This window comes from Streptomyces sp. NPDC048295, from assembly GCF_040652135.1.
Classification (GTDB): Bacteria; Actinomycetota; Actinomycetes; order Streptomycetales; family Streptomycetaceae; genus Streptomyces.
The window spans coordinates 115,344-173,014 of sequence record NZ_JBEZLL010000008.1 but is presented as its reverse complement, the minus strand read 5'-3'; the positions used below and the strand labels follow the sequence as shown (position 1 = coordinate 173,014).

The 57,671-nt window shown below is 69.5% G+C and carries 50 protein-coding genes, 2 tRNA genes and 1 pseudogene (2 of these 53 cut by a window edge); 38 read left to right on the top strand and 15 right to left on the bottom strand.

The features are described from left to right. Nucleotides 1-3,597, top strand: partial view of a polymorphic toxin-type HINT domain-containing protein gene (locus AB0D53_RS14620; protein ID WP_362445187.1) — the 3' portion only. 3,147 nt of this gene lie to the left of the window's left edge; only the last 3,597 of its 6,744 coding nucleotides appear in the window; the start codon falls outside the window, past its left edge; the stop codon is at nucleotides 3,595-3,597. Nucleotides 3,598-3,675: 78 nt separating this feature from the next. Beyond that, nucleotides 3,676-4,434, top strand: a complete 759-nt coding sequence (locus AB0D53_RS14615) for a hypothetical protein (protein ID WP_362445184.1) — start codon at nucleotides 3,676-3,678, stop codon at nucleotides 4,432-4,434. 142 nt (nucleotides 4,435-4,576) lie between these two features. On the opposite strand, the gene AB0D53_RS14610 is transcribed toward AB0D53_RS14615, so the two are convergent. From AB0D53_RS14610 to AB0D53_RS14585, 6 genes are all read right to left on the bottom strand, one after another. Next, on the bottom strand, nucleotides 4,577-5,821 hold the full coding sequence (locus tag AB0D53_RS14610; RefSeq protein ID WP_362445181.1) for a site-specific integrase: 1,245 nt from the start codon (nucleotides 5,819-5,821) through the stop codon (nucleotides 4,577-4,579). Continuing rightward, complete coding sequence (locus AB0D53_RS14605) at nucleotides 5,821-6,048, bottom strand: helix-turn-helix domain-containing protein (RefSeq protein WP_362445177.1); 228 nt, start codon at nucleotides 6,046-6,048, stop codon at nucleotides 5,821-5,823. The genes AB0D53_RS14610 and AB0D53_RS14605 overlap by 1 nt, the downstream gene beginning before the upstream one ends. Then, nucleotides 6,048-7,493: a replication initiator gene (locus AB0D53_RS14600; protein ID WP_362445174.1), complete on the bottom strand. Its 1,446-nt coding sequence runs from the start codon at nucleotides 7,491-7,493 to the stop codon at nucleotides 6,048-6,050. The genes AB0D53_RS14605 and AB0D53_RS14600 overlap by 1 nt, the downstream gene beginning before the upstream one ends. 149 nt (nucleotides 7,494-7,642) lie before the next feature. Then, entirely contained in the window at nucleotides 7,643-8,419 is a 777-nt protein-coding gene (locus AB0D53_RS14595; protein WP_362445171.1) for a DUF2637 domain-containing protein, read from the bottom strand. A 15-nt stretch (nucleotides 8,420-8,434) separates the two neighbouring features. Then, entirely contained in the window at nucleotides 8,435-9,886 is a 1,452-nt protein-coding gene (locus tag AB0D53_RS14590) for an FtsK/SpoIIIE domain-containing protein (RefSeq protein WP_362445168.1), read from the bottom strand. After that, nucleotides 9,883-10,236 carry a hypothetical protein gene (locus tag AB0D53_RS14585; RefSeq protein ID WP_362445165.1) on the bottom strand — a complete coding sequence of 118 codons (354 nt, stop codon included), beginning with the start codon at nucleotides 10,234-10,236 and terminating at the stop codon, nucleotides 9,883-9,885. Before AB0D53_RS14585 ends, AB0D53_RS14590 begins: the two co-directional genes overlap by 4 nt. 180 nt (nucleotides 10,237-10,416) lie before the next feature. Here AB0D53_RS14585 and AB0D53_RS14580 point away from each other — a divergent pair, with 180 nt between their 5' ends. The 4 genes from AB0D53_RS14580 to AB0D53_RS14565 all read left to right on the top strand — a co-directional run bounded on the left by AB0D53_RS14580 (nucleotide 10,417) and on the right by AB0D53_RS14565 (nucleotide 14,894). Then, nucleotides 10,417-11,283 (top strand): winged helix-turn-helix domain-containing protein, encoded by an 867-nt coding sequence (locus AB0D53_RS14580; protein ID WP_362445162.1) that lies wholly within the window; start codon nucleotides 10,417-10,419, stop codon nucleotides 11,281-11,283. Between the two features lie 610 nt (nucleotides 11,284-11,893). After that, nucleotides 11,894-13,141, top strand: coding sequence for a helix-turn-helix domain-containing protein (locus AB0D53_RS14575; RefSeq protein WP_362445159.1), 1,248 nt, complete (start codon nucleotides 11,894-11,896; stop codon nucleotides 13,139-13,141). A gap of 125 nt (nucleotides 13,142-13,266) precedes the next feature. Then, nucleotides 13,267-13,635 (top strand): hypothetical protein, encoded by a 369-nt coding sequence (locus AB0D53_RS14570; protein ID WP_362445156.1) that lies wholly within the window; start codon nucleotides 13,267-13,269, stop codon nucleotides 13,633-13,635. A gap of 620 nt (nucleotides 13,636-14,255) precedes the next feature. Next, entirely contained in the window at nucleotides 14,256-14,894 is a 639-nt protein-coding gene (locus AB0D53_RS14565) for a hypothetical protein (RefSeq protein ID WP_362445153.1), read from the top strand. 241 nt (nucleotides 14,895-15,135) lie between these two features. Here AB0D53_RS14565 and AB0D53_RS14560 read toward each other — a convergent pair. Next, nucleotides 15,136-15,477, bottom strand: a pseudogene (locus tag AB0D53_RS14560) (tyrosine-type recombinase/integrase); the annotation flags it as partial. A gap of 375 nt (nucleotides 15,478-15,852) precedes the next feature. Next, nucleotides 15,853-16,455: an acyltransferase gene (locus AB0D53_RS14555; protein ID WP_362445150.1), complete on the bottom strand. Its 603-nt coding sequence runs from the start codon at nucleotides 16,453-16,455 to the stop codon at nucleotides 15,853-15,855. Between the two features lie 416 nt (nucleotides 16,456-16,871). Between AB0D53_RS14555 and rplU the strand changes: the two genes are divergently transcribed. The 10 genes from rplU to AB0D53_RS14505 all read left to right on the top strand — a co-directional run bounded on the left by rplU (nucleotide 16,872) and on the right by AB0D53_RS14505 (nucleotide 28,445). Beyond that, nucleotides 16,872-17,192: a 50S ribosomal protein L21 gene (gene rplU / locus AB0D53_RS14550; RefSeq protein WP_030921216.1), complete on the top strand. Its 321-nt coding sequence runs from the start codon at nucleotides 16,872-16,874 to the stop codon at nucleotides 17,190-17,192. Between the two features lie 14 nt (nucleotides 17,193-17,206). Then, nucleotides 17,207-17,464 carry a 50S ribosomal protein L27 gene (gene rpmA / locus AB0D53_RS14545; protein WP_018103204.1) on the top strand — a complete coding sequence of 86 codons (258 nt, stop codon included), beginning with the start codon at nucleotides 17,207-17,209 and terminating at the stop codon, nucleotides 17,462-17,464. Between the two features lie 179 nt (nucleotides 17,465-17,643). Continuing rightward, nucleotides 17,644-19,080 (top strand): GTPase ObgE, encoded by a 1,437-nt coding sequence (gene obgE / locus AB0D53_RS14540; protein WP_362445147.1) that lies wholly within the window; start codon nucleotides 17,644-17,646, stop codon nucleotides 19,078-19,080. Between the two features lie 296 nt (nucleotides 19,081-19,376). Next, complete coding sequence (locus tag AB0D53_RS14535; RefSeq protein WP_362445144.1) at nucleotides 19,377-20,876, top strand: bifunctional cytidylyltransferase/SDR family oxidoreductase; 1,500 nt, start codon at nucleotides 19,377-19,379, stop codon at nucleotides 20,874-20,876. 131 nt (nucleotides 20,877-21,007) lie between these two features. Beyond that, complete coding sequence (locus tag AB0D53_RS14530; RefSeq protein WP_362445140.1) at nucleotides 21,008-23,053, top strand: hypothetical protein; 2,046 nt, start codon at nucleotides 21,008-21,010, stop codon at nucleotides 23,051-23,053. A gap of 157 nt (nucleotides 23,054-23,210) precedes the next feature. Further along, nucleotides 23,211-24,422: a glycosyltransferase family 2 protein gene (locus AB0D53_RS14525; protein WP_362445656.1), complete on the top strand. Its 1,212-nt coding sequence runs from the start codon at nucleotides 23,211-23,213 to the stop codon at nucleotides 24,420-24,422. Nucleotides 24,423-24,559: 137 nt separating this feature from the next. After that, a complete protein-coding gene (locus tag AB0D53_RS14520) occupies nucleotides 24,560-25,630 on the top strand; it encodes a glucose-1-phosphate thymidylyltransferase (RefSeq protein WP_362445654.1) in 1,071 nt (356 codons plus the stop codon). Continuing rightward, a complete protein-coding gene (gene rfbB / locus AB0D53_RS14515; RefSeq protein WP_259927473.1) occupies nucleotides 25,627-26,613 on the top strand; it encodes a dTDP-glucose 4,6-dehydratase in 987 nt (328 codons plus the stop codon). Before AB0D53_RS14520 ends, rfbB begins: the two co-directional genes overlap by 4 nt. Beyond that, complete coding sequence (gene rfbD, locus AB0D53_RS14510) at nucleotides 26,610-27,494, top strand: dTDP-4-dehydrorhamnose reductase (protein WP_362445136.1); 885 nt, start codon at nucleotides 26,610-26,612, stop codon at nucleotides 27,492-27,494. Before rfbB ends, rfbD begins: the two co-directional genes overlap by 4 nt. 156 nt (nucleotides 27,495-27,650) lie before the next feature. Further along, nucleotides 27,651-28,445, top strand: coding sequence for a class I SAM-dependent methyltransferase (locus AB0D53_RS14505; RefSeq protein ID WP_362445133.1), 795 nt, complete (start codon nucleotides 27,651-27,653; stop codon nucleotides 28,443-28,445). Nucleotides 28,446-28,512: 67 nt separating this feature from the next. Here the strand turns inward: AB0D53_RS14505 and rfbC are convergent, their stop codons facing one another. Both rfbC and AB0D53_RS14495 read right to left on the bottom strand, forming a co-directional pair. Then, the gene (gene rfbC / locus AB0D53_RS14500; RefSeq protein WP_329821044.1) at nucleotides 28,513-29,112 is read right to left on the bottom strand and encodes a dTDP-4-dehydrorhamnose 3,5-epimerase; all 600 of its coding nucleotides are present in this window, start codon (nucleotides 29,110-29,112) and stop codon (nucleotides 28,513-28,515) included. Between the two features lie 86 nt (nucleotides 29,113-29,198). Continuing rightward, the gene (locus AB0D53_RS14495; RefSeq protein WP_362445129.1) at nucleotides 29,199-31,238 is read right to left on the bottom strand and encodes a glycosyltransferase family 2 protein; all 2,040 of its coding nucleotides are present in this window, start codon (nucleotides 31,236-31,238) and stop codon (nucleotides 29,199-29,201) included. Between the two features lie 453 nt (nucleotides 31,239-31,691). On the opposite strand from AB0D53_RS14495, the gene proB reads away from it, so the two are divergent. The 5 genes from proB (at nucleotide 31,692) to AB0D53_RS14470 (ending at nucleotide 36,999) form a co-directional block, all read left to right on the top strand. Then, nucleotides 31,692-32,777: a glutamate 5-kinase gene (gene proB, locus AB0D53_RS14490; protein ID WP_362445651.1), complete on the top strand. Its 1,086-nt coding sequence runs from the start codon at nucleotides 31,692-31,694 to the stop codon at nucleotides 32,775-32,777. A 143-nt stretch (nucleotides 32,778-32,920) separates the two neighbouring features. Next, complete coding sequence (locus tag AB0D53_RS14485) at nucleotides 32,921-33,421, top strand: hypothetical protein (RefSeq protein WP_329821046.1); 501 nt, start codon at nucleotides 32,921-32,923, stop codon at nucleotides 33,419-33,421. A gap of 97 nt (nucleotides 33,422-33,518) precedes the next feature. Next, nucleotides 33,519-34,802, top strand: coding sequence for a glutamate-5-semialdehyde dehydrogenase (locus tag AB0D53_RS14480; RefSeq protein WP_362445124.1), 1,284 nt, complete (start codon nucleotides 33,519-33,521; stop codon nucleotides 34,800-34,802). An 88-nt stretch (nucleotides 34,803-34,890) separates the two neighbouring features. Further along, nucleotides 34,891-35,490, top strand: a complete 600-nt coding sequence (locus AB0D53_RS14475) for a hypothetical protein (RefSeq protein WP_362445121.1) — start codon at nucleotides 34,891-34,893, stop codon at nucleotides 35,488-35,490. A 366-nt stretch (nucleotides 35,491-35,856) separates the two neighbouring features. Continuing rightward, nucleotides 35,857-36,999, top strand: coding sequence for a hypothetical protein (locus AB0D53_RS14470; RefSeq protein ID WP_362445118.1), 1,143 nt, complete (start codon nucleotides 35,857-35,859; stop codon nucleotides 36,997-36,999). Here AB0D53_RS14470 and AB0D53_RS14465 read toward each other — a convergent pair. Next, nucleotides 36,911-38,056, bottom strand: coding sequence for a M48 family metallopeptidase (locus AB0D53_RS14465; protein ID WP_362445115.1), 1,146 nt, complete (start codon nucleotides 38,054-38,056; stop codon nucleotides 36,911-36,913). The genes AB0D53_RS14470 and AB0D53_RS14465 overlap by 89 nt on opposite strands. Before the next feature lie 111 nt (nucleotides 38,057-38,167). On the opposite strand from AB0D53_RS14465, the gene AB0D53_RS14460 reads away from it, so the two are divergent. The 7 genes from AB0D53_RS14460 (at nucleotide 38,168) to AB0D53_RS14430 (ending at nucleotide 42,377) form a co-directional block, all read left to right on the top strand. Then, nucleotides 38,168-38,320: a hypothetical protein gene (locus AB0D53_RS14460; protein WP_177328010.1), complete on the top strand. Its 153-nt coding sequence runs from the start codon at nucleotides 38,168-38,170 to the stop codon at nucleotides 38,318-38,320. A gap of 84 nt (nucleotides 38,321-38,404) precedes the next feature. Beyond that, entirely contained in the window at nucleotides 38,405-38,569 is a 165-nt protein-coding gene (locus AB0D53_RS14455) for a hypothetical protein (RefSeq protein ID WP_329821051.1), read from the top strand. A 38-nt stretch (nucleotides 38,570-38,607) separates the two neighbouring features. Next, entirely contained in the window at nucleotides 38,608-39,225 is a 618-nt protein-coding gene (nadD, locus tag AB0D53_RS14450; protein ID WP_329821052.1) for a nicotinate-nucleotide adenylyltransferase, read from the top strand. A 19-nt stretch (nucleotides 39,226-39,244) separates the two neighbouring features. Next, nucleotides 39,245-41,002 carry an LCP family protein gene (locus AB0D53_RS14445; RefSeq protein WP_362445110.1) on the top strand — a complete coding sequence of 586 codons (1,758 nt, stop codon included), beginning with the start codon at nucleotides 39,245-39,247 and terminating at the stop codon, nucleotides 41,000-41,002. A 115-nt stretch (nucleotides 41,003-41,117) separates the two neighbouring features. Continuing rightward, on the top strand, nucleotides 41,118-41,549 hold the full coding sequence (gene rsfS, locus AB0D53_RS14440) for a ribosome silencing factor (protein WP_329821054.1): 432 nt from the start codon (nucleotides 41,118-41,120) through the stop codon (nucleotides 41,547-41,549). Next, complete coding sequence (locus AB0D53_RS14435) at nucleotides 41,546-42,199, top strand: histidine phosphatase family protein (protein WP_362445648.1); 654 nt, start codon at nucleotides 41,546-41,548, stop codon at nucleotides 42,197-42,199. Before rsfS ends, AB0D53_RS14435 begins: the two co-directional genes overlap by 4 nt. 105 nt (nucleotides 42,200-42,304) lie before the next feature. Beyond that, a tRNA-Ala gene (locus tag AB0D53_RS14430) sits at nucleotides 42,305-42,377 on the top strand. A 50-nt stretch (nucleotides 42,378-42,427) separates the two neighbouring features. On the opposite strand, the gene AB0D53_RS14425 is transcribed toward AB0D53_RS14430, so the two are convergent. Beyond that, on the bottom strand, nucleotides 42,428-43,228 hold the full coding sequence (locus tag AB0D53_RS14425) for a helix-turn-helix transcriptional regulator (RefSeq protein WP_362445645.1): 801 nt from the start codon (nucleotides 43,226-43,228) through the stop codon (nucleotides 42,428-42,430). A 298-nt stretch (nucleotides 43,229-43,526) separates the two neighbouring features. Between AB0D53_RS14425 and AB0D53_RS14420 the strand changes: the two genes are divergently transcribed. The 9 genes from AB0D53_RS14420 to AB0D53_RS14380 all read left to right on the top strand — a co-directional run bounded on the left by AB0D53_RS14420 (nucleotide 43,527) and on the right by AB0D53_RS14380 (nucleotide 55,544). Continuing rightward, nucleotides 43,527-44,894, top strand: coding sequence for an MFS transporter (locus AB0D53_RS14420; RefSeq protein WP_362445642.1), 1,368 nt, complete (start codon nucleotides 43,527-43,529; stop codon nucleotides 44,892-44,894). A 179-nt stretch (nucleotides 44,895-45,073) separates the two neighbouring features. Then, nucleotides 45,074-45,307, top strand: a complete 234-nt coding sequence (locus AB0D53_RS14415) for a hypothetical protein (protein WP_259927460.1) — start codon at nucleotides 45,074-45,076, stop codon at nucleotides 45,305-45,307. Between the two features lie 144 nt (nucleotides 45,308-45,451). Further along, a tRNA-Ala gene (locus AB0D53_RS14410) sits at nucleotides 45,452-45,524 on the top strand. A 368-nt stretch (nucleotides 45,525-45,892) separates the two neighbouring features. Beyond that, nucleotides 45,893-48,766 carry a leucine--tRNA ligase gene (gene leuS, locus AB0D53_RS14405; protein WP_362445104.1) on the top strand — a complete coding sequence of 958 codons (2,874 nt, stop codon included), beginning with the start codon at nucleotides 45,893-45,895 and terminating at the stop codon, nucleotides 48,764-48,766. A gap of 163 nt (nucleotides 48,767-48,929) precedes the next feature. Further along, complete coding sequence (locus tag AB0D53_RS14400; RefSeq protein ID WP_362445101.1) at nucleotides 48,930-49,640, top strand: hypothetical protein; 711 nt, start codon at nucleotides 48,930-48,932, stop codon at nucleotides 49,638-49,640. 108 nt (nucleotides 49,641-49,748) lie between these two features. Next, entirely contained in the window at nucleotides 49,749-50,594 is an 846-nt protein-coding gene (locus tag AB0D53_RS14395) for a DegV family protein (protein ID WP_362445099.1), read from the top strand. A gap of 524 nt (nucleotides 50,595-51,118) precedes the next feature. Then, the gene (locus tag AB0D53_RS14390; RefSeq protein WP_362445096.1) at nucleotides 51,119-51,847 is read left to right on the top strand and encodes a ComEA family DNA-binding protein; all 729 of its coding nucleotides are present in this window, start codon (nucleotides 51,119-51,121) and stop codon (nucleotides 51,845-51,847) included. After that, complete coding sequence (locus AB0D53_RS14385) at nucleotides 51,844-54,474, top strand: ComEC/Rec2 family competence protein (protein ID WP_362445093.1); 2,631 nt, start codon at nucleotides 51,844-51,846, stop codon at nucleotides 54,472-54,474. Before AB0D53_RS14390 ends, AB0D53_RS14385 begins: the two co-directional genes overlap by 4 nt. A gap of 185 nt (nucleotides 54,475-54,659) precedes the next feature. Beyond that, entirely contained in the window at nucleotides 54,660-55,544 is an 885-nt protein-coding gene (locus AB0D53_RS14380) for a YceI family protein (protein WP_362445090.1), read from the top strand. A 78-nt stretch (nucleotides 55,545-55,622) separates the two neighbouring features. On the opposite strand, the gene AB0D53_RS14375 is transcribed toward AB0D53_RS14380, so the two are convergent. Beyond that, nucleotides 55,623-55,868 (bottom strand): hypothetical protein, encoded by a 246-nt coding sequence (locus AB0D53_RS14375; protein ID WP_329821061.1) that lies wholly within the window; start codon nucleotides 55,866-55,868, stop codon nucleotides 55,623-55,625. A 62-nt stretch (nucleotides 55,869-55,930) separates the two neighbouring features. Next, on the bottom strand, nucleotides 55,931-56,212 hold the full coding sequence (locus tag AB0D53_RS14370) for an aldo/keto reductase (RefSeq protein WP_362445639.1): 282 nt from the start codon (nucleotides 56,210-56,212) through the stop codon (nucleotides 55,931-55,933). A gap of 11 nt (nucleotides 56,213-56,223) precedes the next feature. On the opposite strand from AB0D53_RS14370, the gene holA reads away from it, so the two are divergent. Beyond that, nucleotides 56,224-57,210 (top strand): DNA polymerase III subunit delta, encoded by a 987-nt coding sequence (gene holA / locus AB0D53_RS14365; RefSeq protein ID WP_362445085.1) that lies wholly within the window; start codon nucleotides 56,224-56,226, stop codon nucleotides 57,208-57,210. 459 nt (nucleotides 57,211-57,669) lie between these two features. Here holA and rpsT read toward each other — a convergent pair whose 3' ends face one another. Continuing rightward, nucleotides 57,670-57,671, bottom strand: partial view of a 30S ribosomal protein S20 gene (rpsT, locus tag AB0D53_RS14360; protein ID WP_072483588.1) — a 2-nt sliver only. 265 nt of this gene lie beyond the right edge of the window; just 2 of its 267 coding nucleotides fall inside the window; its start codon lies beyond the right edge, outside the window; the stop codon is cut by the window's right edge — 2 of its three bases fall inside, at nucleotides 57,670-57,671.

Sequence of the window (57,671 nt, the reverse complement as noted above, 5' to 3'; positions counted from 1 at the left end):
ACCTACGAATACGGCATCCGGACCACCGACGCGAACTACCTGCACACTCAGAAGATCAAGAAGGACGGGGCGTCCTACAGCCACGAGTACACCCTTTACGACGGTCTGCTGAGACCACGGCAGATCCAGTCCGAGGCCCAGGGCGGCGGACGTCTCCTCGCGGACACGCACTACGACGGATCCGGCCGTGTGGTGAAGACCAACAACACCTACTACACCAACGGCGCTCCGTCGTCGGAGCTGTTCATCCCGGTCAACAAGGAAATCGACGCGCAGACGGTGACCGAGTTCGACGGAGCCGGGCGCACCACGGCGACGATCCTGAACGTTGCGGGCGTGGAGAAGAACCGCACCACCTTCACCTACGGTGGCGACCGGGTCCACGTGGACCCGCCGAACGGTCAGACCCCGACCACGACGATCACGGACGCCCAGGACCGCACGGTCGAACTGCGCCAGTACAAGGGCGACAAGCCCCTTCCGACGGGTACCGCGGCCGACTACGTCGCCACCAAGTACGCGTACACGCCGTCCGGCCAGCTGGCCAAGGTGACCGACGACAAGCAGAACACCTGGACGTACACGTACGACCAGCGGGGCCGCAAGCACAGCGCGACCGACCCCGACACCGGAGCCAGCACGTTCGAGTACGACGACCTGGACCGGCTGCTGTCGACCACGGACTCACGGAACAACACCGTCACGTCGGTCTACGACAAGATCGGCCGCGTCACCGAGACCTGGCAGGGGCCGGCGGCCACCGGCACCAAGCTGTCCGTCTCGCGGTACGACACGGTGGCCAAGGGCGAGCTGTACAGCACGTCCACCTACAAGGACGGCGCGCTGCTGTCGACGGTGACCAACACGGCACTCTCCGACGACCTCGAACCGACCACGACCAAGTACTACCTGTCGAAGACGGCCGAGCCCGAACTGGGCGGCACGTACCAGGTCGACACCCAGTACAACGCGGACGGCACGGTCAGAACGCAGTCGGTCCCGGCCGGGGGCGGCCTGGCCGCGGAGACCCTCTCGTACATGTACGACGACCTGCAGCGCCCGGTCGCTCTCGACACCTCGCTCGGCGAATCGAGCTACGTGTCCAAGGTCGCGTACTCGCCGACGAACGAGCTGACGAACCTGGAGCTGAGCACGGGCGACGCCGGGGACAAGAAGACGCTCCTGTCCTACGCCTATGAGCAAGGCACCTCACGGCTCGTCAACGCCCGGGTCTCCGTCGAGGGCACTCCCACGTCCTACGACGCCCGGTACACCTACGACGCGGGCGGCAACGTCCAGTCCATCGTGGATGCCCCGGCCAATGGTGCCGCCGACGCCCAGTGCTTCCGGTACGACGGCCTGCGCCAGATGACCGAGGCGTGGACGTCGAAGGTGACCCCGGACGGAGCCGCAGGCACCGGTCCGACAGACGCCGCCTGCGCCCCCGCCGCCTCCGCGGCGACGGTCGGCGGTACGGCCCCGTACTGGTCCTCCTACGAGTTCGACACACTCGGCAACCGGAAGGCGGAGACCACCCACGGCATCAACGGCTCCGCCACCTCCACCAAGACGTACACCTACGGGGAGAACGGCGAGGGCCCGCACCAGCTCACCACCGAGGCGGTGGACACCACCGCCACCTCGTCCACTCCCGCCGTCAAGTCGGCCAACACCTACACCTACGACAACACGGGCAATACCGAGAACCGTGTGCTCAACGGTGACACCCAGAAGCTCGACTGGGACAAGCAGGGGAAGCTCTCCAAGGTCACCAACGCTGACGCCACCACCACGGACTACGTCTACGACGCGTCCGGCGGCCGTCTGCTGAGGAAGACCGCGGACGAGTCCACGTTCTACCTGCCGGGCATGGAACTGCACCTCAAGAAGTCCACCGGTGCGGTGACGGCCACCCGCTACTACGGCCTGGCCGGCCAGACCGTCGCGGTCCGGGACAACAACGGCGTGACGTTCCTGGCCTCCGACCACCACGGCACCGCGCAGTTCGCCGTGGACGCGGCCACCGGCACCATCCAGCGGCGCCGGATGGACCCCTTCGGCGCCGAGCGCGAGCGCACGTCGTCGGACTGGGTGGACGACAAGGGATTCGTCGGCGGCACGGTGCAGGAGTCCACCGGACTCACCACGCTCGGAGCACGTGAGTACGACTCCGGGACCGGCCGGTTCATATCCGCCGACCCGATCATCGACTACACCGACCCACAGCAGATCAACGGTTACGCATACGGCCTGAACAACCCGGTCACCTTCTCCGACCCGGACGGTCTCAAGCCCGACGACTGCACCATGGTCGGGATCACCTGCGCCCCGACCGGCAACGGCGGTTGGAAGGTCGAGGCCACACAGCAGTACTACAGCTACTACCAGGTCCGGGCTCCGAAGGAGACGCCAGCACAGCACAAGGCCCGCAAGGCGCAGAACGACGCCGACGTGGCCAAGCAGCGTGCGATCGCCGCGGCCAAGGAACTCGCCAAGATCGCCGCCGATGAACTTGGCATCACCGACGCCCTCGACTGCTTCACCACGGGGGCCCTGGGCGCCTGCGGTGCCACCATCGTCAATGTCGTCACCAGCGCGGCCGGCGGCATCGTCGGCAAGATGCTCAGCAAGTACGGAATTCCCTGGAAATGGAAGAAGGGCTTCGCCCTTCTCGAACGCGTGGGGAGTCTGGCGGACAAGCTGATCAGCGGAGTCAAGAACTGGTACAGCAAGTCGAAGCTGGCTCGGGAACTGGGCTCCTGTCCCATCGGCAATAGTTTCGCGCCAGGCACCCTGGTGCTGATGGCTGACGGCTCATCGAAACCGATCGAGAAGGTCAAGATCGGTGACGAAGTCGTCGCCACGGATCCCGATACTGGTGAGAGCAGATCCCAAAGGGTCACGGCCGAGATCAAGGGCCAGGGCCTGAAGAACCTCGTCAAGGTCACCATCGACATCGATGGTCCTGAGGGCGACAAGACCGCCTCGGTCACCGCCACGGACGGCCACCCGTTCTGGGTGCCGGAACTGGACGCCTGGCTCAAGGCCACCGATCTGGAGCCGGGAGAGCAGCTCCGCACGGATTCGGGTGCGCAGGTAGCAGTCGAAGCGGTCAAGCGCTGGACGGTCCTGGATACGACCGTCTACAACCTCACCGTCGACGAGACCCACACGTACTATGTGCTGGCAGGCGCCACGCCGGTCCTGGTTCACAACTGCAACGTTTCGCTGAGTCAGAAGGAGGCGAATACGCTGCGCGTCGGTCCTCATGCCGATGAGTCGGTGCCTGCGACCGGGCCGGTGGTTACCTCGGAGCAGAGTGCGGCCATGCAGGGAAGGCCATGCCACTCTTGCGGTGGGAGCAGTCCGACGATGACGGGTGACCACCAGCCGTCTACTGGAATTGGACCGACTAGCCTTCCGCGCAGCCTGTTTCCTCACTGTGAAACGTGCAGTGATACTCAGGCGGTTGCTGTATCGAAAGCCCAGCAGATGCTGCGCAATCACGGCTATCACGATCCCACGTTTGCGGGGCTGCCAGGGATTCCGAGTGCAGCTGAGAAGCTAGCGGAGCTACTGCCAGGCCATACGCGGTAGTAGGGTCAGGGTGCGCCCGGTTGGCGATGGAGCTGACCGGGCGCGCCATCAAGCTCAGATTGGGTAGTTGGCGGAGAAATGCTCATTGGTAGTGTCGAGCTTTACTTGAACCATCGCGTTATCCGTATTGGATCGACGGCCCCGCCGGAGGAGGTTCTGGCGCTGGCCGGTGCGCCACTGGTGGCGTCTAGGAGTCACGTCCAGATCGCCGCACGTGCGCAGGTGGGGCTGGTCCGGGTCAGGCTGTGGAACAGGGCTGGCCCGGCCGGGGGCAGCGTCCTGTTCGACGGGGACCTGGTGCTCGACGACGGAGCCATCGGAGTCGGCGACATTCTCGGCGTGTCACGTTTCGTGCAGAACGTTGGGGACCCTGGCGTGCATCACATCCGAGTCGCTGTCGATGATCCTGGGGCTGCCTCCCGTGTCGACGTAGTTATCGATTCCGGACGTGACGGGCAAGCGCTGACAAGCGCGGATGGTTACCCGCTGCCCCAGTTTGTAGTAGCCGAGAATTTCAATCTCGGTAAATCTGATGAACTCGGACTGGTTCTTTCGGTACATGATATGCCGCAAAATCGCCTTGCCGCCGCGTTCAAGTTGATCAAGCTGGCCTCGGAGTCAGATCCTTTGGATCGCGTAGAAATTCTCAGGGAATTTCGAATGCGCATGGTCTGCGAGTGGCTTAGGTGGCTCGCCCCCGCGGCCTCTGCAGATGCAGTGTCTACGATGGCCGGTTACATGTCCGAACGTCTGCATGGAATGGCGATGGTAGGTCTCGACCAGGCATCTGTAGAGCTCGCCGCGGATGTACTCGCCCGGCTGTCCGGTGACCGCTAGTAGATGTTGCGCTGCTAAGAATCGTGACCAATAGCAAATTTTAGCCCCGCCGAGGTGTGTTCGGCGGGGCTAATCTTCCGCCTGACGGCAGTAGCTGACGGCAACGGCGGCGGACACAGTGGTGTCCGCCGCCGTCTGGCTGTCAGGGGCGGTCGAGCGCGTGGCCGAGCAAGTCGATGGCGTCGCGCTGAAGGCGGATGCGTACGTGGGCGTAGACGGTGGCGGTGACGCCGATGTGGGCGTGGCCGAGGAGTTCCTTGATCACGACGAGTTCGACGCCCTGCTCCAGGAGCAGGGTGGCGGTGGAGTGGCGGAGGTCGTGGAAACGGATGCGGCGGAGGCCGGCCGTGCGGAGGAGCATGGTGAAGGTGCGGGTGAGGTTGGTCGGGTCGATCGGTCTGCCTTGCGCAGTGGTGAACACGTGCCCCTCGTGCTGCCACGCAGTGCCCGCGGCCTCGTGCTCGCACTTCTGCTGCTCGTAGTGGAGCTTCAACGACTGGACGCAGCGGGTGGGAAGGGCGATGCGGCGCTCGGAGGCGCGCGTTTTGGTGGGCAGCGTGGTGAGCCCGCCTGCGCTGGTGCGTTGCAGGGTTCGGCGGATTGCGGCGGTGCTCGCGTCGAGGTCGAGGTCTTCCCAGCGCAGGCCGAGGAGTTCGCCCTTGCGGAGTCCGGTGTGGAGGGCGAGTTCGAACAGCGCGTGCAACCGGTGTCCGCGCGTGGCCGCGAGGAACTGGCGGGCCTCGTCGGCGGTGAGGGGTTCGAAGCGGCGGGGCCGTGGGGTGCCGGTGCGGACGTTGCGGGCGACGTTGCGCGGGAGCTCCTCTTCGCGGACGGCGTGTTCCAGGGCGGACTTGAGCACGGAGTGGATGTAGGTGATCGTCAGCGGGGAGAGCAGCTTGTGGCAGCACTGGCCGGCGGCGCAGCAACGGGGCTGGTCGCGCCGGGCGTCGATGCCTCGCGTGCAGCACTGGCAGGTGGTGCGGAGCTGGTTGAGCCAGGTGCGGACGTCCTTGGCGGTGAGCTTGGCGAGCTTCTTCTTGCCGAGGCCGGGAATGAGGTAGCGGTTGACGCAGGCGGTGTAGCGGGTGTGCGTGGTCTCGCGCAGGTGGTGGACGGCGACGTTCTCCAGCCAGTACGTCAGGTACGCGGCCACGCTGCCCTGCGCGGAGGGGATGGGCAGGCCGCGGTTGCTTGCGGCGATCTTCTCGGTGAGCTTGGCCAGGGCGTCTTTGCGGGTGGCGCCGTAGACGCGGACGCGCCTGCGGGTGTTGCCGGGGGCGAGGACGTATCCGGCGGCTTCCCAGCGGCCGTCGTTGCGCTGGTAGACGGTGCCGTCACCGTTGGCGCGCACGCGGCGGGAGGTGGGGGTGTCGCGGGGCGTGGTCATCAGGCGGCGGCTTCCTGTTCGAGGCGGGTGCGGATGAAGTCGGTCAGGGCATGGGTGGGTATGCGGCGGGCGCGGCCGAGGGTGATCGAGGCGAGCTGGCGGGTGCGGAGGAGGTCGTAGACGGTGGAGCGGCTGAGCTGGAGGCGGGCCATTACTTGGGGAACCGTCAGCAGCTCCTCGGACGTGCTCGGTCCCTCCTCGGGTGCGGCGGGTGCCTGCCTGGTCATCAGCAGCCCCCTTCCACGATGAACTGCCGTGCGAGTTCTCTGCGGTGCCAGACGGCGGCGGCGAGGAGTGCGGCGCCGGGGCTGTAGCCGGTGCCGTGGTAGGCCCAGTGGCCGATGACGAGGATGGTTTCCGGGTCGGGCTCGGGCAGGCCGGCGTGGGCGCGGGCCTGTTCGGTGCGCCAGGCGCGGCGGGCGTCGCGGAGCGCGCCGAGGGTGACGGAACAGCGGTGGGATTTGGTGGAGAAGTGGCCCCGGAAGCCGAGCATGTGTGCCCACTTCCAGAGCTTGAGGACGGCGAACTCGGGCAGCTTGCCCAGCTCCCAGCAGGTGCGGATCATCTGCCGCACGTGCCGGACGACCGCGAGGCGCGGCAACGGGCGGGCCTGTCCGGTCCCGTCGCACGTGGTGCAAGGGAGCGGGGTTCCGTGAGGCAGGAGGGTGGCACCGCGTCCCTGGCAGGGGCGGCAGTACAGGGCGCGGTCGAGGGTGCCCGAGGCGTCGGCGGATTTGGTGGCGTACTTGGCCACGTAGGCGGCGACGGCCTGGTCGGTGAGTTCGGCGTCCGTACCGAAGGCGGCGATCTCGCGCACGTCGAGCTGTTCGCCCCAGGCGAGTTCGCGTTCCCCGATCGCGTCCGACTCGACCGTGACGCGTACTCGTGCGGCGGCGGCCCGGATGGCGTCGGTGAGCACGGCGGCAGTGGCGTACGGCGGCGGTGGCTGAATGGTGCCGTCCTGGGAGTCGAGCCGGATGACGGCGTGGAAGTGGACCAGGCCGCGCTTCTGGTACTCAGCGACCTTGGCGAAGGAGACCCGCAGCACGGCGCGGGCTGCCTTCTGGGTGAGGCCGAGCCGGGCGGCGAGCTCGCGGCGCAGGTAGATCGTGAAGCGGGCCCACAGAGCGGAGGCGTGGGCATTGAACAGGACCGCGCCCGCGTAGTCGTAGGTCTTCGGGTTCAGGGGTGTGCCCAGCAGTGCGTCAGTGGGTTCGTGGAGCTTGCCGCAGCGGCAGGGTCGGGGCCCGCCGTCTGTGTTGGTGAGGCGGTTGTGGACGGGGCCGAAGGACGGGGCGGTGAGGGTGGCGAAGACGCGGGGATGGGTGCGGACCGTGTCGGGCACGGTCTTGCCCCCGGTCAGGCCAGCACGGATGAGGTGGTAGGTGTCGGCTGCGTAGAGGCGGGAGCAGGCCGGGCAGCGGGAGGCACGTCGGTTGCCGCATGCGGTGAGCAGGCTGCCCGTGGGTTCGTCGGAAGTGGTGTAGGAGCGCAGTACCTCACCGGTCGTGGTGTCGAGGGTGGTGGTGTGGCCGGTCAGGCGTACGGGTTCGGTGCAGCCGCCGAGGCGTTCGATCTGCTGCTGTGCACGTTCGAAGTTGGGCAGATTGACCAGGTGGAGCAGGTCCCGCACGGCGGGGCTTGCCACGTTGCGCAGGTCCAGGGCGACCATGTCGGGGCGTGTTCCTTCTGTCGGGGTGGGTGGCCCCGAGCAGCAACCGGCCAGCGAGGGGGCGTGTTGGTGCTGCTCGGGGCATGACGAACCGGGCCCATCGGTGGGCGTGGGGTTCAGGTGGGGTGATTCGGCCGGCGGCCGGGGGCTCAGAGCTGAGCGAGCACGCCGGTGGCCACCGGCAGGGCTACGCCCATGCGCGTTGCCAGCTGGGCGGAGGTGATCGGCGCTCCGTGTTCCGCGTCGTGGGTGTCCGCGATGCGCCGGGCTGCGTCGAGCAGTGCGGCGGGCAGGGGCGGACGGGAGCCGGTTACGGCCGTCTTGGCGGCAGAGGCCGGGGTGGGCGCGGGTGTCGCAATCACGGAGGACACGACGGCCGGGGCCGAAGTGAGCGTGGCGACGGGGAGCGGCCCAGAGGCTGGCGTGGTGGTCTCGGGAGCGGGTGCCACGTCGGGCTCCGGCTCAGTGACGTGGGCAGGTGCGGGGATGGACGTCGTGGTGGCCTCCAGGTGCGGGGTGGGGTGGGTTGCGGTGTGGAACTGGGCCAGGAAGGCCGGGCCGACACGGCCCCAGCCCAGGAGGAGGAGTGGGGCGACGGTGTCCAGGCAGGCGCGGCCGTAGTGGCCGGTGAGCAGAGGTTCGGCGGTGTTGAGGGCGAGGGTGAGTACACCGCACAGGTGGAGCAGGCGGGTGCCGGCCTTCAACTCGTGTGCGGGGATGCCGCGCAGGGCCAGGAACCGCAGTGCGACCAGGAGTCCGACGACGGACAGGTCCACCATGGGTGCGATCAGCGGGGCGATGGGGCGGGGTACGCCGAGCCGTAGTGCGAGTGCCCAGACGTTGCCGAAGGAGAAGACGAAGGCCAGGGCCGCGATGATGGCCATGACTGCGGTCACGGTGTGGCGGGTGAATCGTTCCTCCGCCATCTGCGGGGCCTCCTCTCAGGCTTGGGATTTCAGGGGTGCTCCGGGCTTGGACGGAGGGAGGGGGCCGTTCGGCTCGTCGTCGCCGGAGGCGGCCCAGCCGATCGCGTCGAGGAGCGCGTCCAGGCACAGGGCGGGGTCTGCGGTCAGGTGGGAGGTGGTTTCCGCGACGCGGGCGGCGTCGGCGTCGGAGACGTACGGGGTGCGGATGCGGGTGTAGCCGGGGCGGCCCTGCATCGCCATGACGGCGACGCCGACGTAGGTGGGGTCCTGCAAGGTGACCGGGCTGGCGTCGGGCCAGTTGCGGATGTCGTCACCGAGCGCGGCCACCGCGGCTTCCACCGTCTTCTGCGCGAAGGACAGCCCGACCGGGCACACGTCGCGGATGAACGTCGGAAGGGCGTCGCCGGTGGTCTTCTGGCTGATCAGGATCACCAGCATGCCGACACTGCGGCCCTTCTTGACCAGGTCCTCCACCAGCCGGGCGTTCTCTGCCGTCAGCGCGGCCAGCCGCTTGGTCTCGGCGTCGCTGCCCTTGTACTCGCGGAAGAAGGTGTGCGCCTCATCGATGATCAGGACCGTCAGCGGCCACTGCGGCGAGGGGCCGACGTGCCACATGTTCTTCACGCCCAGCACGTCACGGATGGTCGAGGAACGGCGCTTGCGCAGCTCCACGAGCCGCTTGAAGAGCGCGTTGGCTTCGTCAAGGTCGTCACCGCAGAACGCGAACATCCGCTGGCCGAGGTCGGCGTAGTCGCCTTCCGAGGCACGTGACACCTTCCCGTCCGCAGCCGCGATCTGCACGGAAGGGGACGGCGCGAAGTCGCAGACGAACTTGTTGACCCCTGAGGTCTTGCCCGACCCCGGGGTGCCGGCCACGGTCACCCCGGGAACGTTGGCCAGAGACACGCACACCGGTGCGGCGTACTCATCCACGCCAAGCTCCCAGCGCGCCACATCCTCCGGCGGCCGACCGGTGGGCCGGTGTTCGGTGGGCGTGGTCAGCGGATCGGAGCGCACGCCCCGGATCACGACCCGGCCGGGCCCGTCCGGCAGCACGGAGACCCGCGTGCACCGCCAGGCGTCCGCGAGAAACCGCGCCGCCTTCTGGTACTCCTCCAGGCCGACCTGCGGCAGGGTCTTGGCCCGTACGATCACGCCGAACGGGTCGGGTTTGACCTTGATCCGGGGCGTCAGCACCCGGGGTGCGGGGGTGGGGCCGTCCTTGGATGCGGTGATCTGTGCCAGCAGGCCCGGCGTCTTGTCGGTGACCGTCAAGCCCGCCATCCGTGCGAGGCGCACCCAGCCCCAGCGGACCCGTACGGCCTGCCGCATGCTGACCCGCGTGCCCTTGTCAGCCAGTACGTAGCGCACCACCGTCCACAGCAGCCACACACCGGCCAGCACGGCCACGACCATCAGCACCTGCGACGCGTGGCCGGTCAGGTTCCCCGTGTCGAGTCCGATCACTGAGCCACCTCCGTCACGACCAGCTCCAGACGGGCGGCGCGGTACGCGACACCGTCGGAGAGCTGGCCGTTGAAGATCCGCGCCCACGGGGTGGCAAACAGGTCCACCGGCCGGACCACCGCACCCGGCTTGAGCCCGGCCGCCAGGCCCGACTGCGGGACCGTGATCTTCATGATCTCGGCGCGGCCGTCCTCCATGAGCATCACGGTCACCGTGTAGAGCGACTCGCCGGTCTCCCGGTCGGTGGCGACCTCGCCGGTCTGCTGGTCCTTGATCTTCAGCACCGGCTCGGTGCCCGCGATGCAGGCCGACGACTGCTGCATGGCGACACGGATACGAGGCATAGGCATGCCATCACTCCTCAGGTTCGGGATGGAGCCGCTTGATCGACTCGCCATGAGCATAAGGAGATGATCGTAGAACTTGCAAGCTCGATTAGGTTGTGACTTCGATGAGGTGGGTGGACGATCAGGCGGGAAGCCCAGGGATGTGCCTGTAGCGCCCTACCGGGCAGGCGATACCGTGGGACCATGACCCTGCCCTTGGACGAGGACTCCCGACCGCCGTATCTCCAGGCCGCTGGTGCCCTGCGGGACGCGATCCTGACCGGCGAGTTCACATCGGGCGAGCGCCTGCCCTCGGCCAACGTCCTCGGCGAGCGGTTCGGCGTCTCCAGCTCCACCGTCCAGAACGCCCTGCGGGTCCTCAAGCAGGAAGGGCTGGTCTACTCCCAACTCGGCCGGGGCAGCTTCGTCAGCTCGACGGTCAGCGAGACCGACGCCCCGGACGCCCCAGCGGACGAAGACCACGAGGAACCAGGCCCCGATTGGCCGGTCGATCTCATCCGCAACAATGACGGCCGCCCGCCCTACGTCCAGGTGGCCGACTACCTTCGCCGCGACATCGCGGAAGGTACCTACCCTCCTGGCTCCCAGCTCCCGCCCGCCCGTGAGATCCAAGAGCGCTTCCAAGTCGCCAACTCCACCGCGCAGAACGCCTACCGGAGCCTCAAGCAAGAAGGGCTCGTGTACTCGGTCAAGGGCCGCGGTGTCTTCGTACGCCAAGCCCCGGAGCCGGGTAAGCGCCACGGGCCGATCACGAACTACCTGCTACGGGACGAGATCGCCCGCGAGGCCCGCGCAGCCGCAGCCGACTTCGCCGACCTCACCGATGACGAGCTGCTGGCACGGGAAGCGGAACTCGACCAACGATGGGTCACGATCCGTGAGGAACACCAGCGGATCTTCAACGAGCGCCGGAAGATCAAACGCGAGACGAGCCGGCGCGGCCTGTATCTGCCACCACTCCACGACGACGCTGACCCGGACGAATCACCACGCGAGAAGCTGGAAGCCGCACTGGCCGAATCAAAGAAGCGCCACCAGCAGCGCCCCTGACGGTCAGCCTGGCGCCTTGGTCGGGCGACAGGGACACACACAGCGCGAGGCAAGCTGTTCAGAGTTTCTTTACTTGATCAAGGCGGCCCGCTGACGCGGCCCGCGCGCGCTCCGGCCCTGCGGGGCCGCCGCCCGCTCCTGTCTCCGCCCCGCTTGCCGGCGGCCCCGCCGGTCCGGGCGCGCAACAGCCAGCAGCGAGGATTGTTCTGGGGCTCTGCCCCAGGCCCCGGCCCTCTCTCCGAGGGGGAGGAGGCCGAGTGCGTGCGCGGCTCCGTCGTGGTGATGGGTGGTCGGGTCGCGGGAGGGTTCCCTCGTCGCTCGGTCACCGGAGGCGTACCAGGAACCCCCGGGGGCCGCCAAGGCCAAGCGCAAGCGTCACCCAGTGAGCCTTGGCGGCCCCCGGAGAACCCTGGTGCGGCGAAGCTGCCCGACCGACGAGGGACCCCTCCCGCTCAGGCCCCGGTGTTGCCAGGGCGCTGGCCCTTCACCGTCCGGCCACCTGACCAGCAACGAGCGCAGAGGTGGGGCACTGCTTCGGATGGGTATCTGCCGGATAGCCCTCGGTTGGCTCGCCGGACCGGCGTACCGTGGCGCTGGAGGTGGTGAGCGGATGACTACGGAACTGGCTGACAACGTCCGCAAGTACCGGCGTCGGGCCGGGTTGAGCCAGGAGGAACTGGCCCACGCCGCAGGCGTGTCACCGGGCACGGTGCGCAAGGTGGAACAGGGTGGAATGGTCCGCATGGAGACGCTCCACTCGCTGGCCCGTGCGCTGGGCGTGACCACGGCGACGTTACTGGCTCCTGACGCCCCCGAACCCGTGGGCCCTGGGGAGGACCCGAACCGCGTCAACCTGATCCAGCTTCGCGCCGCGCTCACGCCACCGGTGGGACTCACCGACCTGGACGGCGAGGCCGCCGAGGAGGAGCCGAACCTGCGTCGGTTCCGCAGGACGGTCCAGGACGGCGCGGTGCTATATCACTCCGACAGCTACAAGAGCGTCGCGTCCCAACTGCCGGGGCTGCTGCGGGACGCCAACAGTGCGGTCGCCTACTACGACGGCGGCGAGGAGCACCAGCAGGCGGTCTTGGCCAGGGCCGAGGCGTTGCAGTTGGCCGGCCGGTACCTCACGCAGGTACGGCAGTACGACCTCGCCTACACCGCCTTGGCCGGCGCGATCACGGACGCACGCCGCGCAGACGACAAGCTCACCGGGGCATCCGGCGTGATCGGGATGTGCTGGCTGCTGCTGCGGCAGGGACGGCTGGACGAGGCGGAGCAGCTCGCCTCCCAGACGGCCGACGTGATCGAGCCGCGCTTGTCGCGGGCGACGCCGGACGAATGCGCGGCATGGGGCTGGCTGGCACTTCGGGCAGCGGCTGCCGCGGGCCGCAACAACCGTCCCGACGAGGCCCGGCACTACCACCGCGTCGCGAGCACCGCGGCGTCCGCCGTGGGCCGGGAGCACACTGGCTCGTTCTTCCGGCACTGGACCACCTTCGGCCCGCTGACGGTCGGCATGAAGGGTGTGGAGGACGCGATGGTCGTCGGGGACGCGCGCGCCGTCGTCCGTAAGGCCGGCGAGGACGCCATGTCACCGAAGGCGTGGAAGAGCGCCGGGCGGCCAAGTGATGAGAACTGGAACCGCCACCGGCTGGACGTCGCACGCGCCCACGCCCGGACCAACGATCTCTCCGTGGCGATGGACGAGCTGACGGGCATCCGTCGCGCGTCCCCGGAGTGGCTGAGGCATCAGCGGATGGCGGCCGAGACCATGCAGGAGATCCTTAAGAAGCGTAAGCGCACCCTCACGGCCGAGATGCGCGACATGGCCGCCTACCTGACCGTCGTCGGATAGCTGCCACGCAACGCGATACTTCGCGCACCCTCAGTCGCCAACTGGCATGTTCCATGGATGGAGTGACAGACCGCCGGCCCCTACCGTCGCCGTGTTCCCAATCGGCAACCCAGGCGGGGTGCACAGTGAGCACATCCAAGAGCGACGCGGACCGCATGCGTCGCAGGGATCTGTACGACGCGGCAGCCGGGGTGACGGGACCCCGCTTGCTGCCCTGGACCACCCCGGACGGGAACCCCTGCTACCTCAGCACGAACGGCAGGGGCTACCTCTCCTCGCTCGCCGACAGCATCGAAGAAGTCCAACTCGACATGGGCGAAGAACTGCTGGGGTACGCCCGAAGGGCCGTGGCCCCAGGAGCCCGGGAGCTGTCTGCCGTCGAGTACCGCTGGCTCGCCCGCCGGCTGACCGAAGCACTTGCGGACGCGCTCCGGGTCGCGGAATCGCGCGGGGAGCGCATTCCGGACCCGCCTGAGGCGACCGAAGGCAGCTGACGTGGAGAGCCCCGAGACATGCGGGGCGGCGTACGGCTCCTGACGGCAGTAGCGACGGCAACAACCACGGATTTCCACGCACTACGACGGACGTCAGCGGAACACCAGAGCGCCGTTCACCTGCATATACGCAGTTGAGGACGTGTCAGCCAGCACACGTACTATGTGCTGGCAGGCGCGACGCCGGTCCTCGTTCACAATTGCGGCGGCGGCGCTCTCGACCTTGACAACCTGCAGGACCGAGCCGACACCCTGCACGCTCTTATCCCGGCGGGGAGGGCGAACGACAGGGCGACCACTGGAGTCATGCACGCCGTGGGCGGCGGACCGGAGTCTCTCGACGTCGTGGCCGTTGGAGCCCGGAAGAACATCTCCCAGATTCAACGTGCCCAGCTCCTCCCACACGAGCTCGGCATATCTCGCACTGGCGTGGACGCATTGGGTAACTTCCCGCATGCAGAGGTCAAGCTCTGGGAGACAGCAGTCCATCTTGACCTGACGCCGACTGGCCTGGCAGTCAATAGACCGTTCTGCCCAGCGTGCCAGGGTTTCTTGCAGAGCAAGGGTGCGACTCTGGTCAGCGACACACAGGCGATTTGGACTCCGTGAGGTGAACTGAGATGGGATTTCTCGAAGATGTCGAAGTCGTTCGTGTGGAGTGCGCACGGCTGACCCCGCGCCAACGGCTTGCCGTCACGGCTCTTTGCGCGACGAAGGTGCGATCAGTGTCCATGGCGTTCCTTCACGATTCAGGAAAGGTGGACTCCTTTTACCGGATCAACAGCGGACTGGATGCGGTGTGGCTTGACCTTCGCGGTATCCAGCAGGTCTCTGCGTCGAATCTCATGCAGGTCCGAGAAGAAGCAGAGCGCTGGATCACTCGCCTTGAGGGGGTCGGTGGAGAGGCGGCTGGCTTCGCCGCCGACGCAATCTCCGTGTCGGTGTCCGTGATGGAAAGCTTCCTTGAGGAAGATCCAGAGGCCGCTGCGAACTCGGCGATCTCGATCGCGGAAATCCGATCGGAGATCGCCGAGTTCTTGGCGGAGCGCCAGGGTGCCGAAGGGGAGTATTTCCTAAAGGGCGATGCGGCCGGAGAAGTGTCCCTGTCCGAAACCAAGGACGATGTGGACTTCTTCGCCGACTTTCCGGCTGACGAATTTCCAGCGACACGGTTTATGCGTCGGGCCGGGGCCACAAATCTGGCTCTTGCCGAGCAGATGAAGTCGGTGCTGGAGGTGGGTCGGTTGCGCCTGCCCTGAGGGGCCGTACCGGGCTGACCCTTGGCTTCCACTTGCGGTGATCGGTGCCGGTGCGGCAACTACTGCGGAGGTCCACCGCTCTCGCGTTGGCTCAAGGGCGAGGTGTAACTCGCTTCCCGAGGTAATGCCTGCTGGCTGGGTAGCAGCATCAAATTTGAAGCCCCCGTCAGGTGTGTCCTGACGGGGCTTCTGTATGGCGTGACGGCAGTAGTTGACGGCAACGTCAGCGGACGAGGGCGGCTCAGGGTGGCGGTGCCTCGCCGTCGGCGTTGACCGCGTCGATGGTCGCCGGGCTGCCGAGCGCGGTGCCAAGGGTGTCGATGGCGTCGCGCTGGAGGCGGAGTCGGACGTGGGCGTAGACGGTGGCGGTGACGCCGAGGTGGGCGTGGCCGAGGAGTTCCTTGATCACGACGAGTTCGACGCCCTGTTCCAGGAACAGGATGGCGGTGGAGTGCCGGAGGTGGTGGAAGCGGGTACGGCGGAGTCCGGCCCGTTCGAGGAGTCGGCCGAAGCGGCGGGTCATGTTGGCGGGGTCGAGTGGTCTGCCGGTCGGGGTGGTGAAGCTGAGACCGTTGTCCTTCCAGTCCACGTTGGTGGCGTTGCGCTTCTCGGACGGTGGACGGCGACGCTGCCCAGCCAGTATGTGAGGTAGAGGCCGACCGTGCTGTCGGCGGGAGTCCGCGGTTGCAGTCGCTGATCTTCTCGGCGAGTTTGGTCGCGCTCGCCGAATAGCCGGCCACCAGCACGGCGTATCGCCGAGACGGGATGCGTTCGAACCTTTTCTGCGTCTTGGGTGATCCGTGCCAGTGGGTCACCTGAAGCGCGGAAAGGGCCCGGACGCGCCCGGACAGCCGAAGGCGCGGAACGCTCCCACGGCAGCCACGCCGCTACCGCCGGTCACCGCCGCCTCGGCGTCGCCAAAGCCGACGCCTCACCGCGCCGGGCCCGCTTCGCAGGGCTAGGAGGTGTGCTCCGTCAGCACCCCGGCCTTCTCCTCGTACAGCGCACCGGTCTGCGGGCACTCCCAGATGCCCTGCTCGCCATCGCGCGCTACGAGCTTCACGCCTGCGCGGCCCACCCAGCCGATCTGTCGGGCAGGGACGCCGACCACCAGGGCGAAGTCAGGGACATCGCGGGTGACCACTGCGCCGGCCGCGATCATGGCCCAGCGGCCGATGTGGACCGGGGCGACGCATACCGAGCGGGCGCCGACCGAGGCGCCCTCGGCGACCTTGACGCCGACAGCCTCCCAGTCGCCGCCGCGCTTCTGCTTGCCGTCGGGGTCGACGGAGCGCGGGTTGTGGTCGTTGGTGAAGACCGCTGCAGGGCCGACGAAGACGCCGTCGGCGAGTTCGGCCGGCTCGTACACGAGGGCATAGTTCTGCAGCTTGACGTTGTTGCCGATCTGGACGCCGGTACCGACGTAGGCGCCGCGGCCGACCACGCAGCCCTCCCCGAGTCGGGCTCCTTCGCGGATCTGGGCGAGCTCCCAGACGCTGCTCCCGGCCCCGATTTCGGCGCTGGCGTCGACCTGGGCGGTGGGCTGGACCCTGTAATTCACTGAACGTCTGCCTCTCCGGGTGCGTCGTCGACCGGTGAGCCTACGTCGTTCCCGGACCTACTGATCAAGGGGTGGCCGCGCCGAGGGGCGAGAAGGCGCGCCATGGTCTGCAGGGGCGCAGGAATCCCCAGGGGTGCGGGAATCCATATCCAGCACCCCAGTCAGTCGGTAGACCTTCTGCGCTGGTGGAAGCGCGACGGCCCGGCAGGGCCCCGGAGGTCCGGTTTGACCGCCCGGGAGCAGCCCCGTAACCTTGTCCATCGGCGTGTTTTCCATGCGCGCCTTCCCCTGAGCACATTCCTCCCGGCGGATCCGTCCGTCAGGAGAGGCCGCTCATCCTTCCGGATCGTCGTGGGCCCCGGCCTGCGCGGGTGGCTGGCATCAGGGGCTCCGTTCCGAGCGAGAGAGAGATCCGCGTGTACGCCATCGTGCGCAGCGGTGGCCGCCAGCACAAGGTTGCTGTCGGTGACATCGTTGAGGTTGACAAGATTTCCACTGCCCAGGTTGGCGACACGGTCGAGCTCTCGACCCTGCTCGTGGTCGACGGCGACGCCGTGACCAGCGACCCGTGGGTGCTGGCCGGGATCAAGGTCCAGGCCGAGGTCGTGGACCACCACAAGGGCGCGAAGATCGACATCCTTCGCTACAAGAACAAGACCGGCTACCGCCGTCGCCAGGGTCACCGCCAGCAGTACACGGCGATCAAGGTCACCGGTATCCCCGCGGCTGCGAAGTAAGGGACTGAGGAGACATGGCACACAAGAAGGGCGCATCGTCCACCCGGAACGGGCGCGATTCCAATGCTCAGCGGCTCGGCGTGAAGCGCTTCGGCGGTCAGGCCGTCAACGCCGGTGAGATCCTGGTCCGCCAGCGCGGCACGCACTTCCACCCGGGCACGGGCGTCGGCCGTGGCGGCGACGACACGCTGTTCGCTCTCGCCGCCGGTGCGGTCGAGTTCGGCACGCACCGTGGCCGCAAGGTCGTGAACATCGTTCCGATCGCCGGCTGATTTTCGGCGCTCGTCGAGCGGTTTCTGCGGAGGCGGACCTCACTTCCCGTACGGGAAGCGGGTCCGCCTTTCGCGTGTTTCTCCCAATGAGGGACGGCTGTCTCCCAGCAGTACGGCACGAGCCGGCGGGGCAGCGCGAGTGAGATATTTCTGCACGTATGTAACTGGAGGTTTCAACCATGACCACCTTCGTGGACCGCGTCGAGCTGCACGTCGCCGCGGGTAACGGGGGCCACGGCTGTGCCTCCGTACACCGTGAGAAGTTCAAGCCGCTCGGCGGCCCGGACGGCGGCAACGGTGGCCGCGGCGGCGATGTGACCCTGGTCGTCGACCAGGCGATCACCACGCTCCTCGACTACCACCACCACCCCCACCGCAAGGCCACCAACGGTCAGCCCGGCGCGGGCGACAACCGTTCCGGCAAGGAGGGCCAGGACCTGGTCCTGCCGGTGCCGGACGGCACGGTCGTGCTCGACCGGAACGGCAATGTGCTCGCCGACCTGATCGGCCAGGGCACCACGTTCGTCGCCGGACAGGGCGGCCGCGGCGGCCTCGGCAACGCCGCGCTGGCCTCCGCCCGGCGCAAGGCCCCCGGCTTCGCACTGCTCGGCGAGCCCGGCGAGGCCCGGGACATCGTCCTGGAGCTCAAGACCGTCGCCGACGTCGCGCTGGTCGGCTACCCGAGCGCCGGCAAGTCCTCGCTGATCTCCGTCCTCTCGGCGGCCAAGCCGAAGATCGCCGACTACCCCTTCACGACCCTCGTCCCGAACCTCGGCGTGGTCACCGCGGGCAGCACCGTCTACACCGTCGCCGACGTCCCGGGCCTGATCCCGGGCGCCAGCCAGGGCCGCGGCCTCGGCCTGGAGTTCCTGCGGCACGTGGAACGCTGCTCGGTGCTGGTGCACGTACTGGACACCGCGACGCTGGAGTCGGACCGCGACCCGGTCTCCGACCTCGACGTGATCGAGGAGGAGCTGAAGCAGTACGGCGGGCTTGAGGACCGGCCCCGCATCGTCGTCCTCAACAAGGTCGACATCCCGGACGGCCAGGACCTCGCCGACATGATCCGCCCGGACCTGGAGGAGCGCGGCTACCGCGTCTTCGAGGTGTCGGCCGTCGCCCACACCGGTCTCAAGGAGCTCTCCTTCGCGCTCGCGGGCATCATCGCCGAGGCCCGTGCGGCCAAGCCGGTGGAGGTGGCGACCCGGATCGTCATCCGCCCGAAGGCCGTCGACGACGCGGGCTTCACCGTCACGCTGGAGGAGGACGGCATCTACCGGGTGCGCGGCGAGAAGCCGGAGCGCTGGGTCCGCCAGACCGACTTCAACAACGACGAGGCCGTCGGTTACCTGGCCGACCGGCTGAACCGTCTCGGCGTCGAGGACGCACTGGTGAAGGCCGGCGCCCGGGCGGGCGACGGCGTCGCCATCGGCGCCGAGGACAACGCGGTCGTCTTCGACTGGGAGCCGACGCTGGCGGCGGGCGCGGAGATGCTCGGCCGTCGTGGCGAGGACCACCGGCTCGAAGCACCGCGCCCCGCGGCGCAGCGCCGGCGCGAGCGCGAGACGGAACGCGACGAGGCACAGCGCGAGTTCGACGAGTTCAACCCGTTCTAGGGCGATCCGACCCCGGCCGTCCGTGCGGACCTGTTCCGCAGGTCCGCACGGACGGCCGGGGCGCGTTCTCCTTGTCACACGACCGAGGGAATCGATCCCGCGCAAGAGTGATTCATGCCGCTCGCCCCTGTGGCATCGGTCACCCGGCCAGGAAGCGCCAGTTCCGGTATTCGCCCTGATCGCAAGGCAACAAAAGGTTTCGATACGGCATGCGGTGGCCGACGTCCACCTTGCGAGACGGTAACGGAGAGTGCAACCATCGCGGTATCTCCCAGCCCTCGCAAGGTAGGTCGTCTGTGTCTGCTCAGCACATAGTCAAAGCCCGAACCACAGCAGTCGTGCTCGCCGGCGGTACCGGCCAGCGCGTGGGTCTGTCCATTCCCAAGCAGCTGCTGAAGATCGCAGGCAAGGCTGTCATCGAGCACACACTGTCGATCTTCCAGCAGGCCGACTCCATCGACGACATCATCGTGCTGATGGCCCCGGGCTACGTGCCCGACGTAGAGAAGATCGTCGCCAAGGCCGGGCTCACCAAGGTCACCAAGGTGATCGAGGGCGGTTCCACGCGCAACGAGACCACCGAGCGCGCCATCGCGGCCCTCGGCGAGGGCCTGGCCGAGGGCGAGGACCGCAATGTCCTCTTCCACGACGCCGTGCGCCCGCTGCTCTCGCAGCGCGTGATCAAGGACTGCGTCGACGCCCTCGGCCGGTACGAGGCCGTCGACGTCGCCATCCCGTCCGCGGACACGATCATCGTGACCCGCACCCACGGCGGCGACGGCGAGTTCATCACCGATGTGCCCGACCGCTCCCGGCTGCGCCGGGGCCAGACGCCGCAGGCCTTCAAGCTCTCCACGATCCGCCGGGCCTACGAGGTCGCTGCGGGCGACCCGAACTTCCAGGCGACCGACGACTGCTCGGTCGTGCTCAAGTACCTCCCCGACGTACCGATCTACGTCGTGGCGGGCGACGAGTACAACATGAAGGTCACCCAGCCGGTCGACGTCTTCATCGCGGACAAGCTCTTCCAACTGGCCTCCACAGCCGCTCCGCAGCCGGCCGACGACGCCGCCTACCGTGAGCTGCTCACCGGCAAGACCCTCGTCGTCTTCGGCGGCTCGTACGGCATCGGCGCGGACATCGCGACGCTCGCCGAGTCCTACGGCGCCACCGTCTACGCCCTGGGCCGCTCCACCACCGGTACGCACGTGGAGAACCCCGAGCACATCGACGAGGCGCTCTCCAAGGCGTACGCCGACACCGGCCGCGTCGACTACGTGATCAACACCGCGGGCGTGCTCCGCATCGGCAAGCTCGCCGAGACGGACAGCGCGGTCATCCAGGAAGCGCTGAACGTCAACTACCTGGCACCCGTGCAGATCGCCCGCGCCTCGTACAAGTACCTCGCCGAGACCAAGGGCCAGCTGCTGCTCTACACCTCCAGCAGCTACACCCGGGGCCGCGCGGAGTACAGCCTCTACTCGTCGACCAAGGCCGCCATGGTGAACCTCACCCAGGCGCTCTCGGACGAGTGGGCGGCCGACGGTGTGCGGGTGAACTGCGTGAACCCGGAGCGCACCGCCACCCCGATGCGTACCAAGGCGTTCGGTGACGAGCCCGCGGGCACGCTGCTCTCCTCGGAGGCGGTTGCCCGGACCTCGCTCGACGTGCTGCTCTCCGAGCTGACCGGCCACGTCATCGACGTACGCCAGCAGGACCCGACCCGGGGTGCTTCCGAGGCGTCCGGTTTCGAGCAGGCGCTTGCCGCTGTCCTGGATCGACAGGCCGATGTGTAATACTGCTTGACAATCGACAATTCGGACCCCTGCCGTCGCCGAGCGCGAACCGCAGGGGTCCGAATTCGTGAAGCTCTGCCTTCACATTCCCCTCGTAAGGTAAAAGTCGGCACCCTCGGGAGCGGTACTTCGTGATTTCGAAAGCCATGCGCTTGGCTCGGGTGGGCAGCGGTTCGGAGCTGGCCGCCGCGCTCCTGGTGGCTCTGGGGTTCCCGTGCATAATGCTCGCGGCAATAATCCCCAATCTCTGGTTCTTCGCCGCGGCCACAGCGGTCACCTATCTCGCGGACCGGTATCTGCACCACTGCGGCAGCTACCTGATCAATCGGCTTGCCGCGGTCCGGGCAGGGCTTTCGATCCGCTTCCTGGTCCGGCAGCTGCTGCTCGTCCTGCTGCTCTCCCGCATGGGATACGGCGAGGAGACGCTCTTCTACGTGACGGTCGCCTGCCTCCTGGCGTTCTACGGACTCCAGGCGCCGCAGAGCGCGATCGTGACGCTGATCCGGCTGCGCCGCAAGCTGCCGGTGATCACCCGCAACATCGATCTGGAGCGGGTACGGATTCCCGACGCCCCGTCTCTGCTGCTGATGAACCGCCCCGCGGAGAAGATGCTCCACCTGGACGTCTTCGCGGTCGCGGGCGTGCTGATCGCGGCCGAGACCCGTGTGTACGCCATCGCCTACGCGGGTCTCGCCCTGACGCTCGTACTGGCACTTGGTTACCTGCTGCTCCTTCTCCCGTACATCCGGCCGAAGCGGCTCGTGGCGTCGGGGGACAAGGTGCTGGACGCGGTGGACACCTGGCTGCGCGAGTACAAGCCGAGCGTGGTCCTCTACTTCTCGGGGTCCAAGGAGTCGGCCTACCAGGCCAACATGTGGCTGGAGACGATGGCCCAGCTCGGCGGCCAGCCGATGATCCTGCTCCGTGAGCGCAATATCCTGCCTCAGCTCGCCACGACCTCGGTGCCGGTGCTCTGCGTGCCCGGCGGTGTGCACCTGATGAACCTGGACCTCTCGTCGGTGCGGGTCGCGCTCTACGCGGCCAACGTCGGCAAGAACATCCACCTGCTCCGGGTGCCGACGATGAAGCACGTCTTCATCGGCCACGGCGACAGCGACAAGATCGCCAGCGTCAACCCGTACAGCAAGGTGTACGACGAGGTGTGGACCGCGGGCCGGGCCGGCCGCGACCGCTACGCGCTGGCCGATGTCGGGGTGCGCGACGAGGACATCGTGGAGGTGGGCCGCCCGCAGCTGGCCACCATCCAGTCCTGGTCGGGCATGCAGAAGAACCCGATCCCGACCGTGCTGTACGCCCCCACCTGGGAGGGCTGGGACGACAACCCGGGCAACACCTCCCTGCTGCTGGCCGGCGAGAACATCGTCAGGCGGCTGCTGGAGGCCGAACAGCCGGTCCGGCTGCTGTACAAGCCGCACCCCTTCACCGGCACCCGCAGCGCCAAGGCCAAGGCGGTGCACCTGCGCATCACGGCGATGATCGAGCAGGCCGCCGCCGGGCGTGCCACCGACTCCCGCTGGGCGGAGCAGTCGGCCGCGCTCCAGGGCGAGCAGGCCGAGGCGCGGGCCGAGCTGGCCCGTATCGAGGCACGCCTGGCCGAGCTGGCCGCGGGCGGACGCACCGCGCGGGACGAGGCGGAGCTGTCCCGGGACTCGCTGGCCGACCCGGCGCGCGAGGCCGAGACCGCGAAGCTCAAGGACGAGTGGAACGCCGTGTCCTGGCGTGCGCAGGGCTGGTGGGAGCACCGGGTCATCACCGGCGCCCAGATGCGGCTGTACGACTGCTTCAACGAGTCGGACGCCATGGTCTCGGACATCTCCAGCGTGGTCTCCGACTTCATCGCGAGCGGCAAGCCGTACGCGGTCACGGACTCGGCCGAGCTGGGCGAGGACGAGTTCCGCAGGCAGAACACCGCGGTGCGCGCCGCGGTGATCCTCTCCAACTCGGCGGCCGAGCTGGACGAGCTGCTCGCCGCTGTGACAGCTCCGGCCGAGGACGCGATGGCGGACGCCAGGCGCGAGCTGAAGCAGTACCTCCTCGGGCCGGACGAGCCCACCTCGATCGTGCAGTTCGACTCGGCCGTGAAGGAGCTCGCGGCCAAGTCCGCCGCGCGGAACACCGGAGTGGCGAAGAGCCTGAGTGAACCGGTGAGCGGCTGAGAAGCCGACCATTCGCCATACATGATCGAGCAAGGCCCGGCATACCCCCCAAAGGGTTGTGCCGGGCCTTTGTGATAAGTGTCACCCTTTGGTGGTGTCGTGCAAGACAACCAACGGGCTGGGCCGACTGTCTTCTGTTTGTGTGAACGAGACGCAAATTCCTGACGTGACCGTGGTTGTCGGTGCATATGAGGCGATGCCCTACCTCATCCGTTGTCTCGAATCGGTGGAGGCGCAGACCATCGGCACCGACCGCATCGAAATCGTCGCGGTCGACGACGGTTCCACCGATGGAACGGGCGAGTACCTGGAGGAATTCGCCGCACGATCGAAGGTCCGGACCAGAGTGGTCAGACAGAAGAACTCCGGCGGGCCCAGCGGGCCGCGCAATGTGGGTATCGGCCTGGCCCGTGGCCGCTACGTTTTCTTCCTGGACGCCGACGACTACTTCGGCGACGAGGCCCTGGAACGGATGGTCGCCATGGCCGAACGGGCGGGCACCGACGTGGTGCTCGGCAAGGTGGTCGGCGTGAACCGGGGGGCGCCGCAGTCGATGTGGCGGGCCACCAAGGAACGGGTCAACGTCTACAACTCCAAGGTCATTTACACCCTGAGCGCCCAGAAGCTCTTCCGGCGTGAACTCCTGGAACGGCTCTCCCTGAGATTCGACGAGAATCTCAAAACCGGTGAGGATGCCCTCTTCACGATGGAGGCATATCTGCGCGGAGCCGGGGTCTCAGTGATCTCCAATTACGTCTGCTATTACCTGGTGGGCCGTGACGACGGGAAGCACGTCACGAAGAGCGGCACCTATGAATGGCGATTCGACTCGATGCGCGCCATGATGGCACTCATTCACCGGATCGAGCCCGCGGGCCCGAAAAGGGATTTCCTCATGGTCCGGCCTTTCACGGTGGGGATGCTCCAGCAGTTCGGCCCGATCGTGCTGAAGGATTCGGACGAAGTCCGCCGGCACAAGATAGAACTCGCGGCTCCGCTCATGGCCGAGTACTGGGACGACGGCGTGGCCCGGCTGATCAAGGTGCCCGAGCGGCTTCGTCTCGCCTGTGTGGCACAGGGCAGGATGGATCTGCTCATCGAGATGGTGCAGTACATCCGGGCGAAGACGGTCCCGGACGTGGTCAGCTCGCGCGACGGCCGGAAACTCTACCTCGCGTACCCGCACTTCCGCGACCGCAGGGCCGGTCTGGCCGAGTCCAACTACGAGGTCACCGTGCCGGACTGGCACGACGGCAAGCGCATCGACCGGCCGAAGGTCGCCGCCCGGCGGGCCTCGCTGTCCCGGCGGGTGGTTCGCAGGATGCGCCGCGACGTGCGCCGGTGGAAGAAGCGGCTGAACACGGCGTGACGTCAGCTCGTCCGCCGGACGTACCGCGAATGAGTCAGGCGTACCGATTCACCCGAAAACGCATCGAGAAGCTCAGTAAAGTCGTTGGGACATCGCGCCCGCGACAGGACCGACAGAACACCATGGGGACTGCTCACGTGAAGGCTCTCGTACTATCCGGAGGGGCCGGCACACGCCTGCGTCCCATCACCCACACCTCGGCCAAGCAGTTGGTGCCGGTGGCCAACAAGCCCGTGCTCTTCTACGGTCTGGAAGCCATCGCGGAAGCGGGCATCACCGAGGTCGGCATCATCGTCGGCGACACCGCGCCCGAGATCCGCGAGGCGGTCGGCGACGGTTCCGCGCTCGGCATCGAGGTCACGTACATCCCGCAGGACGAGCCGCTCGGCCTCGCCCACGCGGTGCTGATCGCCCGGGACTTCCTGGGGGACGACGACTTCGTCATGTACCTCGGCGACAACTTCATCGTCGGTGGGATCACCGGTCTGGTGGAGGAGTTCCGCGCGGACAAGCCCGATGCGCAGATCCTGCTGACGCAGGTGCCCAACCCGACCTCCTTCGGTGTCGCGGAGCTCGACGCCCAGGGCAGGGTCGCGGCGCTGGAGGAGAAGCCGAAGGAGCCCAAGAGCGATCTGGCGCTCGTCGGCGTCTACCTCTTCACCCCCGCCATCCACGAGGCGGTCCGCTCGATCGAGCCGTCCTGGCGCGGCGAGCTGGAGATCACGCACGCAATCCAGTGGCTGATCGACCAGAAGCGTGACGTGCGCTCCACCACGATCCACGGCTACTGGAAGGACACCGGCAACGTCACCGACATGCTGGAGGTCAACCGGACCGTCCTGGAGGCCGTCGAGCCGTTCCACGAGGACGCCGAGGTCGACGAGGACAGCGAGATCATCGGCCGGGTGCGGATCGAGGCGGGCGCCAAGGTCAGCGGCAGCCGTATCGTCGGGCCCGTGATCATCGGCGCGCGTTCGGTGATCAGCGGCGCGTACGTGGGCCCGTTCACCTCGGTCTCCGAGGACGTCCGCATCGAGGACAGCGAGATCGAGTACTCCATCGTTCTGCGGGGCGCCTCCATCGCCGGTGTCCGCCGCGTCGAGGCCTCGCTCATCGGCCGTGACGTCGAAGTGACCCCCGCGCCCCGTTCCCCGTCCGCCCACCGACTCGTACTCGGCGACCACAGCAAGGTGCAGATCTCCTCATGACCACCAACATCCTGGTGACCGGCGGAGCCGGCTTCATCGGCTCGCACTACGTCCGTACGGTGCTCGGTCCCGAGGGCCCCGGCGACATCGCCGTCACCGTGCTCGACAAGCTCACCTACGCGGGCAACCCGGCCAACCTCGACGAGGTGCGCGACCACCCCGGTTTCCGGTTCGTGCAGGGCGACATCTGCGACCCGGAGCTGGTCGCCAAGCTGATGGCCGAGCACGACCAGGTGGTGCACTTCGCCGCTGAGTCCCACGTGGACCGTTCGATCGACGGCGGCGCCGAGTTCGTACGCACCAACGTCGTGGGCACCCACACCCTGATCCACGCCGCGCACCTGGCGGGCGTCAAGACCTTCGTGCACATCTCCACCGACGAGGTCTACGGCTCGATCGACGAGGGCTCCTGGCCCGAGACCCACCCGCTCGCGCCCAACTCGCCGTACTCGGCGGCCAAGGCGTCCAGCGACCTGATCGCGCTCTCGTACCACCGCACCCACGGTCTCGACGTGCGGGTGACCCGCTGCTCCAACAACTACGGGCACCACCACTTCCCCGAGAAGGTCATCCCGCTCTTCGTCACCAACCTGCTGGACGGCAAGACGGTCCCGCTCTACGGCGATGGCGCCAACGTCCGCGACTGGCTGCACATCGACGACCACGTCCAGGGCATCGAGCTGGTCCGCACCAAGGGCCGGGCCGGTGAGGTCTACAACATCGGCGGCGGCACCGAGCTCTCCAACAAGGAGCTCACCGGCCTGCTGCTGGACGCCTGCGGCGCCGACTGGGACACCAGCGTCACCTACGTCGAGGACCGCAAGGGCCACGACCGCCGCTACTCGGTCGACTGCACCAAGATCCGCGAGGAGCTCGGCTACGAGCCCCGCAAGGACTTCCGCACCGGCCTCGCCGAGACCGTGCAGTGGTACCGCGACAACCGCGCCTGGTGGGAGCCGCTGAAGGACCGGGCCGCACTGTGAGCGCCGTCTGGCTGGTCACCGGGGCCGCCGGGATGCTGGGCCAGGACGTCCTGGCCCGGCTCGCCGGCGAGGACATCACCGCCGTCGCCGCGGACCGGGCGGCCGTGGACATCGCCGACCCGGAGTCGGTGCGGGCGGCCTTCGGCGAGCACCGCCCCGCCGTGGTGGTGAACTGCGCCGCCTGGACCGCGGTCGACGATGCCGAGTCCCAGGAGGACGCCGCGCTGCGGGTCAACGGCACGGGCCCCGCGGTCCTCGCCGAGGCCTGCCGCGAGCACGGCGCCGTGCTGCTCCAGGTCTCCACGGACTACGTCTTCGCCGGCGACGGCGTCAAGCCGTACGCCGAGGACGACCCGACCGCGCCGCGCAGCGCCTACGGCCGCACCAAGCTGGCCGGCGAACAGGCCGTGCTGACCACCCTGCCGGAGACCGGTTACGTGGTCCGCACCGCCTGGCTGTACGGCGCGGGCGGCGGCAACTTCGTCCGTACGATGATCAAGCTGGAGGGCGTCAAGGACACCCTCGACGTGGTGGACGACCAGCGCGGTCAGCCCACCTGGACCGTCGATCTGGCCGACCGACTGGTCCGGCTCGGGCGGGCCGCCCTCGCGGGCACCGCCCCCGCCGGTGTGTACCACGGCACCAGCGGCGGCGAGACGACCTGGTTCGGCTTCACCCGGGAGATCTTCCGGCTGCTCGGCACCGACCCGGAGCGCGTCCGCCCCACGACCAGCGAGGCCTTCGTGCGGCCGGCTCCCCGGCCCGCGTTCAGCGTGCTGGGCCACGACCGCTGGGCCGTGGCCGGAATCGAACCGGTCCGGGACTGGCGGGCTGCGCTGGAGGAAGCCTTTCCGGCACTTCTCGCGGCAGAGCGGCCATGATCATAAATTGATCGTACAGACGGTCAAATCACGCCGATTTTCAAAGATTTTGAGAACCAGGGTTTACATAGGGGAGAACGCTTACATCACACTGCGGTCATGAGGTAACTTCGCCGGGCACCAGACCAGTTGGTTACCTGCGAAGGGCTGCTCCAAGTGAACCGCCACGACTTCCTGCGTCATCTGCACCGTGTGTACCGCCCCCGGAACTATCTGGAGATCGGGGTCAACGACGGCAGAAGCCTGGCCCTTTCACGGGTCCCTTCCGTCGCCGTCGACCCCGCCTTCCGGGTCGTGACGGACATCAGCTGTGACGTCCACCTGGTCAAGGCGACGAGCGACGACTTCTTCGCCCGCAAGGACCCGCTGCTGCACCTGCGCAACGGCCGGAATCCGTTCCGCGCCCTCGCCCGCCGCGATCCGCTCAACCTTCTCGGCGGGGATCCGAAGCTGGAACTCTCCTTCATCGACGGCATGCACCTCTTCGAGTACGCGCTGCGCGACTTCATGAATGTGGAGAAGCACTCCCGCTGGTCCAGCGTGATCGTGCTGGACGACATGCTCCCGCGCGACGTCGACGAGGCGGCCCGCGAGCGGCACACCAAGTTCTGGACCGGCGACGTGTACAAGGTCGTGCAGGTGCTGCGCCGCTACCGACCCGACCTGGTCGTCGTCGAGGTGGACACGGAGCCGACCGGCGTGGTCGCCGTGTTCGGCGCCGACCCCGGCAACGACACCCTGAAGCACGCGTACGACAAGATCATCGAGGAGTTCGTCGTACCCGACCCGCAGGACGTGCCCGAAGAGGTGCTGGTGCGCAAGAACGCCGTCCGGCCCGAGACGCTGCTCCGCGCCGACTTCTGGCCGGCCCTGGCCCGCGCCCGCAACCTGCGCCGCCCGCGCTCCGCGTTCGCGCCGCTGCGCTCACGCATCGAGGCCGTGACGGGCTGACCCGGTCCGGACAGCACGGAGCCCCCGTGATCCGTACGGACCACGGGGGCTCCGGCGTACCGGCGGCTCAGCCCCGGGCGCGCAGCTGCGCGTAGTACTCCTGGCACGCCTCGTACGTGGGCAGCAGGCCCTGCTGCTCGGCCTCGGCCAGCGAGGGCGCCGCGGCGTCCTTGTCGGACAGCAGCGGGGTGATCCCCTGCGGCCACTCGATGCCCAGCTCGGGGTCGAGCGGATTGATGCCGTGCTCGCGGCCGGGCGCATAGCCCTCGGAGCACAGATAGGCGACCGAGGCGTCGTCCGTCAGCGCCATGAAGGCGTGGCCGAGCCCCTCGGCGAGGTACACGGAGTGGTGGTCGACGTCGTCGAGCCGGACGGCCTCCCACTGCTTGTACGTGGGGGAGCCGACCCGGATGTCCACGATGACGTCGAGCACCGCGCCGCGCACGCACTTGACGTACTTGGCCTGGCTCGGCGGTACGTCGGCGAAGTGCACGCCGCGCAGCGTTCCCCGGCTGGAGACGGAGAAGTTGGCCTGCGCGAGCCGCAGTGTGTGCCCGACGGCCTCGCTGAGCTCCGACGCCTTGAACCACTCGTGGAAGCTGCCGCGGCTGTCCGGGAAGACCTTGGGCTCATGCACCCAGGCCCCTGCGATGGAGAGCTGCCGCATGCGATCACGTCCTTGTTCCGATGTGTCTGGTTCTGGTTCTAGTGGGGCCGTCTTCTGGCGGCGACGGCCGATTCGAGAGGCGTGGGTCAGCCGGTGATCCGGGCGGCGAGGCGGCGCGCACGCTTCCGTCCCCTTGCCGGGAGTCTGCGTACGACCGGACCGCCGATGGCGCGCAGCGCGCGGCGCAGGGTCGCCTTCCGGCGCTTCTTGGCCACATCGGCCATGAGCTCCGCCGGGATCCGGGGCAGATTCGGGTCCACCTCGATCCGGCCGCCGGTGCCGATGGTGATGGCGCAGAGGCCGAGCGCGGGGCCCTTCTTGCCGTCCAGCCGGACGGCGAGCTTCCAGGCGCCCGGCGCCACGCCGGGGGCGCGACCGGGGACGGTGATGTGGGCGCGGCCGCCCGTCGGGTGGAGCGAGGTGTTCAGAGTGTGCCCGGACGGGCCGGTTCCGTCGGCCGGGCTCAGGACCAACTGGACGTCGGAGGAGGCGGTCGCGGCGGTGGTGAAGAGTTCCAGCCGGAGTTCGGTCCGGCGGCCCGGGGTCCGCAGAACGGGCCGGTCGGCCAGGTAGTCCGCGAGCTTCTTGCTCCGTCGGGCGACATCGAGCGTGAGATTGCCGAACGGGTCGGTGAAGTACGGGATGACGGTGCGGGCGGGCGAGCCGAGCGAGGCAGGCAGGCAGGTGGTGTCCACGCCGGGGGCGCGGTCGGCGCCGAGCCGTGCCTTGCGGACCACGCCCAGGCCGCGCAGCGGGACCCAGACGTCCCAGAAACCGCGGGAGACCCGGCCGCGTCCCTGGACCGCCTCCGAGGAGACATGGCCGCTGCCGTGCAGGACCACCTCGCAGGCTCCGTCGCCGAGTTCCTCGATCCGCCTGTCGAACTTCGCCGGGCAGGGCCACTCGACAGCCGTCTCGCGGTTGCGCAGGGACAGTTCGGCGGAGAAGCCGTCGAGGTCGTCGGTGACGTCGAGGAGTTCGTCCTCGGCCAGCAGCCCGTCCCCGTTGTCCGGGTGAAGGAAGTATCGGCCGTCCCGGCGCAGCAGTTTCACCGGGGATTCGTCGTCGCCCTGGACCAGCCGGGCGGTGACGGTGACGGCGACCCGGCCGTCCGGCTGCCAGTCGAACGCCTCCAGGCGGGCCGCCGCCTTGACGGACCCGGCGAACCGGGCGATCCGGAGCAGCCCGTCCCGGTCGTCCCTGCGCAGGAGGGTGGAGCGGATCCGCAGCAGCGGGCCGAGACCGTCGTGCACCCCGTCGCCCATGAAGTCGACGGCAAGTGGCCTGATCGCGTCGCACATCTGGTCGTAGAAGTCGGGCTGGTACTTCACTACCGCGGGTTCGCTGAGGCGGCTGAGCATCTCGACGCGGTAGAACCGGCGCAGCAGCAGATCCCGGAACTCGCCCGGCTCGGTGTTGGCCACCACGACGTCCAGGACTTCGCGCAGGTTTCCGTAGTAGTCGGCCGGGACGATCTTGGTGGATCCCGCGTTCTTGCCGTCGTCGCGGCGGGAGTAGAAGTAGCAGGTGTAGTCGCCGAGGATGGAGACGACTTCCGCCGGGAAGTAGGCCTCCATCATGTAGAGCTGGTCCTCCAGGCGGCGCTTGCCCTCGGGGTAGGCGATGCCGTTCTTGCGGAGGAACTCCGTGCGGAACATCTTGTGCGGCGTGAGGCTGTCGTACAGCGGGGCGTCCCGCAGTGTGCACTTCTCGCGGTTCTTCTTGAACACGCCGTGCGGGACACCGCGGAAGTTGCTGGCCACCTTGCCGATGACGATGTCCGAGCCGTTGCGCCGCCCCATCTCGTACAGCCGCCGCAGGGCGTCGGAGGCGAGGTGGTCGTCCTGGTCGACGAACTGGACGTACTCGCCGTTCGCTTCGTCCACACCGATGTTGCGGGGCTTTCCCGGCCAGCCGGAGTTCGGGATGGTGATCACACGGAAATGCGGGTGCTCCCCGGCCAGCTTCTCGAGTCGCTCACGAGTGTCGTCGGTCGAGCCGTCGTTGACGAAGAGAACTTCGAATTCCCCTGCGGGGAGGGTCTGTCGCAGCAGCGAGTCGATGCAGGGGTCGATGTACTTGCCCGGGTTGTATACAGGAATGACGACACTTACTTTGACTGGCATTGCTGCTGTCCCATGTCTGTTGGAAGTCCTTCTGGCCGGCGGCGGATCGGGGCACCTGCGCTGCTGAATGTGGGCATAGGAAGCCACCCGCCGTGCACCCTATCGGCTGTTAGATGGTCGAGATGCCTCGATGGTTGCGCATAGCGTCTCGGCGTGATCCTGCCGACAGTGCGCGGATACCGCCTGAAGATCCGAAGGGAATTCGGTATAGGCAAGTGGTGCCCTGCGCGGGGGAGCGGTGTGGGGGACGCGGAGCAGCACCGTTCCGGGGTGCCACGGCCCGCTTGGACCTCCGGCACGGATCCGGCCAGAGGTCCAGAGGGCGGTCCAGAGGGCGGAACGCACAGGCGCCGTTTCCGTCGCTCGCGTAGATTGCGGGGGCCGGGCGGAGCCGAATCATTGGGGATGGACGTGTCAGGGGCAAGGCAGGGCGTCACAGAGGCCCGCAGGATCGTGGTCAAGGTCGGTTCCTCGTCCCTCACCACCGCCGCGGGCGGCCTCGACGCGGACCGTGTGGACGCGCTCGTCGACGTACTGGCCAAGGTGAGAAGCGGCGGGGAACGCGAGATCGTGCTCGTCTCCAGCGGCGCCATCGCGGCCGGGCTCGCCCCGCTCGGACTGCTGCGCCGCCCCAAGGACCTGGCCCGGCAGCAGGCCGCCGCCAGCGTCGGCCAGGGACTGCTCGTCGCCCGCTACACCGCGTCCTTCGCACGGTACGGAGTCCGCGTCGGCCAGGTGCTGCTCACCAGCAACGACACCAGCCGCCGCGCCCACTACCGCAACGCCTGCCGCACCCTCGACCAGCTCCTGGACATGGGCGCGCTCCCGGTCGTCAACGAGAACGACACCGTCGCCACCGACGAGATCCGGTTCGGCGACAACGACCGGCTCGCCGCGCTCGTGGCCCATCTCGTCCGCGCGGACCTGCTGGTGCTCCTCTCGGACGTGGACGGCCTCTACGACGGCGACCCCAGCACCCCGGGCACCTCGCGGCTCGCCGAGGTGACCGGCCCCGAGGACCTGGCGGGTGTCACCATCGGCAGCGCCGGGAAGGCGGGCGTCGGCACCGGCGGCATGGTCACCAAGGTCGAGGCCGCCCGGATCGCCACCGCCGCCGGCGTCCCCGTCGTCCTCACCTCGGCGAGCAGGGCCGCCGACGCCCTGGCCGGACGCGACACCGGTACGTACTTCCACCGCACCGGGCGCCGCTCGGCCGACCGGCTGCTCTGGCTCGCCCACGCCTCCACCCCGCAGGGCTCACTGACCCTGGACGACGGGGCCGTGCGGGCCGTCGTCGACCGCCGCAGCTCGCTGCTGCCCGCGGGGATCGCCTCGGTCGAGGGCGAGTTCACCGCCGGTGACCCGGTGGAACTGCGCGACCTCGAAGGCCGGCCCGTGGCCCGCGGGCTCGTCAACTTCGACGCCAAGGAGATCCCGCAGCTGCTCGGCCGCTCCACCCGCGACCTGGCACGGGAACTCGGTCCGGCCTACGAGCGCGAGGTCGTACACAGGGACGATCTGGTCGTACTGCACACCTGACAAACCCCTGAAACGGCTGAAAGTCCAGTCTCGGGGCAGAGACCTTCACGAAAACCGCCCCATCCCCGGCCGCGGACTGGTCAACTTTGTAACGGGGAAACAGCGGGGTACAGCACAGTAAACGCATTCACAGGAGGCCGCCGGTGAGACGAGCGCGCCCGGGGGCGCCGCCCCGAGGAACGGGTGGCCGGGCCCTGACCAGTGTCGGAGCAGGTGCCGGCTTCGACGGGAGCCGGACCACGGAGCGAGGGGACGACCGGACCACCCGGCCCGAGCAGACGGCGGTGAGGGAGGAACGCACCCCGTCGAAGCTGTGGCACATCACGCTCAGCGTCTCGGGAGCCGACACCCCCCTGAAGGAGATCAGACGCGGACTCGAACAGCTTGCGCACGACCATCCCTTCCTGCTGACCAGCCGGTACGCCAACGACCACGCGGAGATCCGCTACTGGGAAGAGGCCCGAGATCTGCACGACGCGGCGGCGGTCGCGCTGCGGCTGTGGGGCGAGCATCGCTCCACGGCCAGGCTTCCGCCCTGGGAGATCGTCGGCCTGGAGGTCATCGACCGCGAGACGTACCACCAGCGCGTCGCCGAGGGGTACGGGCCGCCCCCGGCCGCTCCGGTCGGAGTGCACCCGTACTGAGCGGGCGGCCGTGCCCGGGACAGCCGTCCCGGGCACGGTTGTCTCGCATCACGGGATAAGTGACGGATGCCCGCAGTGTGCGCACTACCCTGCGGGCATGACCACGCTCTCGCCGTACGACAACATGTCCCCGGTCGCCCAGGCCGCCTACCGGGCACGCTCCGCCGCGGCCGACATCGCGCCGCTGCCGCGCGCGGCGAAGGACGACGCACTGCTGGCGATCGCGGACGCGCTGGAGGTGCGGACGAGCGAGATCGTCACGGCCAACGCCGAGGACGTCGCCCGCGCCCGCGAGGCCGGGACCAGCGAGTCGATCATCGACCGGCTCACCCTCACCCCGGAGCGGATCCGCGCCATCGCCGCCGATGTACGGGACGTGGCGGCGCTGCCCGACCCGGTCGGCGAGGTCGTCCGCGGCTCGACCCTGCCCAACGGCATCGACCTGCGACAGGTCCGGGTGCCGCTCGGCGTGGTCGGGATCATCTACGAGGCCCGGCCCAATGTGACGGTCGACGCCGCGGCCCTCTGCCTGAAGTCGGGCAACGCCGTCCTGCTGCGCGGCTCGTCCTCCGCGTACTCCTCCAATGCCGCGCTCGTACGGGTGCTGCGCGACGCGGTCGGCGGTTCCGGGCTCCCGGCCGACGCGGTGCAGCTGGTCCCGGGCGAAAGCCGTGACTCGGTACGGGAACTGATGCGGGCCCGCGGCCTGGTCGACGTCCTCATCCCGCGCGGCGGCGCCTCGCTGATCCGCACGGTGGTCGAGGAATCCACCGTGCCGGTCATCGAGACCGGCACCGGCAACTGCCATGTGTACGTGGACGCGCAGACCGACCTCGACATGGCCGTGGACATCCTGATCAACTCCAAGGCGCAGCGCCCGAGCGTCTGCAACGCCGCCGAGACGCTCCTGGTCCACCAGGACGTCGCCGCGCGGTTCCTGCCGCGCGCCCTGGACGCGCTGGCCGGCGCGGGCGTGACCGTGCACGGCGACGAGCGGGTGCTCGCCTACGCCGAGGGGTCCAAGGCCACCGTGGTGGCGGCGACGCCGGAGGACTGGGAGACCGAGTACCTCTCCTACGACATCGCCGCGGCCGTGGTGGAGTCGCTGGACGCGGCCGTCGCGCACATCCGGCTCTGGTCCTCCGGCCACACCGAGGCGATCGTGACCACCTCCCAGGCCGCGGCCCGCCGCTTCACCCAGCTGGTGGACTCCACGACGGTGGCCGTGAACGCGTCCACCCGCTTCACCGACGGCGGTCAGTTCGGCTTCGGTGCCGAGATCGGCATCTCCACGCAGAAGTTGCACGCGAGGGGCCCGATGGGCCTGCCGGAACTCACCTCCACGAAGTACATCGTCACGGGCGACGGCCACGTGCGGTGACCCCGGGACGGCCTTCAGTGACCTTCGGAGGTCGGTGAATGTTGCGGGCTCCCTGCCCAGAACGTCCGGGCGGGGCTAGTCTGGGACGGTGCCGGACGACGTGGGGGGCAGGCCGTTCCCGGACGGCTGGGAGCCCGACGACGACCGCGGGGGCGCGGACGAGGACTTCGCCTCCGTGGTGTTCGACGAGGACTTCGTACGGGCCGCCGAGATCCATGAGCCGACCGCCGTCGAGCGCCTGCTGGCGGCGGCCGAGGCACGTGCCGAGGCCGAGGCCTCGCGCGCACGCTCGGGCGGCGGCCCCCTGGACGACGACCTCCACGAAGAGGGGTACGGCCCCGGCGCGTACGGCCGTGAGGGCGCCTTCGACGACCCGCTGGACCTTGACGGCGACGGGTACGGCCGCGGCCCCTACGGGCGCCACGGAGGCGCTCTGCGGCCCTACCGGGGTGCCGCGCGCTGGCACAGGCCGGTGGCCTGGCTGCTTGCGGTGCTGATGGGCATCGGCATGGTCGCGCTGGCTTTCAGCGCGGTCTACCGCAACTCCTCGGGCAGCCGCCAGGACCCCGCCCCGCCGCCCGCCACGACCGGCGTGGACAGCGCTCCGGGCACCGTCCCCGACGCCACTCCACCGGCTGCCACGGGCTATCCGCGCCCCACGGTGTCCGCGATCCCCCGCACGGGCTGAGAAGCGCGCCGGGCTCCCGGGCTCCTTGCATACGCACGGGTACGTCCCGCTCTTCCTGTATTCGTATTCCTCGCACCGTATTCCCCGCACGCCCCGAAGGCGTGCCCGCGGGCCGTGGCGGAACTCGCGCCCGGTTCTTCCGCAGTTCTCCCCCGGTTCTCTCGCGGCCGGGCGTTTACCCCGGTCCCGATCGACCTACCCTGAAAGTGTGACCCCTCTCCCCGAGGGGGCTTCTCACTCGTCCGTACATGCGCAGTCGTGCGACGTCATACGAACTCATGACGGGCAGGCCCTGTCCGAAGCCATCCGGCCGAAGCAGAGCGAAGCGTTACGGCCCCGGTCGGTGACGTGGAGTCGGGAGAAGTCATGGCAGACCGCGGAGAACCACCAGAAGGCCCGTCCGAGAGCCCGGCAGGCGGCGGTGAGGACGAGTACCGCTCACTCGTCTTCGACGAGTCGTTCGTGCGCGCTGCCCGGCTGCAGGAATTCTCCGCGCAGGAGCGCATGGGGGACCACGCCCCTGCCGTACGCAGCCTGCCCTCCCGGCGCCTGCGCAACGGGCCCAAAGCCGCCGTCGCCCTGATACTCCTGATCGCCCTGGCCTTCGGAATGGCCGTCTACATGGGCCTTCGCCACCCCTATGAGGCAGCCGTCGGCGGACGGGCCGAGCCGCTGAGGTCCACCGTCATCCCCCTGGCTCCCCAAGGTGTCGTCCCGGGCGGAACCGCCGCCGCCCTCCTCGCGAAGAGCCCCGCCGCGCACTTCGGAACAGGTGCCGCAGGCATCAATCTCCCGGCGGTCAGACGGACGGACAACTTCTCGGACAGCCAGGTGGCGGCCGCCCTGACCACCGCCAAGGACTATCTCGTCGCCTCCTCGCTGGACCCCGACGTACTCACCGGCGCGGCGGTGCGCCCGGTGGAACTGCTGCTGGACCCGGACCAGACGGCCCAGTTCGAGCAGAGCATGAACCGGCCGCAGGACGACGGCCGTCATGCCGCGACCGGGTGGCTGGTGCGGTTCGACCCGGCGAAGGTGGCACTGGCCGCTCCGGACATCAGGGTCCGCGGCACCCTGAGCTACACCGAGGAGGGGTCCGACACGCTGGAGGTGGTGTCGGACCACACCTTCACCTACACGCTCCGCCCGGCCGTCGCAGGGCCTCAACGGGCGGGCGACGCCTCGCTCTTCACCGTACGGCGCGAGCTGCACTTCCGCTTCGACCGGGAGGACCTGCGGCTGCACCGGCTGGAGCTGCGCAGCAGCTACGTCCAGGCCGGACCGCAGGCGTGCCAGGCGGACACCACCGGCGCGCTGCGGCCCCTGCTCGCCGGGCAGCGCGCCGTCCCCCGGGGCCCCGCGGGCACCGACCCGTACGCGACGGGCGGGCCCACGGCGGCGCTCTGCGGGACCCTGGCGATCAGCTCCCCGACGGCCCCTGCTCAGTCCCCGGCCCATCAGGGTTCCCCGGCTCGTCCCGCCTCGCCGAGTCCCCGGAGCCGTCCGTAGCGCCGCCCTTGCCGGCCGGGCCCCCGCCCTGGCCGGTGAACTTGTCGCGGAGCTTGCCGCCCAGGTCCCCGGCGCCCCCCGCTATGTCGCCGACCAGCTTCATCAGCGGGTCCTTGCTGGAACGCACCGTGTCCGCGTAGTGGGCCGCGGACTCCCGGAAGGAGTCGGTCACCGAGGTGTCCTTGTCCTCGTCGCGCCGCGGGTAGTGACCGTCCATGATCCGCTGGTAGTCGCGGGTCTCGGACCACTTCTTCAGCTCGGCCGCGCGCACCGTGGTGAACGGGTGCGAGCGGGGCAGCAGGTTGAGGATCTTGAGCACCGAGTCGCGCAGATCGCCGCCCTTCTCGTACTCGTCGGCCTGGGCCAGGAAGGCGTCCACATTCATCTCGTGCAGATGATTGCCGCCCGCGATCTTCATCAGACCGCGCATCGACGCCTGCAGATCCTGGCCGACGAGCAGCCCGGCCCGGTCGGCCGACAGCTCGGACTTGCGGAACCACTCGCGCAGCGCCGTCACGATCGCCATGATCGCGACATTGCCGAGCGGGATCCAGGCGACCTTCAACGCGATACTGGTGAGGAACAGCAGAATCGTGCGGTACACCGCGTGGCCGGAGAGCGCGTGTCCCACCTCGTGGCCGATGACGGCCCGCATCTCCTCCTCGTCGAGCAGCTCCACCAGCCCCGTCGTGACCACGATGATCGGCTCGTCGAGGCCGATACACATGGCGTTGGGCTGCGGGTCCTGGTTGACGTACATCGGCGGGACCTTCTCCAGGTCCAGGATGTAACAGGCGTCCCGAAGCATGTCGTTGAGATGGGCGAACTGGGCGTCGCTCACCCGGACGGAGTCGGAGAGGAAGAGCAGTCGCAGACTGCGCTCGGGCAGCAGGCCGCTCAGCGTCTTGAACACGGTGTCGAAACCGCTCAGCTTGCGCAGGGCCACCAGGGCCGAGCGGTCCGCCGGGTGTTCGTAGGCCCGGGACGAGATGCCCGCGAAACGCCTGCGCTGCCTGCTCGGCACGTTCTCGTGGCTCTCGTGGCTGCGTTCGGTCATGAATGGGCCCCCTGTTCGTACGAGATGTCGCTCGCCCCCCTGACAAATCCCAGCCTAGGTGCTGGGGCTACGGTGTGCGGGGGGCTGTGGATAACTGAGGAGACGCCCGACATGCCGCATACCGTTGCTCTGCTCGCCGCCGCGTCCGGGGAACAGGGGCCCGGCAACACGCTTCGCATCGTGCTGCTCGCCTCGCTCGTCGGAGCCGTGCTGCTCGGCTGGTTCCTGCTCCGCGGATACCGCAACGACGACAACAACGACTGAGTCGGCGTGAGCGTGCCCGGAGCTCCCGCATACGATGTGCGCGACGTCTTCCTTCCGACTCCCGATCGATAGGTCCTGCCGAAGATGAGCCTCACGAGCACTGCACACCAGCTGGTCACTCTCGCCTCCGAGGGCGGCGAGCACGGCGGCAACCACGAAAGCCTCAGCCCGTACATGACCGGGGGCGGTGCGTTCGTCGTGCTGCTGCTCCTGCTCTGGATCACCACTCGCTTCAACCGCGACCGCTGAGGCGAAGGCGTACACCTGTGCCAGTAGGCTCTGCACGCATGGGAGAGCAGGAAGTGCCTACCGGCCGCAGAAAGCGCCGACTCGGCGTGATGGGCGGGACGTTTGACCCGATTCATCATGGACACCTGGTGGCGGCCAGCGAAGTGGCCGCCCAGTTCCACCTCGACGAGGTGATCTTCGTTCCGACCGGGCAGCCGTGGCAGAAGAGCCACAAGCACGTCTCCCCGGCCGAGGACCGCTATCTGATGACGGTCATCGCGACGGCGTCCAACCCCCAGTTCTCGGTCAGCCGGAGCGACATCGACCGCAGCGGGCCCACGTACACCATCGATACGCTGCGGGACCTGCGCGCGATCCACGGCGACGCGGACCTCTTCTTCATCACCGGTGCCGACGCGCTCTCCCAGATCCTCACCTGGCGCGACGCCGACGAACTGTTCTCGCTCTCCCACTTCATCGGTGTGACGCGGCCGGGGCACGTGCTCACGGACGCCGGGCTGCCGGAGGGCGGAGTCTCCCTCGTGGAGGTTCCCGCGCTGGCGATCTCGTCCACGGACTGCCGTGAGAGGGTCGCGCAGGGGGATCCGGTCTGGTACTTGGTGCCGGACGGCGTGGTCCGCTACATCGACAAGCGCCAGCTGTACCGCGGCGAATGAGCGACGCAGAGGGGCACCGGTGAACGACCGACAGAACCCGTACGACCCGTACTACCAGCAGCAGCCGCAGATCATCGGCTACGACGAGTACGGGCAGCCGGTGTACCAGCAGCCGCAGCAGGCCCAGCCGCAGGCGTACGACCCGTATGCGCAGCAGCCTCAGCAGGCCCAGCCTCAGCAGGCCCAGCAGACCGGTCAGGGGTACGGCTACGACCCGTATGCCCAGCCCCAGACCCATCCGCAGCAGCCGCAGGCGTACGACCCGTATGCGTCCCAGCAGCCCCAACAATCCCAACAGCCGCAGCAGCCGGCATACGGCGGCTACGATGCATACGGCTACGACACCGGTGGGCAGCCCGCGGCGGTCGACACCACCCAGCAGTGGAACATCCCGCAGCAGGCGGCCGCGCAGCCGTCCCCGCCCGCGCCCGCTCCGCCCGAGCCGGAACCCGCGCCCGTGCCGGACTCCGGGGCGGAGCCGGACGCGGCCGTTCCCGGGCAGCGCCGCGCCGGCCGCGACTACCGCACCGAGCAGTTCTCCTTCATCGAGGAGCCCGACGAGGACTCCGAAGACGTCATCGACTGGCTGAAGTTCACCGAGAGCCGCAGCGAGCGGCGCGAGGAGGCACGGCGTCGCGGCCGCAACCGCATGGTCGCGCTCATAGTCGTGGTGGCCCTGGTCGTGGTCGGCGGTGTCGGCTACCTCTGGTCCGCCGGAATGATCCCGGGCCTGTCCGGCTCGGACACGGACAGCACGGCATCGACGGGCCCGCAGAAGCGGGACGTCATCGTGGTCCATCTGCGCAGCACCAAGCAGGGCGGCACCTCCACGGCGCTGCTCGTCGACAATGTGACGACCAAGCAGGGCACCACGGTCCTGCTCCCCAACTCGCTCACGGTCGCCGACGAGGACGGCAACGCGACCACCCTCGGCAAGTCCGTCAAGGACGACGGCACCACCGGAACCCGCGAGTCCATCGGCACACTCCTCGGCACCGACATCAGCGGCACATGGCGGCTCGACACCCCGTACCTGGAGACCCTTGTCGATCTGGTCGGCAACATCGAGGTCGACACCGACACCGATGTGCCGGACCAGAAGAAGGGCGCCGCCCCCCTGGTGAAGAAGGGCGAGGCGCAGACCCTGAGCGGCCAGATGGCCGTCGCGTACGCCACCTACCAGGGGCCGGGCGAGGCCGAGACGAAGCAGCTCACACGGTTCGGGGAGGTCATGCGCGGCGTGCTGCGGAAGATCTCGGACGATCCGAAGGCCGCCACGGTCACCGTGCAGACGCTGGCGCAGATCCTCGACCCCTCGCTTCCCGAGAAGGACCTGGGAGCCTCCCTGGCGAAGCTCGCCCAGCACGCCAAGCTGGGCGACTACAAGACGGCGGTGCTGCCGGTGCAGGCCGACGGCTCGCTCACCGACGCGGCCACCGAGAGTGTCGTCAAGGACATCCTGGGCGGCTCGGTCAAGGCCCCGGGCGCCGGCGCGGACGCACCGGTGCGGGTCGGCGTCAAGAACGCCACCGGGGACAAGGGCGGCACGTCGTCCGCGCAGATCAAGCTGATCAACGGCGGCTACACCGTCGTCGGCGGCGGAACGGCCGAGACCGTGACGCTGTCCGAGGTCGTCTACCGGAACGCGGCGGACAAGGAGAAGGCGACGCAGGTCGCCAAGACCCTGGATCTGCCCACGGACGCGGTGAAACAGGGCAAGCCCGCCGCGAACGCGGACGTGTCCGTTCTCCTCGGCCAGGACTACAAGATCAAATGACCCGCGTCCGCCCCGTCCGGACGATGTCGATTCGATCCTCGAACAATCGCTGCGTGGGCTGTCGGCGGTCCGTGAGACCCTAGAGGTCTCTCTGACCGCCGACGAAAGCCTGCATGTGACCGCCACGGACCGCTCCATCGAGCTCATCAACGCCGCCGCCCAGGCGGCCGCCGACCGGCTCGCGCACGACATCATCGCGTACGACGTCAGCGACGTGCTGTCGATCACGGACGCCTTCCTGCTGGCCTCGGCCCCCAACGACCGCCAGGTCAAGTCGATCGTCGACGAGATCGAGGAGCGGCTCCAGAAGGAGCTCGGCGCCAAGCCGGTACGCCGCGAGGGCGACCGCGACGCGCGCTGGATCCTCCTCGACTACGTCGACATCGTCATCCACGTCCAGCACAGCGAGGAGCGTGTCTTCTACGCGCTGGAGCGCCTGTGGAAGGACTGCCCCGAGATCCCGCTGCCCGAGGACGCCGTCAAGACCCGCGGCAAGGCCGAGGAGCACGCCCGGCTCACCGGCGGCACGGAAGGTGAGCAGAGCTGAACGGCAGCACGAGCGGCAGGGGCCGCAGGATCGTTCTCTGGCGCCACGGCCAGACGGCCTGGAATCTGGAGCGCAGGTTCCAGGGGTCCACTGACATCGCGCTCACCGAGGCCGGAGTCGGGCAGGCCCGGCGGGCCGCCCGGCTGCTGGCCTCGCTGAAGCCGGACGCCATCGTCGCCTCCGACCTGCAGCGGGCGGCGGCCACCGCCGCCGAGCTCGCCGCGATCACCGGCCTCGAAGTCGCGCACGACGCGGGACTGCGCGAGACCTACGCGGGCGCCTGGCAGGGTCTCACCCACGACGAGATCGTCGGGCAGTACGGCGAGCAGTACGCCGCGTGGAAGCGCGGCGAGCCCGTGCGCCGCGGCGGCGGTGAGCTGGAGACCGAGGTCGCCGACCGGGCCGCCCCGGTCGTGCTCGGACACGCCGACAAGCTGCCCGGGAGCGGCACGCTCGTCGTGGTCAGCCACGGCGGCACCATCCGCACCACCATCGGCCGCCTGCTGGGCCTGGAGGCGCACCACTGGGAAGGACTCGGCGGGCTCTCCAACTGCTGCTGGTCGGTGCTGGGCGAAGGTGCGCGAGGCTGGCGCCTACTGGAGCACAACGCCGGCACACTGCCCGAGCCGGTGCTCGGCGACGACACCTGAGGCCGTCCCGACCCCGGCACCGGCCGGATTTCACTTTCCGGCAGGTCACAGGCTAAAGTTCTTCTTGTTCGCAGCGCGGAAACGCAGAGAAAAACAGCGAACAGCGGGGCTATAGCTCAGTTGGTAGAGCGCCTGCATGGCATGCAGGAGGTCAGGAGTTCAATTCTCCTTAGCTCCACAATCGGAATCCCGTCCCCGGCAGGGGGCGGGATCTTTGCATTGCGCCCTTCAGCCCTCTCGGCGCCGCCGCAATGCGGCAACCCGTTCCCTGCTCTCCTCGTCCGCCGGTGTGTACGCCACGATCCGGCACTCCGGCAGTCCATTGACGGACAGCGACACCGAGGTCATCCGCATCTCCCCGGCCGCGGCCCGGTGCCGGAAGGTCTTCACCCGCGGCCCGGGCGGGGCGACGGCCCCGCTGCGCCACAGCTCGGCGAAGTACGGGCTGGCGGCCGAGAGCCGTTCGACGAACGACTCCCAGGCGGGCTCGCCCGTATGGCGCCCGTACGCGCCCCGCAGCGTGGCCACCATGATCGGCAGCTCCTGCGTACGGTGGACGACGGGACAGGCCTCTTCGGACACCGTGAACAGCGTCCACAGGACGTTGCGCGTCCCTGTTCCCACGGTCTCGGGGACGACGAACAGGTCGCGATAGGCGGGGTTGGTGGCCAGGACGTCGTATCTCGCGTTGTAGACCACGGCGGGGCGCGGATCGAGCGCGTCGATGATGCCCTGGATCTCCGGCCCCACCTCGATGGCGTCGGACTGCCTGCCGGGTGCGCAGGCCACCTCCGCCAGGTGGTACAGGTGTTCGCGCTCCGACGCGTCCAGCCGCAGCGTGCGCGCCACGGCGTCCAGCACCTGCGGGGAGGCGTTGATCGGACGGCCCTGCTCCAGCCAGGTGTACCAGGTGACACCGACGCCGGAGAGCTGCGCGACCTCCTCGCGGCGCAGGCCCGGGGTGCGGCGGCGCAGTCCTGGCGCCATGCCCACATCGGCGGGTGTCACCCGCGCCCGGCGATTGCGCAGAAACGCCGCGAGCTCCGGACGCCGCCGGTGACGGTCCGTCCGGTCCGCCGTCGGGCTCTTCGCCCGGTTCTCCGCCCGATGCGCCGCCTGATGTGTCGTCACCGTGGTCACACCCCCCATGGTCGGTGCTCCGCAGGGGAGTTGCCAGGTGCCGTCGGTACCAGCATCAGCGGGCTCTCGTTACCCGTATGCGGCCGGGGCCAGGCTCGATGCCATGACGACGGCATCCGAGGCAACTCCACATTCCGTAACCAGTAAAGACTCCACCACTGACAACCGCTCCGGGAGAGTGCTCGCGCTGGTGCTCGCGGCCCAGTTCATGGCGCTGCTCGACATCTTCATCGTCAACGTCGCCGCCCCGACGATCCGGAGCGAACTCGGCGCCTCCGGCGCCGGTTTGCAGCTCGCCGTGGCCGGCTACACCATCACGTACGCGGTGCTGCTCATCACCGGCGCCAGGCTCGGCGACCTGCTCGGACACGGCCGGGCCCATCTGGCCGGGCTGTTCGTCTTCACCGCTGCCTCGCTCGCCTGCGGACTCGCCGCGGGAACCGGGCAGCTGATCGCCTTCCGGCTGGTGCAGGGCGCGGCCGCCGCGGTGATGATTCCGCAGGTACTCAGCCTCATCCAGCGCCACTTCACCGGCGAGGCACGGGTCCGGGCGCTCGGCGCCTACAGCGCGGTGCTCGCCATCGGGGCGGCGGCCGGGCAGGTGGTCGGCGGGGTGCTGGTCAGCGCCGATCTGTTCGGCGCGAGCTGGCGGCCGGTCTTCCTGGTCAACGTGCCGATCGGGCTCGTGCTGCTGGTACTCGGCATCAGGGTTCTGCCGCGCGAACCGCGTACCGCGCCCGGCAGGGTCCAGGCCCGGGGCCGCGGTCTCGATCTGCCGGGGCTGGTACTGCTCGCCTCCGCCGTCACGCTGTTCACCGTTCCCCTGGTGCTCGGGCAGGAGCTGGACTGGCCGGTCTGGTCCCGGGTCTGCCTGGCCGCCTCCGTGGGGCTCTTCGCGGGCTTCGCCGGACACGAGTCACGGCTGGCCGCGCGCGGTGGTGCGCCCCTGATGGCGCCCGGGGTGCTGCGCGTTCCCGGTATCGCCCGGGCCGCGCTGCGCATTCTTCTGGTGATGGCGATCAACGCGGGCTTCCTTTTTGCGATGACGCTGCACGTCCAGGGAGGCCTGGGTTACGCGCCGTTGCGCGCGGGGCTGATGTTCACGCCGACGGCGCTGGTGTTCGGTGTGACCGGACTGACCTGGCGACGGTGGCCCGCCCGGCTCCAAGGGGCCCTGGTGCCGGGCGGGTTCGTGCTCATGGCCGTGGCCGCCGTGGCTGTCGGGCTGCTGATGCGCGACGGTGGCGACGGCGGCCCCGCGCTGTACGCGGCCTTCGCGGTGATGGGCGTCGGGATGGCGCTGGGCTTCGGCCCCACTCTCACGAGGGCGCTGGCGGACGTACGTCCCAAGGATGCGGCCGACGCGAGCGGCGCACTGGTGACGGTCACCCAGCTCGGTCAGCTGACCGGGGTCGCGGCGGTCGGCACGCTCTACCTCAACCGCCTTGACGCACAAGGGGCGCAGGGGTCCGGGCACGCGTTGTGGGTATGCGCCCTCGCCCTCTTCGTGGCCGCCGTGGCAGGGGCTGCGGCGGGTCTCGTACGGCGTCGGTGAACGGCCGGAACTCCGGCGGGCTTCCCCTCTTGCGGGGTCATGGCAGAATCGGAGCGCCGGAGGGGGCCGACGGACCGAACGGGAGGGAGCGCGCGATGCCTGCGAGCCGCCACGAGGTCCCCGACCTGCCCCTTGTTCCCGGATTCCCTGCGACTCGCGGCCAAAGCCGGAGCTGACCCATGGGTGCACACAGGCGGAAATGCGACTGGTGCGGCAGCGGCACGCCCATCGTCAGGGACATGGACCCGATCAATCCGGACTACCAGTACTGGTGCGAGGAGTGTGCGCGGGCGCTGGTCATAAAGGGCGACCCGATCGAGACCTATCGGGAGCTGGAGGGGGAGCCGATCTACGGCCGGCTGCTGGAGGAGCACTGCACACTCAAGCGCTTCTACTCCTTCGCCACGGCCTGACCCCCGTCGGCGTCGGTACGGCCGGCCACGACGCGATGTCACAAAATCGGTCAAATCGGCGTGACGGGGAATCGATTTGGTGGACCGGCGGGGTCACCGGTAATGTTCTCGATGTCGCCAGGGGAACCGGGCGGAAAACAGCACGGGGCTATAGCTCAGTTGGTAGAGCGCCTGCATGGCATGCAGGAGGTCAGGAGTTCAATTCTCCTTAGCTCCACAGTGAAGAACGAGAAGCGGGTCATCCATACAGGGTGACCCGCTTCTCGTATGTGTTCAGGGCGGCATCCCCGAGCCCGCCGCCGTTCCACCTGCGGAAAGCCGGGAGGGCGCCGTACGGCCACGCCTGCCGCCCTGTCCATGGTCCGGCCGCGCCCGGCCCGTTTCCGGGCCCGTGCGGTACCCTGACGCCATGCGTGCCGTACGCCTTCTGCTTAGCGAGCCGCGCTGATCAGTCCCGACCGGTGAGAATGCCTGGTCGGAATCAGCGCGGCGTCCCCTCCTGTGCGAGGGGATTTTTCGTTTCCGTAGACGCGTGTCCGTAGACATGGGCGCCGGCAGATGACGATCGATGGAGCTTTGAGGATCATGAGCGAGACGACTTCCGCAGCCGAGACGGCTGCGCCGCACCGCTACACGGCGGCGATGGCCGCCGACATCGAGGCACGCTGGCAGGACTTCTGGGACGCAGAGGGCACGTACGAGGCGCCGAACCCGAGCGGTGACCTGGCGGGCGACGCGGAGCTGGCCGCCAGACCGAAGAAGTTCATCATGGACATGTTCCCGTACCCCTCGGGTGCGGGCCTGCACGTCGGTCACCCGCTGGGCTACATCGCCACCGATGTCTTCGCCCGCCACCAGCGGATGACCGGGCACAACGTGCTGCACACCCTGGGCTTCGACGCCTTCGGCCTGCCCGCGGAGCAGTACGCGGTGCAGACCGGCACGCACCCGCGGGTCTCCACCGAGTCCAACATCGAGAACATGACCGCTCAGCTGCGCCGGCTGGGCCTGGGCCACGACAAGCGCCGCTCGTTCGCCACGATCGAGTCGGAGTACTACAAGTGGACCCAGTGGATCTTCCTGCAGATCTTCAACTCCTGGTACGACACCGAGGCCGACCGGGCCCGCCCGATCGCCGAGCTGGTCGCGCAGTTCGAGAGCGGCGCCCGCCCCACCCCGGACGGCCGTGACTGGAGCGCACTGAGCGCCGTCGAGCGCGCCGACGTCCTGGGCGAGTACCGCCTGGCGTACGCCTCCGACGCGCCCGTCAACTGGTCGCCCGGTCTGGGCACCGTGCTGGCCAATGAGGAGGTGACGGCCGACGGCCGCTCCGAGCGCGGCAACTTCCCCGTCTTCAAGGCCAAGCTGCGCCAGTGGAACATGCGCATCACCGCCTACGCCGACCGGCTGCTGAACGACCTGGACGGGCTGGACTGGCCCGAGGCGATCAAGCTGCAGCAGCGCAACTGGATCGGGCGCTCCGAAGGTGCCCGCGTCGACTTCCCGGTCGACGGTGCCGACAGCATCACCGTCTTCACCACCCGCCAGGACACCCTGTTCGGCGCCACCTACATGGTGCTGGCACCCGAGCACGAGCTGGTCGAGCGGATCACTCCGGCCGCCTGGCCCGAGGGCACCCACGCGGTGTGGACCGGTGGATACGCCTCCCCGGCCGAGGCCGTCGCCGCCTACCGCAAGCTGGCCGCCGCCAAGTCCGACGTGGAGCGGCAGGCCGAGGCCAAGGACAAGACCGGTGTCTTCACCGGTGCGTACGCGACCAACCCGGTCAGCGGCGAGAAGGTCCCCGTCTTCATCGCCGACTACGTCCTGATGGGCTACGGCACCGGCGCGATCATGGCCGTACCGGCGCACGACGCGCGCGACTTCGCCTTCGCGCGCGCCTTCGAGCTGCCGATGCGCTGTGTCGTCGAGCCGTCGGACGACCGCGGCACGGACCCCTCGGCCTGGGACGACGCCTTCGGCTCGTACGACGCGAAGCTGGTCAACTCCGCCAATGACGAGATCTCGCTGGACGGCCTGGGCGTCGTCGACGCCAAGGCGAGGATCACCGAGTGGCTGACGGCGCACGGCGTCGGCGAGGGCACCGTCAACTTCCGGCTGCGTGACTGGCTGTTCAGCCGCCAGCGCTACTGGGGCGAGCCCTTCCCGATCGTCTACGACGAGGACGGCATCGCCCACCCGCTGCCCGAGTCGATGCTGCCGCTGGAGCTGCCGGAGGTCGACGACTACTCGCCGCGCACCTTCGACCCCGACGACGCCGACACCCAGCCCGAGACCCCGCTGTCCCGGAACGCCGACTGGGTCGACGTCACCCTGGACCTGGGCGACGGCAACGGTCCGAAGAAGTACCGCCGTGAGACCAACACCATGCCCAACTGGGCGGGCTCCTGCTGGTACGAGCTGCGCTACCTGGACCCGAACAACGACCAGAAGCTGGTCGACCCGGCGATCGAGCAGTACTGGATGGGCCCGCGCGAGGGGCAGCCGACCGGCGGTGTCGACCTGTACGTCGGCGGCGCCGAGCACGCCGTCCTGCACCTGCTGTACGCCCGCTTCTGGTCCAAGGTGCTGCACGACCTGGGACACATCTCGTCCGCCGAGCCGTTCCACAAGCTGTACAACCAGGGCATGATCCAGGCGTTCGTCTACCGGGACGGCCGCGGTATCGCGGTCCCGGCGGCCGAGGTCGAGGAGCGCGACGGACAGTTCTACTACCAGGGCGAGAAGGTCAGCCGCGTCCTGGGCAAGATGGGCAAGTCCCTGAAGAACGCCGTCACGCCGGACGAGATCTGCGCCGAGTACGGGGCGGACACGCTGCGCCTGTACGAGATGGCGATGGGCCCGCTGGACGTGTCGCGGCCGTGGGACACCCGCGCCGTCGTCGGTCAGTTCCGGCTGCTGCAGCGGCTGTGGCGCAATGTCGTCGACGAGGAGACCGGTGCGGTCACCGTCGTCGACACGGAGCCGGGCGAGGAGACGCTGCGTGCGCTGCACAAGGCGATCGACGGCGTCGGCCAGGACATGGCCGGGATGCGCTTCAACACGGCGATCGCCAAGGTCACCGAGCTGAACAACCACCTGACCAAGGCGGGCGGCCCGCTGTCCCGGTCCGTCGCCGAGTCGCTGGTGCTGCTGGTGGCACCGCTGGCCCCGCACATCGCCGAGGAGCTGTGGCGCCGGCTGGGCCACACGGAGTCGGTCGTGCACCAGGACTTCCCGGTCGCCGATCCGGCGTATGTCGTGGACGAGACCGTGACCTGCGTCGTGCAGGTCAAGGGCAAGGTCAAGGCGCGCCTGGAGATCTCCCCGTCGATCTCGGACGAGGAGCTGGAGGCGCTGGCACTGGCCGATCCGGCCGTGGTGGCGGCGCTGGACGGCGCCGGCATCCGCAAGGTGATCGTGCGGGCGCCGAAGCTGGTCAACATCGTCCCGGCGTGATGACACGGCGTCCCGCGTGAGGCGCTGACCGCGCCGCACGCGAGGGTGTGGGGGCATTCCCCTACGGGCAGGTTGGGGGTTCCCGAGGAACCCTCGGCCTGCCCTTTCCGTTTACGGTGGAGGGGCCGGTACCGGCAGCCGAAACGACACCCGAGGGGCGCTCATGGAAGCCGTGATCCTGATTCTGGGGTTGCTCTTTTTCGCCTTCGTGGCCCTGGGCGTGTACGTGGGCGTCAAAGCCGTCGGCGCGGCGAAGCGCGGTGTGGACCGTACGATCACACAGGCGCGGCGCACCGTCGAGGAGACCACGCTGCGGGCGAAGAGCTTTGGCCAGGCGGGCGTGGGCGGGGAGCTGGCGCAGCTGCGGCTGGCACTGCGCACATCCATGCGGGCCACGCAGGAGGCGCTGCGGGCGGGAGCCGTCGAGGACGCCTCGCTCTCGGAGTCGCTGGGCCTCTTCCAGCGGCTGAGCGTGCACGGGCGGGAGCTGGACGAGGAGCTGAGGAAGCTGGAGCGCGATCCCGACCGGGCGACCGTGGCCTCGCTGCTGCCGGGCCTGAAGCAGCGTACGGAACGGATCACGCATTCCGCCGACTCGCTGCGGTGGGCCGCGCTGGACCGGGCGCGGAGGTTCACCGACGACGATCTGGACGCGTTGAACGCACAGATCGATGTGGAGGCCGGAGCGCTTCGGCACTGGACGGTGGAGCCGGACGAGCCGCGGAGCCAGGGTCAGGAGCACGGGCAGGCGCGGGAGCGCGGGCAGGGGAGCGGGCCGGCCGACGGGGCGGCACAGTCGATCACGGCTCCGGACCCGCGACGGCAGACCGGATATCCGTGGCAGAAGGCGTCCCGGCCGGAAACGACGAACTGAGCTCTCCGGCGACCGACTGCGACAGGATGCGGTCCGAAGAGGTCGGGAGAGATCATTCGGCCGGGGTCGGACTGCCGGGACACGGACTCGCCAGGTAACCTCCCGCTCATGTCCCGCCATGTCGCGATCGTCACCGATTCCACGGCCTACCTGCCGTCCGAGACGATGGAGCGGCACGGCATCACCGCGGTGCCGCTGACCGTCGTCCTCGGTGATCAGGCTCTGGAGGACGGCACCGAGATCTCGGCCCGTTCCCTCGCGGTGGCGCTCCAGAAGCGTCGTCCCGTGACCACGTCCCGGCCGAGCCCGGAGGTGTTCGCCGCCGCGTACCGTGCGGCGGCCGAGGCCGGGGCCACCGGTATCGTCTCGCTGCACCTCTCGGCCGAGATCTCGGGTACGTACGACGCCGCTCTGCTCGCGGCGAAGGACGCGCCGGTCCCGGTACGGGTGGTGGACACCGGGATGGTCGCCATGGCCCTCGGGTTCTGTGCCCTGGCATCGGCGGAGACGGCTGAGGCGGGCGGAAGCCTGGACGAGGCGGTCGCCGCCGCGGAGAAGCGGGCCGCGGGCACCTCCGCGTACTTCTACGTCGACACGCTGGACTACCTGCGCCGGGGCGGCCGTATCGGGGCGGCGCAGGCGCTGCTGGGGTCGGCGCTCGCCGTGAAGCCGCTGCTCCAGCTCGACGGCGGCCGTATCGACCTGCTGGAGAAGGTACGGACGGCCTCCAAGGCGATTGCGCGCCTGGAGGAGATCGTCGTGGAACGGGCGGGCAGCGGCCGTGTGGACATCGCCGTGCACCATCTGGCAGCACCCGAGCGGGCCGAGCGGCTCGCCGAGCGGCTGTGCGAACGGGTGCCGGGTCTGGTCGATCTGCATGTGAGCGAGGTGGGCGCGGTGATCGGTGCGCACACCGGACCCGGTCTGCTCGGGGCAGTGGTCTCGCCGCGCTGACCCGGGGCGGGCGGTCCCGCCGGTCTCCTGCGCGTCACCCCCAGGGGTGAGCGAGTTGTCCACAACTGGTCGGTTGTCCACCGGAATCGAGGCTGCTCGGCAGGTTCGGGCAGATGTGCCTACCGTCGTGAGGCATGACTTCCCGATCACCTCGTGCAACCAGCGGCAGCGGTCCCGGCCGGGCCCCGGCCTCGGACGTCCGTGTCCGCAGCGGTCCCGGTCGGCGGCGGTCGTCGTCGCGCGGGCGGGCGGATGCCATGGCCGCGGCTTCGCGCCGGCGGGCGGACGCCCTCATGACAGGTGCGTACGGTGGACGGGTCGCGCGGCCCGTGCCGGGGGTGGCTCCCGCTCCCGCTCCCGCTCCCGCTCCCGCTCCTGCTCCCGCTTTTGCTTCCGCTCCTGCCCGGGCTCCGGTCTCGGCACCGCCGCCCCCCTCGACATCGGCTCCGGCCTCGGCCTCGGCTCAAGCCCCGAGCCGGAGCCGGAGCCGGAGCCCGAGCCCGATCACGAGTCCGGCTTCCGGTGTGTCGGGGCGCTGGTGGGAGCGGCTGGGGCCCGCACTGCGGGAACGGATTCCGGTCTGGTTGCAGCTCAGATGCGGTCTGGAGCCCAAGACTCTTGCGGCGCTGGCCGTTGTCCTGGTCGCTGCCGGAGGCCTTGCCGCGATGCATTTCTGGTCCGCGCGTCCGCACTCCGTGCGCGCGCCCGATCCGGTCGACGAGGCCGCGCACGCCCGGACATCGTCCCCGGTGCCGGACGCCGCCGAAGCGCCGGAGCCGTCACCGGGGCCACCGCCCGTGACCGGGCCGGGCGGACGCATCGTCGTCGACGTGAGCGGAAAGGTGCGAAGGCCCGGGGTCCGCCAACTGCCGTCCGGAGCAAGGGTCGCCGATGCGTTGCGCGCGGCGGGCGGAGTCCGGGACGGAGCCGACCTCACGGGACTCAACCGGGCACGGGTGCTCATGGACGGAGAGCAGATCGTGGTGGGCGCCCCGCCCGGCCCAGCAGCCGTCGGCGGGCCGGGCGGAGCCGTGCCGAGCGGTGGTGGGAGCTCCCCGTCCGGCCCGGTCAGCCTCAACACCGCGACCCCCGAACAACTGGACACGCTGCCCGGGGTCGGCCCGGTCCTCGCCCAGCACATCGTCGACTACCGCACACAGCACGGCGGTTTCCGGTCCGTCGACGAACTGCGTGAGGTCAACGGGATCGGTGACCGCCGGTTCGCCGACCTCCGGCCACTGGTGGGGCCATGAGCGGCCCGGACGTCCACGCGGCGTCGGGCCGTCGGCTCGGCGCCTCCGACCCGCGGCAGGAGGGGCCGCTCGATCTGCGCCTGGTTCCGCCGGCCATGGCGGCCTGGGCCGGAGCCGCGTCGGCGCTGAGCGTGCCGGGGCGGTGGACCATCACGGGCGTGATGCTCTGCGTGGGTGCGGCCATGGTGCTCCTCGCCATGTCGGGAGCCTCGGTAACCCGGGCTCTGCGCAGGGCGACCGGGGGCGGAGGGGAGGGTGAGAACGAAGGGGAGCCCGAGGACGCGGAGAAGGGCGGGCACGGGGCGGGCGACGAGGCCGCGGTACGCGGTCGGCGGCGGCCGCGGGTGACGGCGACCGCCACCGCCGCGGCGCTGCTCTGTGCGGCGGCCGGGGCCGCATCGGCCGGGTTGCACAGCGCGGACGTACGGGAGGGTCCGGTCCACGCGCTCGCCCAGCGGTTCGCGAGGGTCGAGGCGGAGGTGACGGTGACGTCCGACGTCCGGCAGACCCGGCCCCGGGTGCACGGCGACCACAGCACGCCCGCATCCCTCCTCGTGGACGCCGAGATCACACGGCTGACCGGCCCCGACGGGGCGGTCACCAGGCTGAGTACGCCCGTGCTGCTGATCGTCTCGCCCGGCGAAGGTTCGACGGGGCAGTGGCAGCAGTTGCTCCCCTCCACCCATCTGCGTGTCGGCGGCCGGCTGGCGCCACCGCTGCACGGCGGGGAGCGCAGCGCCGCCGCCCTGCGTACCGAGGGCAAGGGGCCGCCGCGCGTCATCGGACCCCCCTCTCTTCTCCAACGCACCGCAGGCGTGCTGCGCGGTGGTCTGCGACAGGCGACCGAGCGGCTCGAACCCGATGCGCGGGCCCTGCTGCCGGGCCTGGTGGTCGGCGACACCTCACGCGTCACTCCCGAACTGCACGAGGCGTTCAAGGCTGCCGACCTCACCCACCTGATGGCGGTCTCCGGTGCCAACCTGGCGATCCTGCTCGTCCTCCTCATCGGACCACCGGGTACGGCGCTGCGCGTCGAACGCCGTGGCCTGGCACCCCGGTTGGGGATCCCGCTGCGGCTGACGGCGCTGCTCGGAGGTGGGCTCACCCTTGCCTTCGTCATCGTCTGCCGGCCCGAGCCGAGCGTTCTTCGGGCAGCCGCCTGCGGACTGATCACCCTGCTCGCCATCGGTACGGGGCGGCGCAGATCGCTGATTCCCGCGCTGGCAGCCGCCGTTCTGCTGCTGGTGCTCCACGACCCGTGGATGGCGCGCAGTTACGGATTCGTCCTCTCCGTGCTCGCCACCGGCGCCCTGCTGACCATCGCCCCGAAGTGGAGCGACGCGTTGCAACGGCGCGGGGTTCCGTCCCGGCTCGCCGAGGCGCTGGCCGCGGCGGCCGCCGCGCAGGCGGTGTGCGCGCCGGTCGTCGTACTGCTCGCCTCCCGGGTCAGTCTGGTGGCGGTCCCGTGCAATCTGCTGGCCGAGTTCGCGGTGGCACCGGCCACGGTCCTCGGGTTCGCCGCGCTCGCCCTGGCGCCGGTGGCCATGCCGGTGGCGGAGCTGCTCGCCCGGATCGCGGGATGGCCGGCCGGGTGGATCGCCACGGTGGCCCGCACCGGGGCGGCCCTGCCCGGAGCGGAGATCGACTGGCCCGACGGTGGTAAGGGGGCGGTGCTGCTCACCGCGCTGACCGCTCTGGCGGTGCTTCTCGCCCGTCGGATCGTGCGCCGTCCCTGGGTCTGTGCGGCGGCTGCCCTGCTCCTGGTCCTCGCGGTGCTGCGGCCAGTGCCGCTCACCCGGGTGCTGACCGGATGGCCGCCGCCGGGCTGGGCGTTCGCGATGTGCGACGTGGGGCAGGGAGACGCCCTGGTGCTGGCCGCGGGCGAGGGCGCGGGGGTCGTCGTCGACGCCGGGCCCGATCCCTCTCCCGTCGACCGGTGCCTTCACGAACTCGGCATCACAGAGGTGCCGTTCCTGGTCCTCACGCACTTCCACGCAGACCATGTGCGGGGCCTGCCCGGTGTGCTGCGGGGCAGGGCGGTGGGGGCGATCGAGACGACGAGCCTGGACGAACCGCCGGACCAGGCCGCGTTCGTACGGAGAACGGCGGCCGGGGCGCAGGTGCCCCTGGTGCGGGCCGTGCCGGGGGAACGCCGACGGATCGGGGCGCTCGACTGGCGGGTCCTCTGGCCGACGAACGCCCCAGGGGCCGGTGGCACTGCGGCGGACCCGGGCGCCGGGCCCGTACCGCTGGATCCGAACGATGCCAGCGTCACCCTGTATGTCCGGTCCGGCGGGTTGACCCTGCTGCTCCTGGGAGACCTCGAACCACCGGCTCAGCAGGGGCTGTTGCGCAGGTATCCCGCACTGCCGCGGGTGGACGTGCTCAAGGTCGCCCATCACGGCTCCGCCCACCAGGACCCCGCCCTGCTGCGCAGCGCACACCCTCGGTTCGCCCTGGTGAGCGTGGGCAGGGACAACCCGTACGGTCACCCGGCCGCGCGGACCGTCGACGCGCTCAGAGCGGGCGGCGCCGTGGTGCTGCGTACGGACACCGGCGGCGCGATCGCCGTGACGGGTGGCGGGCCGGGTACCGGGCGGGGGCTGCGGGCGGTGGGCCGGTCATGATCACCCCGCCCGGGAACGATCAATTCGGACCTTCGGTAACACCTCGCCCCAAGCCACTGCGAGCTGCTCTGTTTGCCTCGAACGCCACATTGGTGATCGAATGCATGCTCGTCGGTGGGCCGCTGCTCCGACAGAGACGTCCAGCCGCCGGGCCCCAAGGTGAATCGTCCGGGGGAAGGTGGAAGATGTTCGGTCGTTGGCTGAATGGCAGGCGGGCGGCGGGGGTCGCGCAGGGCAGTGCCCTCGCCGGACTGGAGATGCCGCGCACCGCCGGATTGCTCAGTTGCCGCGTGCTCGATCCCGTCAACGAGGTCGTGCCGTCGGCCGAGTTCGCGGTCACGGACGGTGCGGGCCGCAAGGTGTTCGGCGGTGGGACGGACCCGTTCGGCAATGTGCTCGCCACCGTCCCGGCCGGTGAGTACCGGTTGTCCGTCACGGCCGAGGGCTTCACCCCGTTCCACGGCTCGGCCACGGTCGTCGAGGGCGGTCACGCGAGCCTCGGCGATGTGACCCTTCAGCTGTCCGCGCCCCCGCAGCTGCCCGCTCCGGGCGAGTGGGAGGTCGAGCCGACGCACTCGCAGATCGGTTTCACGGCCCGGCACATCGGACTCGCGCGTATTCACGGCCGGTTCAACACCTTCGCGGGTGCGGTGCGGATAGCCGACCGCATGGAGGACTCGGCCATGCACGTGGTCATCGACGCCGCGTCGATCGACACCAACGTCCAGATGCGGGACGACCACCTGCGGTCCAGCGACTTCCTCGACGTCGGGCGCTATCCGACGATGGAGTTCTACAGCGAACGCTTCGTCCACCGGGGCGGCACCCGCTGGGGCGTCACCGGTGCGCTCACCCTGCACGGTGTCAGCCGCACGGTCACGCTGGACACCCAGTACCTCGGCCTCGGCAACGGCCTGGAGGGCGAGACCCGCGCCGCCTGCCGGGCCACCACGGAACTGCACCGCGAGGACTTCACCCTGACCTGGCAGACCATGCTGGCCCGTGGCATCGCGGCCGTCGGCTCCAGCATCTCCATCGACATGGACATCCAGATCGTCCCCAAGAGCTGAACCCGCCGCCCGCCCCGGGCGGCACCCTCGGCCGGCGCGTCCTGCAGGGCTTCGAGCCACGCCCTCGGCCGGCGCGTCCTACGGAGCTTCGAGCCACCCCTCGTACTCCGCGGCGAAGGCGTCGAGTGCCGAGGAGTCCAGCCGCCCCGACGGGTCCTCCACGACCACCAGCCACTGGGCGTCCTCGGCATCGTCCTCACCGGCCAGCGCATCGCGTACGAGCTGGGGCTCCTCGGTCACCCCGAAGCGGTCGCCGAGCTCTCCGGCCACCTCCTCCGCGGCATCGCGGTCGGGCAGCACCAGCACATGTCTCACATCGCTCACCTGCCTATTCTCCCGTACCCCGTATGCCGCGCGGTCCGGTGGAGGCGGTCTCCAACGGCCGTTCACGAGCATGACGCTCTCGGGGTACCGGCTGCCGGCGACGGCGGCAGCGCCGCGTCCAGGCGCCGCAGTTCGTCCGGGCCGAGCGAGAGTTCCGCCGCCGCGAGGTTCTCCTCCAGCGTCGCCCTGCGCATCGTGCCGGGGATCGGCACGATGTCGTCGCCCCGGTGCGGCAGCCAGGCGGGCGACACCTGCGCCGGGGTCGCACCGCATCCGCGGGCGGCGTGGGGGAGGGGGACCGGGGGCCGCCGGCGCGGCCGGGGACTGTCAGTGGTGCATGGGATGCTGGACGGCGATGGCCACCAGAAGGAATTCCACCGACGACCCGCTCGCCCCCCTCACGCTCGCCGTGGGCCAGGAGGACCTGCTCCTCGACCGCGCCGTGCAACAGGTGGTGGCGGCGGCCCGTGCCGCCGACTCCGACACCGATGTCCGCGACCTCACCTCCGACCAGCTCCAGCCCGGCACCCTCGCGGAGCTGACGAGCCCCTCGCTCTTCGCCGAGCGCAAGGTGGTGATCGTGCGTGGTGCGCAGGACCTCTCCGCCGACTCGGTCAAGGACGTCAAGGCGTATCTCGGCGATCCGGTCGAGGAGATCACCCTCGTGCTGCTGCACGCGGGCGGCGCCAAGGGCAAGGGCCTGCTGGACGCGGCGCGCAAGGCGGGGGCGCGGGAGGTCGCCTGCCCGAAGACGACCAAGCCGGCCGAGCGGCTGTCGTTCGTACGCTCTGAGTTCCGGGCGCTGGGGCGTTCGGCGACCCCCGAGGCGTGCCAGGCGCTGGTCGACTCCATCGGCAGCGATCTCCGGGAGCTGGCGAGCGCGGTCTCGCAGCTCGTCGCGGATGTCGAGGGCACCATCGACGAGGCGGTCGTCGCCCGTTACTACACGGGCCGCGCCGAGGCGTCGAGCTTCACGGTCGCCGACCGTGCGGTGGAGGGGCGGGCGGCGGAGGCGCTGGAGGCGCTGCGCTGGTCGCTGTCGACAGGGGTGGCGCCGGTGCTGATCACCAGTGCGCTGGCGCAGGGCGTGCGGGCGATCGGCAAGCTGTCCTCGGCCCGTGGCGGACGGCCCGCCGACCTCGCCCGCGAGCTGGGCATGCCGCCGTGGAAGATCGACCGGGTCCGGCAGCAGATGCGCGGCTGGACGCCGGACGGGGTGGCGCTGGCGCTGCGGGCGGTCGCGGAGGCCGACGCGGGGGTAAAGGGCGGTGGAGACGACCCGGAATACGCCCTGGAGAAGGCCGTGGTCGCGATCGCGCGGGCGGCACGGTCGGGGCGTTAGGGCCTGCCCGGCGGATCAGGGCCGGGGCCGCGGCCCCTGCCCGGCTTCCGGGCCACGCAGGAGCGCGTACGCCGAAGGCCCCGCCCCCCTCCGGAGCGGGTACGTCGAAGACCCCGCCCCCGCAGGAGCGCGTACGCCGAAGGCCCCGCCTTGGGGAACGGGTACGCCGAAGACTCCGCCCCCTCGGGAACGGGTACGCCGAAGGTCCCGCCCCCGCAGGGGCGCATACGTCGAAGGCCCCGCCCCCTCCGGAGCGGGTACGCCGAAGGTCCCGCACCCGGAACCGGGTACGCCGAAGGCCCCGGTCCTCGCTCCGGGGAGAGCGGGGCCGGGGCCTCGGTTCACGCTTGGTGCGCCGCACCCGCGTGGCGAACGCAGGTTCGGTGTGCGGCGCGGGGTGCCGGTCAGGAACGGGAGAGAGGGCCCGTTGGGTCCGTCCCGGCGATCACATCAGAATGCTC

What these genes read in the sequence shown, in the direction of transcription:
- AB0D53_RS14615 (WP_362445184.1), top strand. Translation starts at nt 3,676, where the DNA reads ATGCTCATTGGTAGTGTCGAGCTTTACTTGAACCATCGCGTTATCCGT.
- AB0D53_RS14610 (WP_362445181.1), bottom strand. Translation starts at nt 5,821, where the DNA reads ATGACCACGCCCCGCGACACCCCCACCTCCCGCCGCGTGCGCGCCAAC.
- AB0D53_RS14605 (WP_362445177.1), bottom strand. Translation starts at nt 6,048, where the DNA reads ATGACCAGGCAGGCACCCGCCGCACCCGAGGAGGGACCGAGCACGTCC.
- AB0D53_RS14600 (WP_362445174.1), bottom strand. Translation starts at nt 7,493, where the DNA reads ATGGTCGCCCTGGACCTGCGCAACGTGGCAAGCCCCGCCGTGCGGGAC.
- AB0D53_RS14595 (WP_362445171.1), bottom strand. Translation starts at nt 8,419, where the DNA reads ATGGCGGAGGAACGATTCACCCGCCACACCGTGACCGCAGTCATGGCC.
- AB0D53_RS14585 (WP_362445165.1), bottom strand. Translation starts at nt 10,236, where the DNA reads ATGCCTATGCCTCGTATCCGTGTCGCCATGCAGCAGTCGTCGGCCTGC.
- AB0D53_RS14580 (WP_362445162.1), top strand. Translation starts at nt 10,417, where the DNA reads ATGACCCTGCCCTTGGACGAGGACTCCCGACCGCCGTATCTCCAGGCC.
- AB0D53_RS14575 (WP_362445159.1), top strand. Translation starts at nt 11,894, where the DNA reads ATGACTACGGAACTGGCTGACAACGTCCGCAAGTACCGGCGTCGGGCC.
- AB0D53_RS14565 (WP_362445153.1), top strand. Translation starts at nt 14,256, where the DNA reads ATGGGATTTCTCGAAGATGTCGAAGTCGTTCGTGTGGAGTGCGCACGG.
- rpmA (WP_018103204.1), top strand. Translation starts at nt 17,207, where the DNA reads ATGGCACACAAGAAGGGCGCATCGTCCACCCGGAACGGGCGCGATTCC.
- obgE (WP_362445147.1), top strand. Translation starts at nt 17,644, where the DNA reads ATGACCACCTTCGTGGACCGCGTCGAGCTGCACGTCGCCGCGGGTAAC.
- rfbB (WP_259927473.1), top strand. Translation starts at nt 25,627, where the DNA reads ATGACCACCAACATCCTGGTGACCGGCGGAGCCGGCTTCATCGGCTCG.
- rfbC (WP_329821044.1), bottom strand. Translation starts at nt 29,112, where the DNA reads ATGCGGCAGCTCTCCATCGCAGGGGCCTGGGTGCATGAGCCCAAGGTC.
- AB0D53_RS14495 (WP_362445129.1), bottom strand. Translation starts at nt 31,238, where the DNA reads ATGCCAGTCAAAGTAAGTGTCGTCATTCCTGTATACAACCCGGGCAAG.
- AB0D53_RS14480 (WP_362445124.1), top strand. Translation starts at nt 33,519, where the DNA reads ATGACCACGCTCTCGCCGTACGACAACATGTCCCCGGTCGCCCAGGCC.
- AB0D53_RS14470 (WP_362445118.1), top strand. Translation starts at nt 35,857, where the DNA reads ATGGCAGACCGCGGAGAACCACCAGAAGGCCCGTCCGAGAGCCCGGCA.
- AB0D53_RS14465 (WP_362445115.1), bottom strand. Translation starts at nt 38,056, where the DNA reads ATGACCGAACGCAGCCACGAGAGCCACGAGAACGTGCCGAGCAGGCAG.
- AB0D53_RS14460 (WP_177328010.1), top strand. Translation starts at nt 38,168, where the DNA reads ATGCCGCATACCGTTGCTCTGCTCGCCGCCGCGTCCGGGGAACAGGGG.
- AB0D53_RS14455 (WP_329821051.1), top strand. Translation starts at nt 38,405, where the DNA reads ATGAGCCTCACGAGCACTGCACACCAGCTGGTCACTCTCGCCTCCGAG.
- nadD (WP_329821052.1), top strand. Translation starts at nt 38,608, where the DNA reads ATGGGAGAGCAGGAAGTGCCTACCGGCCGCAGAAAGCGCCGACTCGGC.
- AB0D53_RS14415 (WP_259927460.1), top strand. Translation starts at nt 45,074, where the DNA reads ATGGGTGCACACAGGCGGAAATGCGACTGGTGCGGCAGCGGCACGCCC.
- leuS (WP_362445104.1), top strand. Translation starts at nt 45,893, where the DNA reads ATGAGCGAGACGACTTCCGCAGCCGAGACGGCTGCGCCGCACCGCTAC.
- AB0D53_RS14400 (WP_362445101.1), top strand. Translation starts at nt 48,930, where the DNA reads ATGGAAGCCGTGATCCTGATTCTGGGGTTGCTCTTTTTCGCCTTCGTG.
- AB0D53_RS14395 (WP_362445099.1), top strand. Translation starts at nt 49,749, where the DNA reads ATGTCCCGCCATGTCGCGATCGTCACCGATTCCACGGCCTACCTGCCG.
- AB0D53_RS14385 (WP_362445093.1), top strand. Translation starts at nt 51,844, where the DNA reads ATGAGCGGCCCGGACGTCCACGCGGCGTCGGGCCGTCGGCTCGGCGCC.
- AB0D53_RS14380 (WP_362445090.1), top strand. Translation starts at nt 54,660, where the DNA reads ATGTTCGGTCGTTGGCTGAATGGCAGGCGGGCGGCGGGGGTCGCGCAG.
- holA (WP_362445085.1), top strand. Translation starts at nt 56,224, where the DNA reads ATGGCCACCAGAAGGAATTCCACCGACGACCCGCTCGCCCCCCTCACG.